Annotated in this window: 43 protein-coding genes (2 of these 43 cut by a window edge); 19 read left to right on the top strand and 24 right to left on the bottom strand. The window is 62.6% G+C overall.

What is annotated here, in order from left to right; genetic code table 11:
- Positions 1-72: the end of a mechanosensitive ion channel family protein gene (locus OGV19_RS03120; protein ID WP_264312090.1), read on the top strand. 1,215 nt of this gene lie to the left of the window's left edge; only the last 72 of its 1,287 coding nucleotides appear in the window; its start codon lies beyond the left edge, outside the window; its stop codon occupies positions 70-72.
- A gap of 120 nt (positions 73-192) precedes the next feature.
- Here the strand turns inward: OGV19_RS03120 and OGV19_RS03115 are convergent, their stop codons facing one another.
- From OGV19_RS03115 to OGV19_RS03100, 4 genes are all read right to left on the bottom strand, one after another.
- Complete coding sequence (locus OGV19_RS03115) at positions 193-1,128, bottom strand: AEC family transporter (protein ID WP_264312089.1); 936 nt, start codon at positions 1,126-1,128, stop codon at positions 193-195.
- Between the two features lies 1 nt (position 1,129).
- Positions 1,130-2,005, bottom strand: coding sequence for a carboxylate/amino acid/amine transporter (locus tag OGV19_RS03110; protein ID WP_264312088.1), 876 nt, complete (start codon positions 2,003-2,005; stop codon positions 1,130-1,132).
- Positions 2,006-2,207: 202 nt separating this feature from the next.
- Positions 2,208-2,807, bottom strand: coding sequence for an FMN-dependent NADH-azoreductase (locus OGV19_RS03105; RefSeq protein WP_264312087.1), 600 nt, complete (start codon positions 2,805-2,807; stop codon positions 2,208-2,210).
- 107 nt (positions 2,808-2,914) lie between these two features.
- Complete coding sequence (locus OGV19_RS03100) at positions 2,915-3,229, bottom strand: 3-phosphoglycerate kinase (protein ID WP_264312086.1); 315 nt, start codon at positions 3,227-3,229, stop codon at positions 2,915-2,917.
- Between the two features lie 48 nt (positions 3,230-3,277).
- Between OGV19_RS03100 and OGV19_RS03095 the strand changes: the two genes are divergently transcribed.
- The 4 genes from OGV19_RS03095 to OGV19_RS03080 all read left to right on the top strand — a co-directional run bounded on the left by OGV19_RS03095 (position 3,278) and on the right by OGV19_RS03080 (position 7,473).
- Positions 3,278-4,201, top strand: a complete 924-nt coding sequence (locus tag OGV19_RS03095) for a LysR family transcriptional regulator (RefSeq protein ID WP_264312085.1) — start codon at positions 3,278-3,280, stop codon at positions 4,199-4,201.
- A gap of 13 nt (positions 4,202-4,214) precedes the next feature.
- Complete coding sequence (locus tag OGV19_RS03090) at positions 4,215-5,027, top strand: alpha/beta fold hydrolase (protein WP_264312084.1); 813 nt, start codon at positions 4,215-4,217, stop codon at positions 5,025-5,027.
- Positions 5,021-5,578, top strand: a complete 558-nt coding sequence (locus OGV19_RS03085) for a peptidylprolyl isomerase (protein ID WP_264312083.1) — start codon at positions 5,021-5,023, stop codon at positions 5,576-5,578. The genes OGV19_RS03090 and OGV19_RS03085 overlap by 7 nt, the downstream gene beginning before the upstream one ends.
- A gap of 62 nt (positions 5,579-5,640) precedes the next feature.
- Entirely contained in the window at positions 5,641-7,473 is a 1,833-nt protein-coding gene (locus OGV19_RS03080) for an ABC transporter ATP-binding protein (RefSeq protein WP_264312082.1), read from the top strand.
- Between the two features lie 123 nt (positions 7,474-7,596).
- On the opposite strand, the gene OGV19_RS03075 is transcribed toward OGV19_RS03080, so the two are convergent.
- Entirely contained in the window at positions 7,597-8,724 is a 1,128-nt protein-coding gene (locus tag OGV19_RS03075) for a GNAT family N-acetyltransferase (RefSeq protein ID WP_264312081.1), read from the bottom strand.
- A gap of 263 nt (positions 8,725-8,987) precedes the next feature.
- Here OGV19_RS03075 and OGV19_RS03070 point away from each other — a divergent pair, with 263 nt between their 5' ends.
- Positions 8,988-10,232 (top strand): putative porin, encoded by a 1,245-nt coding sequence (locus OGV19_RS03070; RefSeq protein ID WP_027593146.1) that lies wholly within the window; start codon positions 8,988-8,990, stop codon positions 10,230-10,232.
- Between the two features lie 199 nt (positions 10,233-10,431).
- On the opposite strand, the gene OGV19_RS03065 is transcribed toward OGV19_RS03070, so the two are convergent.
- Both OGV19_RS03065 and hrpA read right to left on the bottom strand, forming a co-directional pair.
- A complete protein-coding gene (locus OGV19_RS03065) occupies positions 10,432-11,553 on the bottom strand; it encodes a beta-ketoacyl-ACP synthase III (protein WP_264312080.1) in 1,122 nt (373 codons plus the stop codon).
- A gap of 177 nt (positions 11,554-11,730) precedes the next feature.
- Positions 11,731-15,636, bottom strand: a complete 3,906-nt coding sequence (gene hrpA / locus OGV19_RS03060) for an ATP-dependent RNA helicase HrpA (RefSeq protein ID WP_264312079.1) — start codon at positions 15,634-15,636, stop codon at positions 11,731-11,733.
- A gap of 498 nt (positions 15,637-16,134) precedes the next feature.
- On the opposite strand from hrpA, the gene OGV19_RS03055 reads away from it, so the two are divergent.
- Together OGV19_RS03055 and OGV19_RS03050 are read left to right on the top strand one after the other, a co-directional pair.
- Positions 16,135-17,499 carry a glutamine synthetase family protein gene (locus tag OGV19_RS03055; RefSeq protein ID WP_264312078.1) on the top strand — a complete coding sequence of 455 codons (1,365 nt, stop codon included), beginning with the start codon at positions 16,135-16,137 and terminating at the stop codon, positions 17,497-17,499.
- 25 nt (positions 17,500-17,524) lie between these two features.
- The gene (locus OGV19_RS03050; protein WP_264312077.1) at positions 17,525-18,832 is read left to right on the top strand and encodes an NAD(P)/FAD-dependent oxidoreductase; all 1,308 of its coding nucleotides are present in this window, start codon (positions 17,525-17,527) and stop codon (positions 18,830-18,832) included.
- A 128-nt stretch (positions 18,833-18,960) separates the two neighbouring features.
- Here the strand turns inward: OGV19_RS03050 and fadD1 are convergent, their stop codons facing one another.
- Both fadD1 and fadD2 read right to left on the bottom strand, forming a co-directional pair.
- A complete protein-coding gene (gene fadD1, locus OGV19_RS03045; protein WP_264312076.1) occupies positions 18,961-20,658 on the bottom strand; it encodes a long-chain-fatty-acid--CoA ligase FadD1 in 1,698 nt (565 codons plus the stop codon).
- Between the two features lie 264 nt (positions 20,659-20,922).
- A complete protein-coding gene (gene fadD2, locus OGV19_RS03040) occupies positions 20,923-22,611 on the bottom strand; it encodes a long-chain-fatty-acid--CoA ligase FadD2 (RefSeq protein ID WP_264312075.1) in 1,689 nt (562 codons plus the stop codon).
- 222 nt (positions 22,612-22,833) lie between these two features.
- Here fadD2 and OGV19_RS03035 point away from each other — a divergent pair, with 222 nt between their 5' ends.
- Entirely contained in the window at positions 22,834-23,778 is a 945-nt protein-coding gene (locus tag OGV19_RS03035) for an alpha/beta hydrolase (protein ID WP_264312074.1), read from the top strand.
- 34 nt (positions 23,779-23,812) lie between these two features.
- The gene (locus OGV19_RS03030; RefSeq protein WP_264312073.1) at positions 23,813-24,283 is read left to right on the top strand and encodes a MaoC family dehydratase; all 471 of its coding nucleotides are present in this window, start codon (positions 23,813-23,815) and stop codon (positions 24,281-24,283) included.
- Between the two features lie 65 nt (positions 24,284-24,348).
- Here the strand turns inward: OGV19_RS03030 and OGV19_RS03025 are convergent, their stop codons facing one another.
- From OGV19_RS03025 to OGV19_RS02995, 7 genes are all read right to left on the bottom strand, one after another.
- Positions 24,349-25,587, bottom strand: coding sequence for an RNA polymerase sigma factor (locus tag OGV19_RS03025; RefSeq protein WP_264312072.1), 1,239 nt, complete (start codon positions 25,585-25,587; stop codon positions 24,349-24,351).
- Complete coding sequence (locus tag OGV19_RS03020) at positions 25,587-26,072, bottom strand: SRPBCC family protein (RefSeq protein WP_264312071.1); 486 nt, start codon at positions 26,070-26,072, stop codon at positions 25,587-25,589. Before OGV19_RS03020 ends, OGV19_RS03025 begins: the two co-directional genes overlap by 1 nt.
- Positions 26,073-26,093: 21 nt before the next feature.
- Positions 26,094-26,438 (bottom strand): YciI family protein, encoded by a 345-nt coding sequence (locus OGV19_RS03015; RefSeq protein ID WP_264312070.1) that lies wholly within the window; start codon positions 26,436-26,438, stop codon positions 26,094-26,096.
- Between the two features lie 44 nt (positions 26,439-26,482).
- Positions 26,483-26,908: a YybH family protein gene (locus OGV19_RS03010; RefSeq protein ID WP_264312069.1), complete on the bottom strand. Its 426-nt coding sequence runs from the start codon at positions 26,906-26,908 to the stop codon at positions 26,483-26,485.
- Between the two features lie 106 nt (positions 26,909-27,014).
- Positions 27,015-27,659: a LysE family translocator gene (locus OGV19_RS03005; protein ID WP_264312068.1), complete on the bottom strand. Its 645-nt coding sequence runs from the start codon at positions 27,657-27,659 to the stop codon at positions 27,015-27,017.
- 79 nt (positions 27,660-27,738) lie between these two features.
- Positions 27,739-28,071, bottom strand: coding sequence for a type II toxin-antitoxin system HicB family antitoxin (locus tag OGV19_RS03000; protein ID WP_008098794.1), 333 nt, complete (start codon positions 28,069-28,071; stop codon positions 27,739-27,741).
- Between the two features lie 58 nt (positions 28,072-28,129).
- On the bottom strand, positions 28,130-29,095 hold the full coding sequence (locus OGV19_RS02995; protein WP_264312067.1) for a threonine dehydratase: 966 nt from the start codon (positions 29,093-29,095) through the stop codon (positions 28,130-28,132).
- Between the two features lie 76 nt (positions 29,096-29,171).
- Between OGV19_RS02995 and OGV19_RS02990 the strand changes: the two genes are divergently transcribed.
- Positions 29,172-30,533, top strand: a complete 1,362-nt coding sequence (locus OGV19_RS02990) for an aminotransferase-like domain-containing protein (RefSeq protein WP_264312066.1) — start codon at positions 29,172-29,174, stop codon at positions 30,531-30,533.
- 68 nt (positions 30,534-30,601) lie between these two features.
- Here OGV19_RS02990 and OGV19_RS02985 read toward each other — a convergent pair whose 3' ends face one another.
- Entirely contained in the window at positions 30,602-30,859 is a 258-nt protein-coding gene (locus OGV19_RS02985) for a DUF2790 domain-containing protein (RefSeq protein ID WP_264312065.1), read from the bottom strand.
- A gap of 376 nt (positions 30,860-31,235) precedes the next feature.
- On the opposite strand from OGV19_RS02985, the gene OGV19_RS02980 reads away from it, so the two are divergent.
- On the top strand, positions 31,236-31,604 hold the full coding sequence (locus tag OGV19_RS02980) for a GNAT family N-acetyltransferase (RefSeq protein ID WP_264312064.1): 369 nt from the start codon (positions 31,236-31,238) through the stop codon (positions 31,602-31,604).
- On the opposite strand, the gene def is transcribed toward OGV19_RS02980, so the two are convergent.
- The 3 genes from def to OGV19_RS02965 form a co-directional block, all read right to left on the bottom strand.
- Positions 31,559-32,095: a peptide deformylase gene (gene def, locus OGV19_RS02975; protein WP_264312063.1), complete on the bottom strand. Its 537-nt coding sequence runs from the start codon at positions 32,093-32,095 to the stop codon at positions 31,559-31,561. The two genes, OGV19_RS02980 and def, sit on opposite strands and share 46 nt — an antisense overlap.
- Complete coding sequence (locus tag OGV19_RS02970; RefSeq protein ID WP_264312062.1) at positions 32,092-33,045, bottom strand: YihY/virulence factor BrkB family protein; 954 nt, start codon at positions 33,043-33,045, stop codon at positions 32,092-32,094. The genes def and OGV19_RS02970 overlap by 4 nt, the downstream gene beginning before the upstream one ends.
- A 158-nt stretch (positions 33,046-33,203) precedes the next feature.
- Positions 33,204-33,383: a CsbD family protein gene (locus tag OGV19_RS02965; RefSeq protein WP_027593166.1), complete on the bottom strand. Its 180-nt coding sequence runs from the start codon at positions 33,381-33,383 to the stop codon at positions 33,204-33,206.
- A gap of 232 nt (positions 33,384-33,615) precedes the next feature.
- On the opposite strand from OGV19_RS02965, the gene OGV19_RS02960 reads away from it, so the two are divergent.
- Together OGV19_RS02960 and OGV19_RS02955 are read left to right on the top strand one after the other, a co-directional pair.
- Complete coding sequence (locus OGV19_RS02960) at positions 33,616-35,088, top strand: right-handed parallel beta-helix repeat-containing protein (RefSeq protein ID WP_264312061.1); 1,473 nt, start codon at positions 33,616-33,618, stop codon at positions 35,086-35,088.
- A gap of 131 nt (positions 35,089-35,219) precedes the next feature.
- A complete protein-coding gene (locus OGV19_RS02955; RefSeq protein WP_264312060.1) occupies positions 35,220-35,600 on the top strand; it encodes a hypothetical protein in 381 nt (126 codons plus the stop codon).
- Here OGV19_RS02955 and OGV19_RS02950 read toward each other — a convergent pair whose 3' ends face one another.
- Positions 35,601-36,437: a CvfB family protein gene (locus OGV19_RS02950; protein ID WP_264312059.1), complete on the bottom strand. Its 837-nt coding sequence runs from the start codon at positions 36,435-36,437 to the stop codon at positions 35,601-35,603.
- Between the two features lie 130 nt (positions 36,438-36,567).
- Here OGV19_RS02950 and OGV19_RS02945 point away from each other — a divergent pair, with 130 nt between their 5' ends.
- Positions 36,568-37,428: a DUF6279 family lipoprotein gene (locus OGV19_RS02945; protein WP_264312058.1), complete on the top strand. Its 861-nt coding sequence runs from the start codon at positions 36,568-36,570 to the stop codon at positions 37,426-37,428.
- Between the two features lie 23 nt (positions 37,429-37,451).
- Here OGV19_RS02945 and aceK read toward each other — a convergent pair whose 3' ends face one another.
- A complete protein-coding gene (gene aceK, locus OGV19_RS02940; RefSeq protein WP_264312057.1) occupies positions 37,452-39,167 on the bottom strand; it encodes a bifunctional isocitrate dehydrogenase kinase/phosphatase in 1,716 nt (571 codons plus the stop codon).
- A 137-nt stretch (positions 39,168-39,304) separates the two neighbouring features.
- On the opposite strand from aceK, the gene OGV19_RS02935 reads away from it, so the two are divergent.
- On the top strand, positions 39,305-40,180 hold the full coding sequence (locus OGV19_RS02935) for a DMT family transporter (RefSeq protein WP_264312056.1): 876 nt from the start codon (positions 39,305-39,307) through the stop codon (positions 40,178-40,180).
- A gap of 13 nt (positions 40,181-40,193) precedes the next feature.
- Complete coding sequence (locus OGV19_RS02930) at positions 40,194-40,652, top strand: DUF4265 domain-containing protein (protein WP_264312055.1); 459 nt, start codon at positions 40,194-40,196, stop codon at positions 40,650-40,652.
- Between the two features lie 17 nt (positions 40,653-40,669).
- Here OGV19_RS02930 and OGV19_RS02925 read toward each other — a convergent pair whose 3' ends face one another.
- A complete protein-coding gene (locus OGV19_RS02925) occupies positions 40,670-41,551 on the bottom strand; it encodes a DMT family transporter (protein ID WP_264312054.1) in 882 nt (293 codons plus the stop codon).
- Positions 41,552-42,011: 460 nt separating this feature from the next.
- On the opposite strand from OGV19_RS02925, the gene OGV19_RS02920 reads away from it, so the two are divergent.
- Positions 42,012-42,872: a dihydropyoverdine dehydrogenase gene (locus OGV19_RS02920; RefSeq protein WP_264312053.1), complete on the top strand. Its 861-nt coding sequence runs from the start codon at positions 42,012-42,014 to the stop codon at positions 42,870-42,872.
- A gap of 126 nt (positions 42,873-42,998) precedes the next feature.
- Positions 42,999-45,464: a TonB-dependent siderophore receptor gene (locus tag OGV19_RS02915; RefSeq protein ID WP_264312052.1), complete on the top strand. Its 2,466-nt coding sequence runs from the start codon at positions 42,999-43,001 to the stop codon at positions 45,462-45,464.
- Between the two features lie 259 nt (positions 45,465-45,723).
- Here OGV19_RS02915 and OGV19_RS02910 read toward each other — a convergent pair whose 3' ends face one another.
- A protein-coding gene (locus OGV19_RS02910; protein WP_264312051.1) for a non-ribosomal peptide synthetase crosses the window boundary here: on the bottom strand, positions 45,724-57,671 show its 3' portion. Its footprint extends 1,150 nt past the window's final position; 11,948 of the gene's 13,098 nt are visible here — the last part of the coding sequence; its start codon lies beyond the right edge, outside the window; the stop codon is at positions 45,724-45,726.

The following is a 57,671-nucleotide window of genomic DNA, read 5'->3' as shown; positions in this document are numbered from 1 at the left end:
AGTGGCAATGACATGCGGGTGGGGTTGGCGGGGCGAGTGCCGCACCGCTTGGAAGAATTGAGCGAGGCTTGAGATTGCTGGGGCCGCTTTGCGGCCCATTCGCGGGGCAAGCCCGCTCCCACAGGTACAGCGCTGCCTCAGGATAAGCGGTGAACCTGTGGGAGCGGGCTCGCCCCGCGAAGAGGCTCTCCACTACCCCGCATAACCCAGCAGGTACAACAACCCGGTCAAGGTCAGCAGCGAAGCCACCGTGGAAAACAGGATCGTCCGCGAAATCAGCCCCGCCTCGCGGTTGTAATACTCAGCCAGCATGAACGGCCCGGTCCCCGTCGGCAGCGCCGCCAACAATACCGCCGACGCCGCCCACATGGTCGGCAGGCTGAACACCTTGAACGCCAGCACCCAGGTCAACGCCGGTTGCCCGACCAGTTTCAGCCCCACCAGTGGCCACGGGCTAGCCTGCCCCGTGCCCCGTTTCTCGGCCAGGAACGCCCCCAGAGAAATCAGCGCACAAGGGGTGGTCGCCAGGGCCAGCATGTCGAGAAAATGCATCACCGGCTCTGCCAATCCCAAACCAGACATGGCCCAGGCAGCCCCCACCAGCGGCGAAATAACCAGCGGATTCTTCGCCAGCGCCTTGCACACGACCCGCATGGCGCGACCGATCTGCCGCTCCTCCTGCAGGCCGATTTCGATCAGCGTCAGCGAAAGTGCAAACACCAGGCAGACCACGATCAGCGACGAAATCAGCGCCGGCTGCAGCCCAGGCTCGCCAAACAGCAGCACGCACAGCGGGATCCCGATGTACCCGGTATTGGCATAACCGGCGCTGAGCCCATCGATACTCGCCGCAGCCAGGCCATGGCCGCTGTAAAGGCGCCACCCCAGGGTGATCACGAACATCGCCAGCGCCCCGGCACCAAACGCCACGATGAAGCCTGGGTGCCAGATCTCGCTCCAGGTCGCCGTGGCGGTCACTTTGAACAGCAAGGCCGGCAGGCAGAGCCAGACCACCATCTTGTTGATTTCGGCTGCGGCCTTGTCACCGAGCTTATTGGCGCGACGACACAGGTAGCCCACCAGGATGAGGGCAAAGATCGGCGCGACGATGACGAAGATGGTATGCATGTCAGGCCTTGCGAGTCAGCGCTGCTTCCGTGCGGCTGCCCAATCGGCTCATCCACACCGACGCCAGAATCACCGCCCCGCCGATGAGCAGCCGCCCCAGTGGCTCGTGCTGGTTCCAGATCAACAGGTTGAGCAACAGCCCCACCGGCACATGCAGGTTGTTCATCACCGCCAGCGTCGCCCCGGACACCAGGCATGCGCCCTTGTTCCACCAGTACAGGCCCAGCGCGGTCGGGCACAGCCCGAGGAACAGCAACACCAGCCATTGCACGTCGGTGCTCGGCAGGTGCTGGGCATTGCCGAACAGCACAAATGCCGGCAACACGACGATCAAGGCCCCCAGGTAGAAGTAGCCGAAACGCTTGTAGTGCGGCAGGTCGCTGGGGTTTCGGGCGATCAGGTGACGGTACAGCACCTGGCCGGCCGCATAGGTGAAGTTGGCCAGCTGCAGCAACAGGAAGCCCATGAAAAATTCGCCGCTGATGCTGTCGAAGCGGATCACCGCGGCACCCGCCACGGCCACCAGCGCCGCCAGCAACGCCCAAGGGTTGAAACGCCGGTTCAAGGCATCTTCGATCAGGGTGACGTGCAACGGCGTGAGGATGGTGAACAACAGCACTTCCGGCACGGTGAGCACGCGAAAGCTCAGGTACAGGCAGACATAGGTGATGCCGTACTGCAGCGCGCCAATCAGCAGCATCGAACGTATGAAACGCGGCTCGACCTGGCGCCAGCGGGTCAGCGGCAGAAACACCAGGCCCGCCAGCAGCACCCGGGCGAGCACGGCAAAGTAACTGTCGACGTGCCCGGCCAGGTACTCGCCGATCAAGCTGAAGGAAAACGCCTGGATCAGCGCGACGATAATCAGGTAGCCCATGGTTGCCTCTCGTGGATCAAGGCGGCGACCTTAGCGGGTTGCGGCGCGTCAGTTCAACCATGAGAAGTGTGGGGGCTGTGCCCGCGAAGAGGCCGGCACAAGCAACCGAGAAATCCCAGGCATAAAAAAGCCCGGCCATCAGGCCGGGCAGGTACACCCAAAGGAGCAAAAACAGGTGTCAGGGTTGGGAATTCGTTGACGCTCAGGCCACCGCAGCCAGTTTGGCCTTGGCCTGGTTGATGCCCTTCTCATGGAAGTCGCCGCTCATGTTCAGGCCCTCGGCATGGATGAAGTTCACATCGTGAATGCCGATGAAGGCCATCACCTGGCGCAGGTACGGTTCCTGATGGTCGCTGGTGGCACCGGCATGAATGCCGCCGCGGGCGGTCAGGACGATGGCGCGCTTGCCGGTCAGCAGGCCTTGTGGGCCGGTCGGGGTGTACTTGAAAGTGATACCGGCGCGCAGCACGTGGTCCAGCCAGGCCTTGAGGGTGCTGGGGATGGTGAAGTTGTACATCGGTGCTGCCATCACCAGCACGTCGGCCGCCAGCAGTTCATCGGTGAGTTCATTGGAGCGGGCCAGCGCTTCCCGTTCGGCAGCGCTGCGCTGCTCTTCGGGCTTCATCCAGCCACCGAGCAGGTTGGCATCCAGGTGGGGCACCGGGGTCACGGCCAGGTCACGTACGTTGATCTGATCGGCCGGATGCGCCGCCTGCCATTGCTGGATGAAGTCGCGGGTCAGTTGACGGGAAACGGAATCCTGCTGGCGGGCGCTGCTTTCGATGATCAGTACGCGGGACATGGGTGCCTCCATCGGCAAAAAGGGTGCGATTCGATGGAGGTGAGATTAAGGCTTGACCTATCGATAAAAAAGCGTAAAAAGTGGGTTTAATCAATCGATTAATCAGTTTATTCCGCTGAGCAGTTCACGCCGATCCGCAATTTGATGATCTGGCGATTGAACTTGGCGGTGACATCGACGCTTTTACCGGCCGGTACGTTCACCCGGCGCACCCGCGGCGCTTCCGGGCCGTTGCGGAACGTCACCTTGCAGGCCGCCGGCACTTGCCCGTAGTTGTTGAGGGTGATGGCGCCAATATCGTAGGCAGTGTCGTAGGCGGTGTAGTCGAGCTTGACCCCGTCAAGTTGCTTCTCCACATCGATGGGATAAGCCATGGCCCCGAGGGGCAGGCACATCAGTATTGCCGCACAACATTTCTTCATGGGGCGCTCTCCTTGGAAGAGCGCAGCTTAGGACAACAGGAGCGAAAGATGAAAGCGCCGCGCGTAACCCTTGATCAGTGGCGAACGCTGCAAGCAGTGGTCGACCACGGCGGGTTTGCCCAGGCCGCCGAGGCGCTGCACCGTTCGCAGTCGTCGGTCAGCTACACCGTCGCCCGCATGCAAGAGCAGCTCGGTGTTCCGTTGCTGCGTATCGATGGCCGCAAGGCGGTGCTCACCGAGGCGGGCAACGTGCTGCTGCGCCGTTCGCGCCACCTGGTCAAGCAGGCCAGCCAGCTCGAAGACCTTGCCCATCACATGGAACAAGGCTGGGAAGCCGAGGTGCGCGTGGTGGTCGACGCCGCCTACCCCAGCGCCCGGCTGGTCCGTGCCTTGAGTGCGTTCATGCCGCAGAGCCGTGGCTGCCGGGTACGCCTGCGCGAAGAGGTGCTGTCTGGCGTCGAGGAAGTGCTGCGCGAAGGCATCGCCGACCTGGCCATCAGCAGCTACAGCATCGGCGGCTACCTGGGTGCCGAACTGAGCGCAGTGGAATTCATCGCCGTTGCCCACCCCGAACACAGCCTGCACCGCCTGGGCCGGGAAATCACCTTCCAGGACCTGGAAAGCCAGCTACAGGTGGTGATCCGCGATTCCGGGCGCGCGCAGCCACTGGATGTCGGTTGGCTGGGTGCCGAGCAGCGCTGGACGGTCGGTAGCCTGGGCACCGCCACCACCTTCGTCAGCAGTGGCCTGGGCTTTGCCTGGCTGCCCCAGCACATGATCGAACGCGAACTGCGTGAAGGTGTGCTCAAGCCGTTGCCGCTGGATCAGGGTGGCAGCCGCCATCCACTGTTCTACCTTTATTCGAGCAAAGAGAAGACCCTGGGCCCGGCTACGCAGATTCTTATCGACCTGCTGCGCAACTTCGACACCGCGCCTCTGGACGTGCCCTTCGCAGCCCCCCCACAAGCCTGAGAGGACCGCGCCCTTGGCCTATTTCGAACACGAAGGATGCTTACTGCATTACGAGGAATATGGCCAGGGCGAGCCCTTGGTGCTGCTGCATGGCCTGGGTTCCAGTAGCCAGGACTGGGAGCTGCAGGTACCGTTGCTGAGCCGCCATTACCGGGTGATCCTCATGGACAACCGCGGCCACGGCCGCTCCGACAAGCCCCGCGACGGTTACCAGATCGCCACCTTCAGCGAAGACCTGTTGGCCCTGCTTGAACACCTGCAGTGCGGCCCGGTGCACTTCGTCGGCCTGTCGATGGGGGGTATGGTCGGGTTCCAGTTCGCTGTCGACCATCCGCAGTGGCTGCGCAGCCTGTGCATTGTCAACAGCGCACCCGAGGTCAAGCGCCGCACCCGCAGCGACTGGATCTGGTGGGCCAAGCGCTGGGGCCTGGCACGCCTGCTCAGCGTCGAGACCGTTGGCAAAGGCCTGGCCGAACGCCTGTTCCCCAAACCCGGGCAAGCCGACCTGCGCCAGAAGATGGCCCAGCGCTGGGCGCGCAACGACAAGCGCGCCTACCTCAAGAGCTTCGACGCCATCGTCGATTGGGGCGTGCAGGAACGCATCGGGCAGATTCACTGTCCCACCCTGGTGATCGCCGCCGACCACGATTACACGCCGATACAACTGAAAAAGCGCTACGTCGCCCTGATGCCCCAGGCCAGGCTGGTAGTCATCGACGATTCCCGGCACGCTACGCCCCTCGATCAACCCGAGGTCTTCAACCAGACCCTGCTGCAGTTCCTTGCAGCCGCCTCCACCTCTCAAGGATCTTTGAGCCCATGCTGAAAAAACTCCTGCTCACCGCCTGCTCGGTCGCCTTCGCCACCAGCGTCATGGCCTCCGACAAGACCCCCCACGTGTTGCTGGACACCAGCTTCGGTCAGGTCGAAATCGAGTTGAATGCCGAGAAGGCGCCGATCAGTACCAAGAACTTCCTCCAGTACGTCGACAGCGGCTTCTACAACAACACCGTCTTCCACCGCGTGATCCCGGGCTTCATGGTCCAGGGCGGCGGTTTTACCGACCAGATGGTGCAGAAGAACACCCAGGATCCGATCCGTAACGAAGCCGGCAACGGCCTGCTGAACACCCGCGGCACCCTGTCCATGGCCCGCACCTCGGACCCGAACTCGGCCACCAGCCAGTTCTTCATCAACGTGGCCGACAACGACTTCCTCAACCCAGGCCGTGACCGTGGCTATGCCGTGTTCGGCAAGGTGACCAAAGGTATGGAAGTGGTCGACCAGATCGTCAACTCACCGACCACCATGAAAAAAGGCATGCGCGACGTGCCGGCCGATCCGGTCTATATCAAGTCCGCCAAACGTATCGACTGAATGCAGGTTTCACAGGGACGTGAACCCGCCTGAAGGCCGGACCAACAGGAGTGTTGTCACCCATGCTGTACCGCCGTTTCGAACGACTGATCGACATTTTCCGTGAGGCGCCGAGCGAGGCACCACCGAGCACGGTGTGGCCGTTCTACCTGTACTACCTGCGCCAGGTGTGGCCAAGCTTTGCTGCCCTGCTGGTGGTCGGCCTGATCGCTTCGTTGATCGAAGTGGCGATGTTCAGCTACCTGAGCCGCATCATCGACCTGGCCCAGGGCACGCCCAATGCCAGTTTCTTCAGCGAGCACAGCGGTGAGCTGATCTGGATGCTGGTGGTGATTCTGCTGCTGCGCCCGCTGTTCTTCGGCCTGCACGACCTGCTGGTGCACCAGACCATCAACCCAGGCATGACCAGCATGATCCGCTGGCAAAACCACAGCTATGTGCTCAAGCAAAGCCTGAACTTCTTCCAGAGCGATTTTGCCGGGCGCATTGCCCAGCGCATCATGCAGACCGGCAACTCGCTACGCGATTCGGCGGTCCAGGCGGTGGACGCACTGTGGCACGTGCTGATCTACGCCGTCAGCTCGCTGGTGCTGTTCGCCGAGGCCGACTGGCGCCTGATGCTGCCGCTGCTGGCCTGGATCGCCTGCTACATCGCCGCGCTGTTCTACTTCGTGCCCAGGGTGAAGGCGCGCTCGGTGATTTCATCCGATGCACGCTCCAAGCTGATGGGGCGCATCGTCGACGGCTACACCAACATTGCCACCCTCAAGCTGTTCGCCCACACCGACTACGAGCAGCAGTATGCCCGTGAGGCGATCCGCGAACAGACCGAGAAGACCCAGCTGGCCTCGCGGGTGATCACCAGCATGGACGTGGTCATCACCACCCTCAACGGCCTGCTGGTGGTCGGCACCACGGGCCTTGCGCTGTGGTTGTGGAGCCAATCGCTGATCTCCGTGGGGGCAATTGCCCTGACCACCGGCCTGGTAATTCGCATCGTCAACATGTCGGGCTGGATCATGTGGGTGGTCAACGGCATCTTCGAGAACATCGGCATGGTTCAGGACGGCCTGCAGACCATCGCCCAACCGGTCACCGTCACCGACAAGCCCAATGCGCCTGCGCTGAAAGTGAGCCGTGGCGCGGTGCATTTCGACGATGTGGACTTCCATTACGGCAAGGCCAGCAACGTGATCGAGGGGCTCAACCTGGACATACGGCCGGGTGAGAAGATTGGCTTGATCGGCCCCTCTGGCGCGGGCAAATCGACCCTGGTGAACCTGCTGCTGCGTCTGTATGACGTGCAGGGTGGGCGCATTCTCATCGATGGCCAGGACATCGCCGAGGTGAGCCAGGCCAGCCTGCGTGCGCAGATCGGCATGATCACCCAGGACACGTCGCTGTTGCACCGCTCGATCCGTGACAACCTGCTGTACGGCCGTCCCGAGGCCAGCGAAGCGGCACTGCTCGAAGCGGTACGCCGTGCCCGCGCCGACGAGTTCATACCGCAGTTGACGGACGCCCAGGGGCGTACCGGGTTCGATGCCCATGTGGGCGAGCGTGGGGTCAAGCTGTCTGGCGGCCAGCGTCAACGTATCGCGATTGCCCGGGTGCTGCTGAAGAATGCACCGATCCTGATCATGGACGAGGCCACCTCCGCGCTGGACTCGGAGGTCGAGGCGGCGATCCAGGAAAGCCTGGAAACCCTGATGCAGGGCAAGACGGTGATTGCCATCGCTCACCGGCTATCGACCATTGCGCGGATGGACCGGCTGGTGGTGCTGGACAAGGGGCATATTGTCGAGAGTGGCAGCCACAGTGAGTTGCTGGCGCAGCAGGGGTTGTATGCGCGGTTGTGGCATCACCAGACCGGGGGGTTTGTCGGGGTGGATTGAACTGTACCGGCCTCTTCGCGGGGCAAGCCCGCTCCCACAGGTGTATCACTGCCCTCAAAACCAGTGATACACCTGTGGGAGCGGGCTTGCCCCGCGAAGAGGCCAGAACAGGCAACCGAGACTTCACTCCCGCCGATACGGCAACATCCCCCGCGCCTCTTCGGCATACCCCTGCACCCCTTCGCGCTCCTGCAACAAAAACCCTTCCACCGCCCGCCGCAACCCCGGATGCAGCAGGTAGTGCCACGACCGCGTCAGCACCGGCTCGAACCCGCGTATCAGCTTGTGCTCGCCCTGAGCCCCCGCATCGAACCGCTGCAGGCCCTCAGCAATGGCAAAGTCCATGCCTTGATAAAAACACGTCTCGAAATGCAGCCGGTCGAACTCATCCAGGCATCCCCAGTAACGGCCATACAAGCAGTCACCCCCCACCAGGCTCAGGGCCATGGCCACCTCACGCCCACCTTGCCTGGCCATGACCACCCGCAGCGCCTCGGGCATGCGCTCGGCCAGCAGGCTGAAGAATTCACGGGTCAGGTACGGGGCACGCCGGCGTACGGCATAGGTGTTGGCATAGCACAGGTAGACGAAGTCCCACTGCGCCTCATCCAGCTCATCCCCCCGATGCCACTGGAAGTCGATGCCCTGCCCGGCCACCTGCTCACGTTCCTTGCGCATCTGCTTGCGCTTGCGCGAGCTGAGCGTGTCGAGAAAGTCCTGGAAGTCCCGATAGCCTCGGTTACGCCAGTGAAACTGGCAGCCAAGCCGCTCCATCCAGCCTGGCAAACTGGCCATCTGCTGGTCCAGTGCCGGGTCGGTGAAGTTGATGTGCGCCCCGGAGAGCCCGCCCTTGCCCAGGTACTCGGGCAGCGCTTGCAACACCAGCAGGCCGTCGGCGGGGTCGGCAGCAAGCAGGCGCGGGCCGCTGACCGGGCTGAATGGCACCGCACCGAGCAACTTGGGGTAGTAGGCGATGCCTGCCCGTTCACACGCATCGGCCCAGCCGTGGTCGAACACGTACTCGCCAAACGAATGCCACTTGCGGTAGGCCGGCAACACCGCGCGTACCTGCCCTTCGCGCTCCAGCACCAGGTGCTCGGCAGCCCAGCCGGTCGCGGGGGCAACACTGGCGCTGTCCTCCAGGGCGGTGAGAAAGGCGTGGCGCAGAAACGGCTGGCCAGCCGGTACCAGGGCATCCCAGGTAGCCGCCGGAAGATCACGCAGATGAGCAAGGCTGTACAGGCTGGTCACGGTTTCGACTCGCTGTCTTGAGGCCCTCAGTATCCCGGAAGAATGGCCCATCACTCAAATGACGATCACCCGACCCTTGCGTTTATTCCCGATGACTTAACAACAGTGCCACCAATCAGACATTAATCTGTCATTCCCCCCCGCAATACTTGCGCCTGTTTTCCGGAACCCTAGAACCTGTCTATTCAGGCCCTTTCCGAAGACATGCCAACACAGGGGCGGGCGCTGAGCCTCCCCTCATTTTTTCAAGTAGGGAGAACCTTATGCGTCTTGTTTCCACACTTACCGGAGTGAGCCTCACCGGCATGATGCTGGCTCTGAGTACTCCGGCCAGTGCTGCTGTCGACGCCAAGCTGCTCGAAATGCTCCGCGCCAATGGCTCGATCAACCAGGCGCAGTACAACGAACTGCAAGGCGATCTGGCAAAAGAGACCAAGGAAAAGGCCGACCAGAAAGCGCAGTCCGAACGTATGAGTTCCTTTGAACAAAAAGTGGCATGGGCCGCCAAGACCCAGATCAAGGGTGATGTGCGCCTGCGTTACGAAGACGTCAACGTTGACGACCCGAACAGCAGCAGCGGCAACCAGGACCGCCAGCGCGTCCGTGCCCGTGTCGGCTTCTACAGTGAGATCAACCCGCAAGTCGATGCTGGCGTGCGTATCGCCACCGGCAGCAGCGCCGACCGCCGCTCGACCAACCAGAGCTTCGACAACTACTTCGACAAGAAATCGCTGTGGGTCGACCTCGCCTACCTCGACTGGCACCCGACCGCAGTGCCGAACCTGCACCTGATCGGTGGCAAGATGCCACAGCCGTGGGTGAGCATGGGCGACATCATCTGGGACAGCGACATCAACCCCGAAGGCGTGGCCGCGACCTACAAGGCTGACCTGGGCGGCGCCGAAGTGTTCGCCAGTGCCGGTCAGTACACCCTCAAGGACAACGTCGACGGCGACGGCGTGCAGTATAAGCACGATGCTCAGGTCTACCACGGCCAGCTGGGTGCCAAGTTCGCCCCTGCCGACGTGTTGAAGGTTACCGTGGGTGCGAGCATCTACGGCTACGACAATGACAAGGAAGCAGCCATTCTGCAGTCGTTCGGCAACACCACCAATGAGTTCAACCTGGTGGAAGGCTTCGGTCAACTCGACTTCACTGGCTTCGCCATTCCGCTGTCGGCCTACGGCCAATACGTGAAAAACACCGAGAGCACCGACGGTGAAGACCAGGCCTGGCTGGCCGGCCTGAAAACCAAGGTCGGCGCTTGGAGCCTGGACTACAACTATCGCGATGTTCAGCGTAACGCCGTCGTCAGCCTGTTCACCGACTCGGACTTCGGCAACGGCTTTACCGGTTCTCGCGGTCACAAGTTCAAGGTCGGTTACGAGATCGACAAGAACTTCTCGCTGGGCGCTGCCTACCTCATGGCCAAGACCGATCTGTCGCAGCTGCCGAACAGCAATGCTGACGTAGACACGCTGCAGGTAGACCTGGAAGCCAAGTTCTAAGCAAACGCTTCACCGCTTCACTCAAGGCGGGAAATGCCGACCCCATCCGGTATTTCCTGCCTTTTTTTGCCTGCCAGAAATGCGCCGGCCTTTTCGCGGGCAAGCCCGCTCCCACAGGTGCAGCACAGTATTCGACATCTGTGATGCACCTGTGGGAGCGGGCTTGCCCGCGAAAAGGCCGGTACAGCCCTTGCAAAAACTAGCGCTTGCGCAAAATCACGCTACCCACCGAATACCCCGCACCAAACGAACTCAACACACCCACCGAGCCCTCGGCCAGGTCATCCTGATACAGGTGGAAGGCAATCACCGACCCCGCCGAACTGGTGTTGGCATAGCGGTCCAGAATCACCGGTGCTTCTTCCTCGGTCGCTTCACGCCCCAGCAGCTTCTTGACGATCAGGTGGTTCATGCTCAGGTTGGCCTGGTGCAACCAGAAACGTTTGACGTCGCTCGGCTGCAGGTCATTCGCTTCGAGGTGCTCGCCGATCAGTTCAGCCACCTTCGGGCACACTTCACGGAACACCTTGCGGCCTTCCTGGATGAACAACTTGTCCGCCGCACCTTCACCCTCCTCCGCCGCACGGTTGAGGAAGCCGAAGTTGTTACGAATGTTGTTGGAGAACCCGGTCCACAACTTGCTGCTGACAATTTCGAACTGGTGCTTGGAGGTGGCCTGGTCGGCACGCTCGATCAGCACGGCGGTAGCGGCATCGCCGAAGATGAAGTGGCTGTCGCGGTCGCGGAAGTTCAGGTGCCCGGTGCAGACCTCGGGGTTGACCATCAGTACCGAACGCGCTTGGCCCAGTTGCACGCTGTTGGCGGCGGTCTGGATGCCAAAGGTGGCTGACGAGCAGGCCACGTTCATGTCGAAGGCGAAGCCCTCGATGCCCAAGGCGTTTTGCACTTCGATGGCAATGGCGGGATACGGGCGCTGCAGGTTGGAGCAGGCGACGATCACACCATCGACGTCGGCGGCGGTGCGGCCCGCACGTTCAAGTGCCTGGCGGGCAGCGGCCACCGCCATCTCGCACAAAATCGAGGGCTCGTCATTGGCGCGCTCTGGCAGACGCGGCTTCATGCGTTGTGGGTCGAGGATGCCGGCCTTGTCCAGCACAAAGCGGCTCTTGATGCCCGAGGCCTTTTCGATGAACGCGGCATCGGACAGCGGCGCTGCCTCGACCTCACCGCGCTCGATGGCAGCCGCGTTGTCGCGGTTGAACTGCTGCGACCAGGTATTGAAGGACTCCACCAGTTCTTCGTTGGAAATGCTCTGGGCCGGGGTATACAGGCCGGTGCCGCTGATCACGACGTTATGCACGGTCGTTCCTCTGGTCAAAGGCCATCGCCACAGGGCGTTGGCTGGAAACATGACTGGACAATGGCACCTTAGTGCCAATTCAAGGGCGAGGGCTGCACTCCCTGTGGGAGCGGGCTTGCCCGCGAAGGGCCGCAACGCGGCCCCAAATTGCACCAATATTGCCACAAGTCAGGAAGTTTAGCCTTCCACCTGACTCCACTGTTTGCTCAAGCGCTTGTCCGAAATCGGCACTTTGGTCCCGAGCTGCTGAGCAAACAACGACACCCGATATTCTTCCAGCAACCAACGGTACAGCGTCAGTTGCTCATCGCGCTTGCCCTCCTGGGCGTGCTTGTCGGCGCGCGTCTTGTACTGGGCCCAGAGGTTCGCCAGCTCGCCACTCCAGACACGGTCCTTCTGCACCTGCGAGCCCAGTTTCTCCAACCGCAGTTCCACAGCCTTGAGGTAACGCGGCAGCTCCTTGAACCAGGCACCCGGGGTCTCGCGAACGAAGCCCGGGTACACCAGGTTGGCCAGCTGTTGCTTGATGTCGTTCAGCGCCACCGCCTGGCTCAGGTCGATCTTGCCTTTGAAGCGCTTCTGCAGCCCGTGCCACAGCTTGAGCACTTCCAGGGTCTGGCGCGCCAGGCGCTCGGCATGCTCGGCCCAACTGCCGCGTTTGCGCTCGGCCAGCCCGGCCAAGGCTGCACCATCGCGCGGCAGCGGGTGTTCGCCCTCCAGGATGCAGCTGTCCAGGCTGGCCAGCAGAATGTCTTCGACCAGCGCCTCGACACGGCCCAGTTCGCGGTACAGCAAGCCCAGTTCGGTCAGCCCGGGCAGCTTGCCCCGCAAGAATTTGGCAGGCTCCGCCAACTGCTGCAGCAACAGGCGCTGCAAGGCGCGGCGGTGCTGGAACTCAGCTTCGGCCTGGGTCGAGAAACGCCCTTCGCGCACGGTGCCGTTTTCGTCCACCAACGCTGGGTAGACGGTCATCGACAGGCCGGCAATCTTCTGCTGGGTGCTCTGCGCCACTTCACTGAAGGCCTTGGCCTGCACCGGTCGTTCGGCGTTCTCGCTGCGTGGCACGGCCAGTGCGGCCTGGCTGGCAGCGGCGAAGCGTGCGGTCAGCTCGGCAAGGTCGCGGCCCTCGCCGAGGAACTTGCCCTGGCCATCGACCACTTCGATGTTCATCCGCAGGTGGCCTTCGACCAGGCTGACAGACTCTGCCCAAGCCTCGTCGGAAACACGCGCACCGGTCATGCGCAGCAGTTCCTGGCCCAGTGCCTGGGGCAACGCGCCCTGGCCAAAGGTCATGCGCGCCAGCGAGGCTTTGACGAAGTCCGGCACCGGCACAAAATTCTTGCGCAGGGCCTTGGGCAGGTTGCGCACCAGCGCCACGCACTTGGCCTCGATCAGGCCCGGCACCAGCCACTCCAGGCGCTCGCCCGGCAGGCTCGGCAACAGTGGCGCCGGTACGCGCACGGTCACACCGTCGCGGGGGTGGCCCGGCTCGAAGTGGTAGGTCAACGACAGGCGCAAGTCCCCCACCTGCAGGCTGTCCGGGTACTGCGCCGCGGTGACTTCGCTGGCCTCGCGCGCCAGCACGTCTTCCTCGCGCATGATCAGCAAGTTGGCGTCCTTCTGGCTGGTCATGCGGTACCAGGCATCGAAGGTGGCGGTCTGGTGGATGTCCTCGGGCAGGCGCGCTTCGTAGAAGGCGTAGAGGGTCTCTTCATCGGCGAGGATGTCGCGCCGGCGGGCCTTGGCCTCCAGTTCGTCGAGCTGTTCGAGCAGGCGCTTGTTGGCCGACAGGCACTTGGCCCGCGACTGAATCTCGCCCCCCACCAGCCCGTCGCGGATGAACAGCTCACGCGATGTCACCGGGTCGATCGGGCCGAAGTGCACCGGGCGCCGGCCCACCAGGATCAACCCATACAACGTGATCTGTTCATAGGCCACCACTTGCCCGCGCTTTTTCTCCCAGTGCGGCTCGAAGTGGTTCTTCTTGATCAGGTGAGTCGCCAGCGGCTCGATCCAGTCGGGCTCGATCCTGGCGACCATGCGCGCATACAGTTTGGTGGTCTCCACCAACTCCGCAGCCATGACCCACTGTGGGCGCTTGCGGCCCAACCCCGAGGACGGGTGGACCCAGAAGCGCCGCTGACGGGCACCCTGGTAATCGCCCTCTTCTGTCTTCTGGCCGATCTGGCTGAGCAGGCCGCTGAGGATGGCCTTGTGCATCCGCTGGTAATCGGCCGGCTCCTTGTTGACCGCCAACTGCAGTTCACGGCAGATCAACGCCAGCTGGCGGTGGGCATCGCGCCATTCGCGCAGGCGCAGGTAATTCAGGAAGTTCTTGCGGCACCAGTTGCGCAGCGGGTTGGCGGTCAATGCCTGGCGCTGCTCCTCGAAACCACGCCACAGGTTGACCAGCGCGGCGAAGTCGGAATCGACGTCCTTCCACTGCGCATGCGCCTGGTCGGCCGCCTGCTGGCGCTCCGGCGGCCGCTCGCGCGGGTCCTGCACCGACAGGGCACTGGTGACGATCAGCACTTCCTGCAGGCTGCCTTGGCGGGCGCCTTCCAGCAGCATGCGGCCCAGCCGTGGGTCGATGGGCAAGCGCGCCAGCTGCCTGCCGAGCGGGGTCAGCTGGTTCTCGCGGTTGACCGCCGAGAGCTCCTGCAACAGGTTGAAACCGTCGCTGATGGCCTTGCCATCCGGCGGCTCGATGAACGGGAAGGCATCGATCGCACCCAGGCGCAGGTGCAGCATCTGCAGGATCACTGCCGCGAGGTTGGTGCGCAGGATCTCCGGGTCGGTAAACGCCGGCCGGCCGTTGAAATCCTCTTCGCTGTACAGGCGCACGCAGATGCCAGGCTCGACCCGGCCGCAACGGCCTTTACGCTGGTTGGCGCTGGCCTGCGACACCGCCTCGATCGGCAGGCGCTGGACCTTGGCGCGGTAGCTGTAGCGGCTGATACGGGCGGTGCCGGTGTCGATCACGTAGCGAATGCCCGGCACGGTCAGCGAGGTCTCGGCGACGTTGGTGGCCAGGATCACCCGGCGCCCGGTGTGCGACTGGAAAATACGCTGCTGCTCGGCGGGCGACAGGCGCGCATACAACGGCAGAATCTCGGTATGGCGCAGTTGCGCCTTGCGCAAAATCTCGGCGGCATCGCGGATTTCCCGCTCGCCCGGCAGGAAGATCAGCACATCGCCAGGCCCCTTGCCCTCGCTGCGCTCGTGCTGCGCCAGCTCGTCCAGCGTGGCGAGGATCGCCTGATCGACGGTGAGGTCTTCCTCGATCTGGTTGCCTTCCTCGTCCTGCTCGCTGGTCAGCGGGCGGTACCAGGTTTCTACCGGGAAGGTGCGCCCCGACACTTCGATGATCGGTGCGCCATCGAAATGCTGGGAGAAACGCTCAAGGTCGATGGTCGCCGACGTGATGATTAGCTTCAGCTCCGGACGGCGGTGCAGCAGGGTCTTGAGGTAGCCGAGCAGGAAGTCGATGTTGAGGCTGCGCTCGTGGGCTTCGTCGACGATGATCGTGTCGTAGCGTTCGAGGAAGCGGTCGTGCTGGGTCTCGGCCAGCAGGATGCCGTCGGTCATCAGTTTGACCAGGGTATTGGCATCACTCTGGTCCTCGAACCGCACCTGGTAGCCAACCAGCCCGCCAAGCGGCGTGCCGAGCTCTTCGGCGACACGGGCGGCGACGCTGCGCGCGGCGATCCGGCGTGGCTGAGTGTGGGCGATCAGGCCATGGCTGCCGCGCCCCAGTTCCAGGCAGATCTTCGGCAACTGCGTGGTCTTGCCCGAGCCGGTCTCACCGGCGATCACCAGCACCTGGTGCTCGGCCAGCGCCTTTTTGATCTCGTCACGCTTGGCGGCAATCGGCAGGCTATCGTCATAGCGCACGGTCGGCACGCTTTGCTGGCGCGCGGTGACCTGGGCGCAGGAGGCCTGAACCTTTTCCACCCACTGGGCAAGCTTGGCTTCGTCTGGGCGTTTGCGCAGCTCATGCAGTTGCCGGCGCAGACGATGGCGATCGGCGATCATGGCGTGGTCGAGGTTTTTCAGGAGCTGGTCGATGGCTTGGTCTGTCATGGGGCTTTTTAGTGATGCAGGTGAGCCTGCTTTTTCATGATCGGCATTTGAAGAGGCGCGATTGTCGCAGATTTGAGGGTTCTCTGCTGATTCCCGGCATTCAAAGCGGGGGCTGCCGTGCAGCCCTTTCGCGACCCAAGGCCTCTCCTACAACGATCAGGCAAGCGCACAATGTTTAGTGAAGCCTGATGTAAAGGTTGCCATTCACTGCTTTAATCAACCTTACGCCGCATGTGAGTATCAAAGGCATGACTCCCGCCCAGCCTATTGCCCCACCGTCGTCCCGCCCTTCGCTACCGAAGGCCCGGAGCCGTGCTGGGGAAAATCCGCTGGTCCACATCATCCTCGCCTTCTGGGCCTTGTGGCACTGCCGCCACGCGCGCCCACCGGACACTTCGCTCACGCCATTGTGACCAAACCCGGCCACCGTCTGGCCGTTTGACTCAACTGGGCCGCCTGCATGCGCGGTGGCCCTGTGCGCCCGTGAGCGAATTCATCATGCATTTTGCACCCGTAGAGCAGGCCAGCCGATTTCTGGCCGACAACCCCGATATCGAGCTGGTCGAACTGTTCATCCTCGACGCCAACGGCGTTGCGCGCGGCAAGCTGCTGCACCGCGAGGAACTGCTGGCGGTCTACCAGACCGGGCGGCCGCTGCCCAGCACCATCCTCGGCCTGACCCTCAATGGCGATGACGTCGAAAACTCAGGCCTGGTCTGGGATGTTGGCGACATCGACTGCCGCGCCTACCCGCTGGAGGGCAGCCTGGTACGCCTGCCCTGGCGGCGCATACCGACGGCAGCGGTACAGGTCAGCATGCACCCCAGCGAAGGCTTGCCGGCCAGCATCGCCGACCCCCGCCATGTACTGCTGCGCACCATCGATGCGCTCAAGGCCGACGGCTACCACCCGGTGATGGCGTGCGAACTGGAGTTTTACCTGCTCGACCAGAAACGCGATGCACAGGGCCGCCCGCAGCCGGCCCTGGACAACGACGGCGGTCGCCCGCGCAGCACTCAGGTATATGGCCTGCGTGAGCTGGAACAGATCGAGCCGTTTCTCGCCGACCTCTACGCCGCCTGCAAGGCCCAGGGCATTCCGGCCCGCACGGCGATCTCCGAGTACGCACCCGGCCAGGTGGAAATCACCCTTGAGCACGGCGATGCGCTGGCGGCCATGGACCAAGCCGTGCGCTACAAGCGCCTGGTCAAAGGCGTGGCCCATGCCCATGGCATGCAGGCCTGCTTCATGGCCAAACCGTTTGCACAACTGGCCGGCACCGGCATGCACATGCACCTGAGCCTGGCCGACAGCGCCGGCAACAACCTGTTCGCCAGCGAGGACAAAGCCGGTACGCCGTTGCTGCGCCAAGCGGTGGCCGGCATGCTGCGCCACCTGCGCGATTCGCTGCTGCTGTTTTGCCCCAATGCCAACTCGTTCCGCCGCTTCCAGGCCAACAGCTACGCGCCGCTTGCGCCCACCTGGGGCGTCGACAACCGCACGGTCAGCCTGCGGGTACCGGGCGGCCCGGCCAACAGCCGGCACGTCGAGCATCGCATCTGCGGTGCCGATGCCAACCCGTACCTGGCCGCCGCGGCCATCCTCGCTGCCAGCCACCGCGGCATTCGTGAACAGCTGGACCCCGGCGCCCCCGTCGAGGGCAACGGCTACGCCCAGGCCACCGAGCACCTGCCCACCGACTGGCTGACCGCCCTGGATGCCTTGCAGCATTCGGACTGGGCCCGGGAAGCACTGGGCGAGGACTTCCTCGGGGTGTACCTGAAGGTCAAGCGCGCCGAGTACCGCCAGTTCATGGCCGAAGTCAGCGAACAGGACTGGCGCTGGTACCTGCACCAGGCCTGAGCCCCATTCATTACAAGGAACACCCATGAACGCAGCATTGAACAAGGGACCGGCCCAACGTGCGCCGTCCTACTACAGCGCCTCCCTCAATGACCACACGCAGTACCCGACCCTCAAGGGCACCGTGGACGTCGACGTGGCCATCATCGGCGGTGGATTCACCGGCGTGGCCACCGCAGTGGAATTGGCCGAGCGCGGCCTCAAGGTGGCCATCGTCGAGACCAACCGCATCGGCTGGGGCGCCAGCGGGCGCAATGGCGGGCAGGTGACCGGCAGCCTGTCCGGTGATGAAGCCATGCGCACACAGATGCGCGATCGCCTGGGCAGTGAGGTGGATGATTTCATCTGGCACCTGCGCTGGCGTGGGCACCAGATCATCGAGCAACGGGTGGCACGCTACGGCATCGACTGCGACCTCAAGCGCGGCCACCTGCATGCGGCGATGAAGCCCTCGCACCTGAACGAGCTGCGGGGCTTCGAGGCTGAGGCCCAGCGGCGCGGCATGGGTGACCAGGTCGAGATGCTCGACAGCCGCGCCATTGCCCGGCACCTGCAGAGCCCGCTGTACCTGGGCGCTCTGAAAAACCGTCGCAACCTGCACCTGCACCCGCTCAACCTGTGCCTGGGCGAGGCGCGTGCCGCCCACAGTCTGGGGGCACTGATCTTCGAGAACTCAGAAGTGCTGGACATCGTCCACGGCCCGCGCCCGGCGGTCGTGACAGCCCAGGGGCGGATTGAAGCCCGCCAGGTGATGCTGGCCGGCGATGTTTACCACAAGCTGGAGCAGCGCAAGCTCAAGGGCAAGATCTTCCCGGCCATGGGGGGCATCGTCACCACCGCACCGCTGGGCGAGCTGGCCGAGCAGATCAACCCGCAGGACCTGGCCGTGTACGACTGCCGCTTTGTCCTCGACTATTACCGCCTGACCGCCGACAAGCGTTTGCTGTTTGGCGGCGGCGCCAACTACTCCGGGCGTGATTCACGGGATATCGAAGGTGAGCTGCGCCCTTGCATCGAACGTACCTTCCCGGCGCTAAAAGGGGTACCGATCGAGTTCCAGTGGAGCTGCGCCATGGGTATCGTGGTCAATCGCATCCCGCAACTGGGCAAGCTCTCGGACAATGTCTGGTACTGCCAGGGATACTCCGGGCACGGCATTGCCACCAGCCACATCATGGGCGAGATCATGGCCGAGGCGCTGACCGGGACACTGGAGAAGTTCGACACCTTTGCGCAGTGCAAGCACGTGCGGGTGCCGATGGGGGACTTGCTGGGGAATCCGCTGCTGGCGGCGGGGATGTGGTACTACCAGATGCTTGAGAAACTGCGCTGATTTCACCGGCCCTTTCGCGGGGCAAGCCCGCTCCCACAGGTATCCCACAATACTGATGTGTTTCGGGATACCTGTGGGAGCGGGCTTGCCCCGCGAAAGGGCCAGCAAAGCCAGCCCAGATTAAAGGATCAAGCGATCTTCTTGAGCCCCTGCTTCTTCAACTCTTCATCACGCAACTCACGGCGCAAGATCTTGCCCACGTTGGTGGTCGGCAATGTATCGCGGAACTCGATGAAGCGCGGCACCTTGTAACCGGTGACGTTGGCACGCATGTGCTCCATCACCTGCTCCTTGGTTACGGTCATGCCCGGCTTGACCACGATGAACACCTTGATCACTTCGCCCGATTTCTCGTCCGGCACGCCAATGGCCGCACACTGCAGCACACCGGGCAAGCCGGCCAGCACGTCTTCCAGCTCGTTGGGGTACACGTTGAAACCCGAGACCAGGATCATGTCCTTCTTGCGGTCGACGATGCGCATGTAACCGTCTGGCTGGATCAGCGCGATGTCGCCGGTCTTGAGCCAGCCCTCGCTGTCGAGGATCTCGGCGGTGGCATCCTCGCGCTGCCAGTAACCCTTCATCACTTGCGGGCCCTTGATGCACAGCTCACCCACCTCGCCCAGCGGCAGTTCATTGCCATTGTCGTCGATGATCTTGCACAGCGTCGAAGGCACCGGAATACCGATGGTGCCGACCTGGTTGGCCTCAGACGGGTTAACCGCAGCCACCGGGCTGGTTTCAGTCATGCCGTAGCCTTCGCAGATGGCACAACCGGTAACGGCCTTCCAGCGCTCGGCCACGCTCAGTTGCAGGGCCATGCCGCCCGACAAGGTGATTTTCAGCGCAGAGAAGTCCAGGGCGCGGAACCCTTCGTTGTTGCACAGGGCGACGAACAAAGTGTTGAGGCCAACGAAACCGCTGAACTTCCACTTGCCCAGTTCCTTGACCATCGCAGGTAAATCACGCGGGTTGCTGATGAGCACGTTGTGGTTGCCGATCAGCATCATCGCCATGCAATGGAAGGTAAAGGCATAGATGTGGTAAAGCGGCAGCGGCGTGATCAGGATCTCGCAGCCTTCATGCAGGTTCGAGCCCATCAGCGCCCGGCACTGCAGCATGTTGGCCATCAGGTTGCGGTGGGTCAGCATCGCGCCCTTGGCCACCCCCGTGGTGCCGCCGGTATATTGCAGCACCGCAACGTCGTTGGCATGCGGGTTGGCCTCGGTCACCGGCTGGCCCTTGCCCAGGGCCAGGGCATCGTTGAAGCGCACCGCACGCGGCAGGTCGTAGGCCGGCACCATCTTCTTCACGTACTTGATGACACTGTTGACCAGCAGGCGCTTGAGCGGCGGCAGCAGGTCGGCCACTTCGGTGACGATGACATGCTTGACCTGGGTCTTGGGCACCACCTTTTCGGCCAGGTGGGCCATGTTGGCCAGGCACACCAACGCTTTGGCGCCGGAGTCGTTGAACTGGTGCTCCATCTCCCGCGTGGTGTACAGCGGGTTGGTGTTGACCACGATCAGCCCTGCACGCATGGCGCCGAATACCGCTACCGGGTATTGCATGACATTGGGCAGTTGCACAGCGATGCGATCACCCGGTTTCAGGTCGGTGTGCTGCTGCAGCCAGGCGGCAAATGCCCCCGACAGCGTATACAGTTCGCCATAAGTGATAGTCTTGCCCAGGTTGCTAAAGGCCGGTTTGTCGGCAAAGCGTTGGCAGGATTGCTTGAGTACCGCCTGGATATTGGGGAATTCGTCAGGATTGATTTCCGCCGTAATCCCGGCTGGGTATTTATCCTTCCAAAAATGTTCGATCATGGAAGCCCACTCCTTCAGCAACAGCGAAGTTCGATTCACGCGTCGATGCGCTTATTATTGATATGTGATGACGGCTCATTGCAAACCGAATCATCTGAAAGCGGCCCGAGAGTAACAGCTTTGCCAGGGGTCGCCTAGAGGCCAAAACAGGCCTTACGGTCACAAAAATGACTCAATGAACAATACAGGTCATTTTTAGAGTATTTATCCAAAATGTCGCAAAACGGGCCAAAAGGCCCGTTCTAGAGACGTCTTTCAGCCCGGTCACGCGATGTCACGTAACTCGCGTCGCAGGATCTTGCCCACCGGTGTCATCGGCAACGATTCGCGCAACACAATGTGCTTGGGCACTTTGTAGCCCGTGAAGTTGGCCTTGCAGTACGCCCTGAGCTCATCGACGCTCAACCCGCCCTCGCGCGGTACCACGAACAGTTTCACCGCCTCGCCGGAACGCTCGTCCGGCACACCGATGGCCGCGCAGTTGGCCACCTGCGGATGGCCCATGATCACATCCTCGATTTCGTTGGGGTACACGTTGAAGCCCGAGACGATGATCATGTCCTTCTTGCGGTCGACGATGCGGGTGAACCCATCCGGGTCGATCACCGCGATGTCGCCGGTTTTCAGCCAGCCCTGCGCATCCAGGGTCTGCGCCGTGGCTTCGGGTTGCTGCCAATAGCCCTTCATCACCTGCGGGCCCTTGATGCACAGCTCACCCCGCTCCCCCAGCGGCATCTCGTTGCCGTCGTCGTCGATCACCTTGAACGCCGTACCTACCACCGGGATACCCACCGTGCCCAGGCGCGCCAACTGGCCGTAAGGGTTGGTGCTGGCGACCGGCGAGGTCTCGGTCAGGCCGTAACCTTCGACGATGCGACAGCCTGTGAGGCTCTCCCAGCGCTCGGCGGTGGCCTTGACCAGCGCGGTACCGCCGGAATTGGTGACTTTCAGTGCGGAAAAGTCCAACTGCCTGAAGCCTGGGTGGTCCATCAGCGCGACGAACAACGTATTGAGCCCCAGCAGGCCGGAGAAACGCCACTTGCCCAACTCCTTGATGAAGCCGGCAATGTCCCGCGGGTTGGTGATCAGCACGTTGTGGTTGCCGGTGACCATCATGCACATGCAGTTCGCGGTAAAGGCATAGATGTGATACAGCGGCAGCGGCGCGATCATCACCTCCTGCCCTTCTTTGATCATCTTCTGCCCGTCTGGCCCGTGCTGCGAAAAACACGCCAGCACCTGAAGCATGTTGGCCACCAGGTTGGCGTGGGTGAGCATGGCGCCCTTGGCCAGGCCTGTGGTGCCGCCGGTGTATTGCAGCACGGCGATATCGCCCAGGCTCAGCGGCACCGGCTTGTGGCTCAGCGCGCGGCCTTCGCGCAGCACCTGCTTGAATGACACCGCCTGGGGCAATTGGTAGGCCGGGACCATCTTTTTCAGCTTGTCGACCACGGTGTTGACCAGCCAGCCCTTGGCGGCGGGCAGCAGGTCACCCATTTTCGCTTCGATCAGGTACTCGATAGCGGTATCGGGCAGCACCTCCTGCACGCGCTTGCCGAACATGTTCAGGTAGACCAGCGCGCGGGCGCCGGAGTCCATGAACTGGTGGCGCATTTCACGCTCGGTGTAGAGCGGGTTGGTGTTGACCACGATCAGGCCAGCGCGCAGCGCACCGAAGACGGCAATCGGGTACTGCAGCACGTTGGGCATCTGCACCGCGATGCGATCGCCCGGGACCAGATCGGTATGTTGCTGCAGCCAGGCAGCGAAGGCCGCCGAATGGCGCTCCAGTTCCGCGTAGGTCAGGGTGACGCCGAGGTTGCTGAACGCCGGGCGATCGGCAAAACGCTTGCAGGAGCGCTCGAACACCTCGACGACGGAGGTATAGGCATGGATATCGATAGTAGAAGGCACGCCCGCCGGGCGCTTGTCGTTCCAGAAGTCGGCTTGCATTTATTATTGTTCCTCTGCCTGGACCTGCCGTGGAGCGGGTCGGTTAATCCTTTGACCTGGTCGCCAATGGCAAACAGGCGTTCAACCGACGTTAGCAGGTAAGCCCAAGACGGCATATACGCCAAGCTGCGCCATTAACATTGTGAATCTTATTTGTGCCCTTCCTGCAATCCAGCCGGTTGCGCATACACTGTGCTCGTACCCCTGCGCAAAGGATCCGCCATGCCACATGACGCCTTCTGGCTGCCCGCCAGCGAGCATTGCAGCCTGTACGTGCACCAATGGCTGCCGGCCACGCCGGTCAAGGCCGTGGTGTTGCTGGCTCATGGCATGGCCGAGCACGCCGGGCGCTACCAGCGCCTGGGCCACGCGCTGAGCGAGGCCGGCTTCGCCCTGTTCGCCCCCGACCTGCGGGGCCATGGCCGCACCGCCGAGCTGGGCAGCCTCGGCCTGCTCGCCCGCCATCATGGCTGGAATGCCGTCATCAATGACCTGGGGTTGCTCACCCAGCACATTGGTCAGCAATACCCCTGCACACCGTTGTTCCTGTTCGGCCACAGCATGGGCAGCTACATTGCCCAGGCGTACCTGATGCACCACAGTGCCAGCGTGCACGGGGCGATCCTCAGCGGCTCCAACTTCCAGCCGGCAGCGCTGTACCGGGTGGCACGGCTGATTGCCCGGGTAGAGGCCTGGCGCCAGGGGCCGCTGGGCAAGAGCGCGCTGATCGACTGGTTGTCGTTCGGCTCGTTCAACAAGGCCTTCAAGCCCAACCGCACGGCCTTCGACTGGCTTAGCCGCGACCCTGGCGAAGTCGACCTGTACGTGAATGACCCGCTCTGCGGCTTTCGCTGCAGCAATCAACTGTGGCTTGACCTGCTGCGAGGCTTGGCGCAAATCAGCCAGGCAAGTAACCTCGCGCAGATCGATCCGAACCTGCCAATGCTGGTGATTGGCGGCGAATGTGATCCGGTCAGTGCCGGCAAGCGTCTCACTCATCTGGCCGACGCGCTGCGCGCGACCGGCAACCGGCATATACAGCTGCGCGTCTACCCTGAGGCGCGGCACGAAGTGCTTAACGAAACCAACCGTGACGAGGTCACCGCCGATATTCTCGGCTGGCTCGAACAGGCGCTGGCCCTTGGCCGCCCTGCGCGCAGTGAATGATAGCCGCCCTCGCCCACCGCTTAAGGAAGCCCCGATGTCCCAGGTCACCAACACGCCTTACGAAGCCCTTGAAGTCGGCCAGACAGCCACCTTTGAAAAGTCTGTGGAAGAACGCGACATCCAGCTGTTCGCCGCGATGTCCGGTGACCACAACCCGGTGCACCTGGATGCCGAGTTCGCGGCCAAGAGCATGTTCCGTGAACGCATTGCCCATGGCATGTTCAGCGGCGCGCTGATCAGTGCGGCGGTGGCCTGCACCCTGCCTGGGCCTGGCACCATCTACCTGGGCCAGAAGATGAGCTTCCAGAAGCCGGTAAAAATTGGCGACACCCTGACCGTGCGCCTGGAAATCCTTGAGAAGCTGCCCAAGTTCAAGGTGCGCATCGCCACCAATGTGTACAACCAGAACGATGAGCTGGTCGTCGAGGGCGAGGCCGAGATCCTGGCACCGCGCAAGCAGCAGACCGTCGAGCTGGTATCGCCACCTAATTTCGTGGCCAGCTGATTTCAGCGCGGGTTTCTGCGCAAGGCCAGCCCCTTGATTGAGTGGGAGCGGGCAGTATTGCCCGCTCATTCCAGTGCCTGGAGCCGCCGCTCGATATGCCGCCGCTCCGGCTCCTGTCGGGTCAACGCCAATGCCTGCTTCCAGGCGGCACGGGCCTCTTCGACATGGCCCAGTTGAGCATGCAGCTCCGCGCTTGCCGCATGCACCAGGTGATAATCACGCAACTCGCCCGCCGCCAGAATCGCTTCAACCTCCGCCAGCCCCGCCTCGGGCCCATCCCGTTTCGCCAGCGCCACTGCCCGGTTGAGCGCCACCACGGCGGACGGCCAGTGCCCTTGCAACACGTCATACAGCCCGACGATCTCGTCCCAGTCGGTGTCATTGGCCGTGGCCGCCTCGGCATGCACCGCAGCTATCGCCGCCTGCACGGTATAGGCGCCATACCCCCGGCTTCGCAGGGCGTGACGCACCAGTTCACAGCCCTCTTCGATGCGCTCACGGTCCCACAGGCTGCGGTCTTGTCGTTCAAGCAACACCAGGTTGCCCTCGGCGTCGGTACGCGCGCGTTGCCGCGATGCCTGCAACAACATCAGTGCCAGCAAGCCGGTCACCTCCGGGTCTGGCAGCAATTGCACCAGCAGGCGGCCGAGACGGATCGCTTCGTCAGACAGATCCTGCTGCAGCAGTACGTTTCCGGACGACGCCGAGTACCCTTCGTTGAACACCAGGTAGATCACCCGCAGTACGCTCGCGAGGCGCTCGGGCAACTCGTTGAGCGCGGGCACTTGATAGGGGATGCCGGCGTCGCGGATCTTGGCCTTGGCGCGCACGATGCGTTGGGCGATGGTTGCCGGGCTTTGCAGGAAGGCCCGGGCAATCTGCTCGGTAGTCAGGTCGCAGACTTCGCGCAGGGTCAGTGGCACCTGGGCGTCGGCAGCCAATGCCGGGTGGCAGCAGGTGAAGATCAGCCGCAGACGGTCGTCGACAAGCAGTTCGTCCTCGCTGGGGTCTTGCACCTGGCTTTCCAGCAGCATGATCAGGTCCGCCTGGGAGCGGTCGAAGCGGGCACGTCGGCGCAACGCATCGATGGCCTTGAAGCGGCCGGTCGAAACCAGCCACGCCCGCGGGCTACCGGGGATGCCATCACGCTGCCAGCGTTCGACGGCGATGAAGAACGCATCGTGCATGGCCTCCTCGGCCAGGTCGAAATCCCCCAACAGGCGGATCAAGGTTGCCAGGATGCGCCGCGAATCACGGCGGTAGACCGCCTCGACCTCCGCGCGCACCTGCTCCACGCTTGCCATCAGTCTGGCATCCGTTGGGTCACCACCTCCACCAGGCGATCCAGGCTTTCTCCCCAGCCCTGGTGAAAGCCCATTTCCTCGTGGGCACGGCTGTCGGCGGCATTCCAGTGCCAGGCGCGGGCGGTATAGCGGGTCTTGCCGTGTTCCTCGTCGAAGGTGACCACAGCGGTCATGAACGCTTTGTCGGAAGGCACCCAGCCTGGCCCAAAGGCGTCGGTGAACACCAGCCGCCTTGGCGCGGCAATCTCCAGGAACACGCCCTGGGTCGGGTACTCGGTACCATCCGGGGCGCGCATCAGGGTGCGGAACAGGCCACCGACCCACAGCTGCATCTCGCATTGCGGGGTGGTCATGCCATGCGGCCCCCACCATTTCATCAACCACTCAGGTTCGGTCCAGGCGCGAAACACCTTGGCCGGTGGTGCGTCGATCAGGCGGCTGATGGACAACTCGTGCTGCGCTTGCGCAGGGTGTGCAAGGCTCATGCTGGTTGTTCTCCGTTATTGTCAGGGTTGCAGTTCGCGCACAGGCCGCACTTCTACACTGCCGACCCTGGCGGCGGGGATGCCCTTGGCGATGTTCAGCGCCTCGTTCAGATCCCGGGCATCCACCAGATAAAAGCCGGCTAGTTGCTCCTTGGTCTCGGCGAACGGGCCATCGGTAAGGCTCATGTGCCCACTGCGCACACGCACCGTGGTAGCGGTCTGTACCGTCTTGAGCGCCTCGGCCGCGAGCATGCGCCCGGAGCCTTGCAAGGTTTCGGCATACGCCATGCACTCGGCGTCTTCCGGGCTGTCGGGCAGGCTGTGCAGCAGCCCTTCGTCACAATAGACCAGGCACAGGTATTTCATGATCGCCTCCAGGGCTTTGGCAAAGTGCGTTTGGCGATATCGGATCAGGGCTTGAGATCGAACAGGGCTTTTTGGGTTTCCATGTCGAAGGGTGCCGACCAGTGTTCGTGGATCACCTGCCATTGCCCGCCCTGGCGGCGATAGCCGACCGTGACGCGCATGAAGCCGCATTGGCTTTCGTCGTCCGACGGGCCGCAACGGTTCAACCAGTGGGCCAGGCCCAGGTCGCCGTCGGCGTAGACGGTGAGTTGGGTGAGTTCGAAGACCATGGGACCGGTGCACATGCCCATGCACATTTCCCAGTGGGCCTTGTAGGCGGCCTTGCCTTTGAATTGCAGTGCCTTGATGGCATCGAAGGCGACGATATCGTCGGCATAGGGGGCGGTGATGCCTGGGATGTCACGGCCGCGCACGGCCTGCATCCAGCGGTCGATCAGTTGGCGGATTTCGCTTTCGGCTGCGGTGCTCATCGGGGGTTCCTCCGATCGTTCGTCAGGTTTCGGCACAAGGATGTCTGTGCCTTCAACGCTTGGTCGAACGGTAGCCGGGGGAATCGACAGGCCTATGAAAAAAATCTTAAAGGGCTGGGCTAGAGAGAATGAACTCGCGATACCCCGAAACAATCACGTACACCGCGAAATAGCAGAAAATCGCCGCCGACAGCAGGTACGACCAGGTCAGCAATCGATCCCCCAGCAAACGCCCACCGTGGCTAGCGATGCCACACAGGCTCAGGCACCAGACCAGCCCCGCCGCGAAAAAGCCGCTGAGGAACAACCCAGCCTCCAGCAAGCTGCCACCGCCCGAGCGGGAAATCAGCACGCCACCGACCGCCGCGAACCACAAAATCGCGGTGGGTGAAGACATGGCCAAGAAGATCCCGCGCAAAAACTCGCGCCAGCCCGACTCCACCACCACGTCTGCTCGGGTGTCCATATGCCCGCCACGCCATGCTGCCAGCAGCATCTTCACCGCGAACCACACCAGCAGCGCCGAACCGCCCAGCCACAAGGTCCAGCGCACGCTTTCGAATTGCAGCAGCACGGTCATCCCGGCCAGTGCGGCAACGGCATAGACCAGATCCCCCACGCAGGTGCCAAGCCCCAGCCAGAAGCCTTTGAGAAAACCACGCTGCATGGCCAAGGTGATCATGGCGATGTTGGCGATGCCGATGTCCAGGCACAGGGACAGGCTGAGGAGAAAACCATTGGAGAAAGGCATTGAGCACTCGATGACCGGCCAATTAAGCGCCGTAGAGCCTGCCACGAGTGATCACGGGTTGGGAAGAAGAAGTGTTCGATCAGGCAAAGGCTGCCTGCTCGAACACCTCATCCGCCCATTGGTTCAGGCTTTTGCCGGCAGCACGGGCCGCAATGCTGGCAGCCGCATGGACTTCTGGCCGGATACGCAACATGACCTTGCCCGACGCCGGCTTTTCGGGGGTGATGCCCTGCTCCGCACAGTCGGCCAGATAGTCCTCGAGCGCTTCGCGGAAGGCTTCATGCAGCTCAGGAACGGAGCTTGCGTGAAAGCTGATGATGTCGCGCATGCCAAGCACGCGACCCACGAAAATGTCGTCACGCTCATCGTATTCGATTCGGGCGGCATAGCCCTTGTAGCGCATGCAACTCATAGGCTGACTCCTGCCAAGTGCTATCAAATTAAGATAGCACTTGTTCCTCGATATTCATTCAGGATTTTTCATCGCCCGCCAGCACTTGCGCATAACGCGCCCGATCCACGTTCGCCCCACTCAGCACCACGGCAACCCGCTTACCCACTTGCCGCTCGCGCTCCTGCATCAACGCCGCCAACGCCGCCGCCCCAGCACCTTCGGCGGTGTTGTGCGTGGCCTCGTGGTACACCCGCATGGCCTCGGCGACTTCGTCGTCGGTGACGCGCACGATGCGCGCGGCATGCTCGCACACCAAGGCGAACGCCTCCGGGTGCGGCACCCGGCAGGCCATGCCATCGGCGAAGGTGTCGGCAGTGGCGGTGGTGACGATACGGCCTCGCTCGAAGCTTTGCGCATAGGCATCGGCGGCGCTGGACACAACCCCCACGATCTCGGTCTTCAGCCCCAGCAGGTTGCGGGCCTGGATCAGCCCGCAAATGCCCGACCCCATGCCGATAGGCACGTAGACACAGTCCAGGTCAGCCACCGCCTCGAACAGCTCCAAGGCATACGTGGCTACCCCGCGCACCAGTTCCGGGTGAAACGACGGCACCATCGCATAGCCCAATTCGTCAGCCAGCCGGGCGGCCTCCTCGCGGGCCACGTCAAAATCGACACCGTGCTCCACCAGTTCGGCACCCAGTGCGCGCATGGCGGCATTCTTCTCGGTGGAATTGCCTTCAGGCACGACGATCACCAAGGGTATGCCCGCCTGGCGTGTGGCCAGTGCCATGCTTTGGCCGTGATTGCCGCGCGTCGCGGTGACCAGGCCACGGGGCGGCTCGCCAGCCGCCAGCAGCGAGCGCACGTAGACCAGCCCACCCCGCACCTTGAATGCCCCGGTGGGCGCATGGTTTTCATGTTTCACCCACACCTGGCAGCCCAGCCGCTCAGCCAGCAAAGGCCAGGCGTGCTGAGGTGTTGCAGGCACATGCTGGTGAACGAAATCGGCGGCTTCGCGCAGGGCTTTCAGGTCGAACATGGCGATCATCCCTCTTCGGTAGGTGGTTGATCCGATCCTAAGCCCCGGGCATTGTATGGGTACAACCTTATATTGCATGGGTAGCAATTTCGTGTGGATCCCAGCGCTTGTGGATGATGAGCAACCCCGCTACCTGGCCTTGGTCGATGCCATCGCCAACGCCATCGAACGCGGCGAACTCAAGGTCGGTGACCGCCTGCCGCCCCAGCGGCGCTTGGCCTGGAAGCTCGGCCTGAACCCCAGCACCACCCAGCAGGCCTACCGTGAAGCGGCCGCTCGCCATCTGGTGGCAGGCGAAGTCGGCCGCGGCACTTATGTGCTGGCAGGCAGCAAGGAAGCGACCCTGTTTCGCCTCAAGCACCACGATGGGCAACAGCCGCTGATCGACCTGTCGACCAACGTACCGGTGGCCGACCCGCACAATCAGGATTTGCACGACAGCCTGCGCAGCTTGCTGGAACGCCGCGATAGCGCCCTGCTGGATCACTACCTGGGGCCCGAGCAGCTGCTGCTGGGCCGCATTCACGGCGCACAGTGGTTGGCCAATCGCGGTTTGGCCCTGTCTGCGGAGCAGCTGTTGCTCAGTGGCGGCGCTCAGCAGGCACTGAGCTTGGTGCTGCAGTCGTTCTGCCAGGCCGGTGAGCCGGTCATGCTCGAAGCGCTGACCGCCCCAGGCATCAAGGCGGCCTGCCGGCAGCTGCGCCTACCCGTGCATGGCGTGGCCCTGGACAGCCAAGGCCTGCGGCCCGACGACCTTGACCGCGTCGCCCGCGCCAGTGGTGCCCGCGTGCTGGTGACCACGCCTACCCTGCACAACCCTACCGGCGCCTGCATGGATGACGCGCGCCGCGAAGCGCTCGCTGCGGTAGTCAAACGCCTGGGGCTGCTGGTGATCGAGGACGACGTGTATGGCGCGCTCAGCGACCGGCCGCCGCTCTACCCGCTACTGGGCGAGCGAGGGGTTCTGATCAGTAGCCTGTCGAAGACGGTGGCTGCAGGTTTGCGATTGGGGTGGATCGTGGCCAGCCCACAGGTGCTTGCACAGGTCGACCCGCACGCCCAGGCCAGCCACTGGCCGGTGTCACCGCTGAACCTGCATATCGCCTGCCAGTGGATCGAGGACGGCACCGCAGCGCTGCGGCTGGCCTGGCAGCGTACGGAAATTGCCGAGCGTTGGCGCCTCGCGCGAAAGTTGCTGGGTGATGGGCTGCACCACACAGGCCAGCCTTCACCCCACGCGTGGTTGGCCACATCGCAGGGGGCCGAGGGGGTGGTAAAGCAGTGTCGCGAACTGGGGGTGGAAGTCGTCCCTGCCAGTGTCTTCGCCATTGGCGCGACCGAGGTGCAGGCCGTACGTATCAGCCTGTCAGCGGCGGCAAGCCGAGCTGAACTGAAACGAGGGTTGGAGGTGGTGCGGCAGGTACTGTCCAGCCGATGAGCCCGAGAGTGGCCGGCAGCCCCCTGTTCACGACGGCTTGGTGCGAAGAGGGGGCTGGCGTTGACTCATCAACCCTGCTGGCAACCCTCGCCCATGGCGCGGTACTGAATGGTGTGCACCTGGCCCTGGTGGTCTTCATAGGTCATGGTCGCAGGCACCACTTCGCAAACATTGGGGATGGTCGACAGGTTGATGACCCGTTTGATATCCAGGTTCATGGAGTAGTCGTACTGCTGGGCCACAGGCTCGTTGGAGACAGGTTTGGCCTCATCGGCGAGGGCGAACGAGGACATACCGACCAATGCAAGAATCAGTAATGGTTTCATGTGGGTTTGCCTATAACGCAATCAAGCTGATCGATTGACTTCTAATGCCGTCACTGGCGCGGAGAAGTTGTCATCGACTGCAAAGATGACACGAAGTACCGATCCCGCTTCGTCGTACTGCTGGTGGGATGAATAAAAGTCTACTCCCGGTTGGCAATAGTTGAACCCCGAAGTCGGATATTCACCCTTGCCGGATTTGCAACAATCTGCGACATAATGGCTTGGACATGTTGGGGTAGAGCTTTTGGCATGTACCTGCCCGTCTTGGCCGTTTAAACAAGGGATATGCGTAATTTCTGATTATCTGTATTGCTCAAGGCTGCTTGCCCCTGAGCGTCGCCTGCTCGATCACTTCTACCGCCAGCACGGTTCACGCATGCGCTCAGCCAGTGACGGGGAACTGTGGGTTGCGCGTGCCAGCGGCATCATTGCGGGGTTGAGCGTGGCCGCGGTGGGCGATGGCTACTGGCTGACCGGGCTGTTCGTCGACCCGCAACGGCGCGGCCAGGGTGTGGCTGGGCGGCTGGTCGACGCCGCACTGGCGCAGGTCACTGGGCCGACCTGGCTGTTCTGCCACCCCGACCTTGTGCCCTTCTACCAGCGCCTTGGCTTCGATACGGCCGTCACGCTACCCGAACCCCTGGCTGCCCGCTTGCAGCGCTACCAACGCAGCAAGCGGCTGGTGGCTCTGGCGCGCGATCAGTCGTCGCTGGCATCCAGCCCGGGGAACAGCACGTCGGTGTAACCGAACTTGGCGAAGTCCTGGATGCGCGAGGGGTACAGCCGGCCGATCAGGTGGTCGCACTCGTGCTGCACCACCCGTGCATGGAAGCCATCAGCAAAGCGATTGATCGGGTTGCCTTGAGGGTCGAAGCCCTCATAGCGGATGTGCTTGTAACGCGGCACCACACCGCGCAAGCCGGGCACCGACAGGCAGCCCTCCCAGCCGTCCTCGACCTCGGTGGACATCGGCGTGATCAACGGGTTGAGCAGGACGGTCTGCGGCACCGGTTCGGCATCCGGGTAACGCTCGCTGCGCTCGAAGCCGAAGATGACCAGTTGCAGGTCGATACCGATCTGCGGTGCAGCCAGGCCCACACCCCCAACATGGCGCATGGTCTCGAACATGTCGTCGATCAACTGCTGCAGCTCGGCGCTGCCGATCATCTGCTGGGGCACGGGCGGGGCGATGCGCAGCAGGCGTTCATCGCCCATCTTGAGAATGTCACGGATCATCTGGGATTTGGCTCGGTGGTGTGCGGCTCGACCGGGTGTTCATGGCCGAGCACAGTGATGGTTTCCTTGGGTTTATCGCCCTCGAAATCCTTTTCGCCAGGGTTCTTGCCCTCGGCCGACATGTGCTCAATCACCGCGTTCATTTCGGCGCCGAGCAACAGCACCGCAGCGGAAATGTAGAAATACAGCAACAGCACGATGATCGCACCGATGCTGCCATACATGGCGTTGTAATCGGCAAAGGTCTTCACGTAGTAGGCAAAACCCAAGGAAGCGACGATCCACACCACCACGGCCAATACAGAGCCTGGGGTGATGAAGCGAAACTTCTGTTTCACATCGGGCATCACGTAGTAGATCAATGCCACCGCCACCATCATCAGGATGATGATCGCCGGCCAGCGCAGGATGGTCCACACCGTGACGATGAACTCCTGCATGCCGACCTGGGCGGCAATCCATTCCATCACCTGCGGCCCCAGCACCATCAGCGCCGCAGCAGCCAGCAGCATGACGGCGATGCCCACGGTGTAGAAGATGGACAGCGGTATGCGCTTCCAGACCGGGCGGCCTTCGGGCACGTCATAGGCCGCGTTCATGGCACTCATCATCAGCCGCACGCCGGCCGAGGCGGTCCATAGGGCAATCACGATACCCACCGACAACAGCCCACCCTTGGACTGTTGCAACTGGTCGATCACCGGGTTCACCTGCTCCAGAGCCTGGGGCGGCAGCACCAGTTCCGACTGCAGGCGCAACCAGGAAAAGAAATCCGGCAGATGCAGAAAACCGATCAGGGCAATCAGGAACAACAGGAAGGGGAACAGCGAAAACAGCATCTGGTAGGCCAGCGCTGACGCATAGGTGGACATCTCGTCGTCGAGGAATTCCTGGACGGTGCGCACCAGCACGCGGTGCAAGGGCAGGCCCTGCAGGGCGGGAAAAATCATAGCGTCTCCTTTCGCCGCTCGATCGATACAACAGACAAGTCTAATAGACCACGCCGTTGCTGTGCTGCTCCCGAGGGTTTAAAAGAAAATGCCTACGTTAAACGCAATCCCGGCAGGAACAGCTATGTGCTGCTCCTACCGGGCAACACCTGACACCATCAAGGCTTCTTCACAGCGTCCTTCACATTGCCCTTGATCTGCTGAGCTTCGCCCTTGAGTTCTTGGGCCTTACCTTCGGCCTTGAGCTTTTCATTGTCGGTCACTTTGCCGACGCCTTGTTTCACGTTACCGATTGCTTCGTTGGCCAAGCCTTTGGCTTTGTCTTTAGTACCGCTCATGGCAAAACTCCTGCAAATGGAGACACGTGAACCGTGTCGACAGTCTGTGGACCCAAGGCCTTTCGCAGGAGTTTCAATCAATTTGCCTCGATCAAGCCGAGCGGCCAATCTGCGGGCGAATACCGCACCAAATCCCTGGCAACTGTCTGCGCAGCACGGGCTGCCTGCTCTAGAATCCCCCGCATACGACCGCCTGCAATAAAAACAACGACTTATCGGAAACCCTGCCCCCATGCGTTTGATGCCTGTGCTCGTGGCCTTGCTGCCACTGCTCCCCCTGCCTGCCCTCGCCGCCTCGCCGGCCGTAACCGAAGCCCTGCGCGTCGACCGCTATGCCGACGATGGCCAGCCCGGCACCCTGCGCTGGGCGATCGAGACCAGCAACCAGAACCCCGGCCACTACCGCATCGAGATCGCTGCGGTCGGCCAGGCGCCCTATGTCATTCGCCCAACGCATGCGCTGCCTGAAATCAAAGGCCCTGTGCGCATCGCCGGCCTGCCATGGGCCCGCGACGGCCAGTACATCGCCATCGACGGCTCGGGTTACATCAAGGACCAGGGTGTACATACCTGCCCCGGCGCCCTGCCCGGCCAGTTCGGCACTAACGTGCGCACCACCACCCACCCGGGCCTGGTGCTGCGCGACACCCAAGGCGTACACCTGAGCGGCCTGGAAGTGCGCAACTTCTGCATCGGCATCCTGGTCAACCGCGCCAGCGGCAACGTCATCGAAGACAACCGCGTCATCGCCAACAAGGGTGGCGCCGGCATCATGCTCACCGGCGACGATGGCGCCGGCAACCCGACGGCAACCACCACGATCAACAACAAGGTGCTGCGCAACCAGCTGATCGACAACGGCGACGGCCTGGAGCTGACGCGTGGCGCGGCCTTCAACCTGGTAGCCGACAACCTGTTCCGCTCCACCGCGGCCAACCCCGAACCGTCCCAAGGCATCGAGATTCTGCTGGGCAACGACAACACGGTGGTGCGCAACCGCTTCGAAAACTACTCGGACGGGCTGCAGATCAACTGGGGCAACCGCAACTACCTGGGCGCCAACACCTTCAGCGGCAACTCGATCGGCGTCAGCGTCACCGGCGAGGGCAACATGCTCGACGGCAACCTGATCCACGGCAACCGCATTGGCGTGGCCTTGCGCCCAGAACCGACCATCACCGCCACGCGCCTGAGCGCCAACCGCATTTGGAGTAACAGCCAGGACATCCGCCGCTGCGAGGCCGGCGGCTCCTGCGTGCCGGATCAGCGCACCGGTGCCATCGTCTTTGGCGTGCCGGCGCAGGCGCATGCTTTGTATGTAGGGTCGCGCGGGGTGGGGGCGGAGCTGGCGAAGAAGGACCAGGCGATCATCTGCGATGCCAAGGGCGAGCCCAAGCCTTGCCAACCGCTGCCCAACCACAACCAGCAGGCGCCTCGGCTGATTGCACTTGAGGGGAATGTGATTCGCGGTGAAGTGCAGGGGCCGGCGTCGAGCCTGTTGCGCATTGAACTGTTCGGCAATGCGCAGGCTGCGGGCAGCGAGGCGGAGCAGTATCTCGGGGACGTGCTGGTGGCCAGCGATGCCAAGGGGCAGGCGCGGTTTGCCCACCTGCTGGAGAATATCGGTGGGTTAAACAGCTTTACTGCGACGGTGACCACAGCCGATGGGGCGACGTCCGAGTTGAGCCTGCCGGTTAGACGCTGAGGCAAATGGCCTCTTCGCGGGGCAAGCCCGCGAAGAGGCCGGCCCAGGCAAAGCGCATGGCAAACCTTGCCCCGCTAACCGCCACCCCTCACAATGCAGGCCTTATCAAGCGTCAACCCGCAGGAACCTGCATGAAACTCGACAAACCCGCCGCCATCGCCCGGCGCAACGAAGCACTGGCCCGGCCTGTACTGACCAGCAGCAACACCCTGTTCGCCATCCTCGACCCCAAACGCAACCTGTGGTGGTTCGAGGTGCCGGTCGCGCTGTTGGGCAAAGGCCAGCCCGACTGGGTCAACCTGCTGCTGCATACCCCAGAGACCGATGAGCTGCAGCACCTGAAAGTGCCAACCAACTTCCTCAAAGCTCACCTGGAGCAAATGGAAGTGCGCAAACCCGGCAAGCGCCGCTCGACCATCAGCCTGGCCCTGAGCGCAGACCGCGACTCGCTGCTGCGCGACACCCGCCCAGGCGGCGAGCAGCTGGACTTCCGCACTTTCGTGCAGGCCTGATCAGACCCGCTCGATGCGATCGTCATGGATGACGATGCGGCCTTGCTTGAACAACGCGCCAATGGCCTTCTTGAAGTTGCCCTTGCTGACGTTGAACAGCTTGCTGATCACTGCCGGGTCGCTCTTGTCGCACACCGGCAGCACACCGCCTTCGGCGTCCAGGCGCGCCATGATCTGCTCCTGCAGGCTGTCAGCCAGGGCCGCGCCAACCGGTTGCAGGCTCAGGGCGATTTTGCCGTCGTGGCGAATTTCCTTGATGAAGCCCTTCTCGTGCATCCCTGAACGCAAGAACTTGAACACCTCGTTCTTGTGGATCAGGCCCCAGTGGCGGTTGTTGATGATCGCCTTGAAGCCCATCGGCGTCTCGCCAGCCACCAGCAGTTCGACCGGCTGGCCGACCTGGTAATCGGCCGGGGTGCGGTCCAGGTAACGGTCCAGGCGCGCCGTCGCGGTGATGCGGCGGGTACGCTTGTCGAGGTAGGCATGCACCACGCAGTAGTCGCCGATCTTCAACGGCTGCAACTCTTCCGAATAAGGCATCAGCAAGTCTTTGGGCAGGCCCCAGTCCAGGAAAATGCCGGCGCCATTAATGTCCTTGACCTTGAGGCTGGCGAACTCACCGACCTGCACCTTGGGTTTCTCGGTGGTGGCAATCAGCTGGTCTTCGCTGTCCAGGTAGATGAACACGTTCAACCAATCGTCCACCTCGGTCTCGGCGTTCTTCGGGATGTAGCGCCCGGGCAGCAGGATCTCGCCATCGGCGCCGCCGTCCAGGTAGAGGCCGAATTCCACGTGTTTAACGATTTGCAAACTGTTGTAACGCCCAAGCAGAGCCATTTCTGATGTTCCTCAAGACAAGACGGCTATTCTACACCTGAAGCCACCGTGCTGCCTGACCGCTGATTCGGTGGAACCGTCATCCTCCCCTTGCGTCTACCAACTGGCCAGCCACTGCAAGGATCAGCACATGCCTCGACGCCTGTTCAAAGCCCTGCTCGTTGCCACCACCTGCGCCCTGGCCTTGGTGGCGTGCAGCCGCATCGACCTGGCCTACCGCAACCTCGACCGCCTGGTGCCGTGGTCGCTGGGCGACTACCTGGACATGAACCGCGACCAGAAAGTACTGCTCGACGAGCGCCTCAAGCAGCACCTGGCCTGGCATTGCAAAACCCAGCTGCCCAGCTACCTCGACTGGCTGGACCGGGTGCGGACCATGGTCGCCGAGGACCAGGTCACCGACCAGGCGTTGCAGCAACGCACCCGCGAAGCGCGCGAGGCGATTGGTCGGGTCGCCGAAGAAATCACCCCTTCCGCCACCGAATTGCTACGCGGCATGAGCGACGCCCAAGTGGCAGAAATGCGCGAGGCGTTTCGCGACGATATCAGCGAACGGCAGAAGCAGTATGTCGATACACCGTTGCCCAAGCAGATTGCCCGCCGCGCCGAGCGCATGGAAAAACGCCTCACGCCCTGGCTGGGTGAGCTCAATGCGGCGCAACGGCTGCGCGTGATGACCTGGTCACAGGCGCTGGGTGACCAGAACCGCCAGTGGATCAGCAACCGTGCCCACTGGCAGCAACAGCTGGTGTTGGCGATGAACCAGCGCAGCGATGCCAGCTTCGAACCGCGCCTGGCGCAGTTGCTGCAGCGCAAGGAGAGCCTGTGGACGCCGGAGTACCGCATCGCGTATCAGAACAGCGAGCAACAGGCGCGCAGGTTGCTGGTGGACCTGATGCAGTTGAGCACGCCGGAGCAGCGCCAACTGCTGCAGGCGCGGTTGAGCAAGGTGCGCACCGATTTCAGTGAGTTGAAGTGCCTGAAGGGCTGAATGCCGGGGGGTACTGCGCGGGGTCACCGCCCCTTGCGCCGATACGGGAACACATCAATCACCTTCCCGTCGCGGATCGTTGCCTGCACACCTTTCCAGTAATCCGCGTCATACAACTCCCCATGCAAGCGGCTGAACAAACGCCGCTGGCCCATATCGGCAAACAGAAACGGCGGAAACTCTTCAGGGAACACGTCGTGCGGCCCGATCGAGTACCACGGCTCGCCCGACATTTCGTCTTCCGGGTAGCGCGGCGGTGGTATGTGGCGGAAGTTCACCTCGGTCAGGTAGCAGATTTCGTCGTAGTCATAGAACACCACCCGGCCATGACGGGTGACACCGAAGTTTTTCAGCAACATGTCGCCGGGGAAAATGTTCGCCGCCGCCAGTTGCTTGATGGCCAGGCCGTAATCCTCCAGCGCTTCGAGCACCTGGCCTTCACTGGCATGCTCCAGATACAAGTTGAGAGGTGTCATGCGCCGCTCGGTCCAGCAGTGGCGGATCAGCACCGTGTCGCCTTCCAGGGCGACTGTGGACGGCGCCACCTCCAGCAACTCGGCCAGGCACTCCGGCTCGAACTTGCTGCGCGGAAAACGAAAATCGGCGAACTCCTGGGTATCGGCCATGCGCCCTACCCGGTCCACGCTTTTTACCAGCCGGTATTTGTCGATCACCGTGGCGCGGTCGACGGTCTTCGAGGGTGAGAACCGGTCCTTGATGATCTTGAACACGGTATTGAAACCCGGCAGCGTGAACACGCTCATGACCATCCCGCGCACCCCCGGCGCCATGATGAAGCGGTCGTCGCTGCTGGCCAGGTGGTTGATCAACGCCCGGTAAAACTCCGACTTGCCATGCTTGTAGAAACCGATCGAGGTGTACAACTCGGCAATGTGCTTGCCCGGCAGAATGCGCTTGAGGAAGTTGACGAATTCCGCTGGCACCGGCACATCGACCATGAAATAGGAACGGGTGAAGGAGAAGATGATCGACACCTCGGCCTCGTCGGTGATCAGTGCATCGGCCTCGATGCCATGGTCCTCGCGGTGCAGCAAGGGGATCACCAGCGGCCACTGCTCGTCGGGGGTGTACAGGCGGCCGACCAGGTAGGCACCCTTGTTGCGGTACAACACCGGCGAAAACAGCTCGACCGCCAGGGCCGGGTCCTTGCACACCCAGTTCGGCAGGCATTCGCGCAGTTGTTCTTCCAGGCGCGTCAGGTCGCCCTCAAGGTCGCCATAGGGCACATCGAACCGGTAGTCGGCAAAGATCGCCCGCAGCAGGCCCTTGAGCCCCTCTTCAAGCGGGTAGGTGCGGGTTTGCGCGGCGCGCTCGTGGCTGCGCATGGACGGCCGAGTGGTGTGGATGAACATGCAGCCGTCGCTGATCTGGTCATGGCTGAACAGGCTGCAGAACAGCGAGTTGTACCAAGTCTCGGACAGCTCGTCGTCGAGCCGTGGGTCGATCAGGCGGATGTAGGCGCTCTTGACCAGTGGCCACTGCTCCACGTCCAGCAGCACCTCATCGGCAAAGCTTTGCCGGAGCCGGCCGTTGGCCTCGGCCACCTTTTCTTCGTAGAGGTTGATGCGCGCCGCGGCTGCGCGCTGGATGTCCTGCCAGCGCGCCTGCTCGAAGCGCTCACGGGCGCCAAGGGTGATGCGCCGAAAGTGTTCACGGTAGTCATCGAAGCCATCGAGGATCATCTGGGCGATTTCGCTGGCAGGCCAGTGCTGGGACATGCAGGGCATCTCGGTGCAGGGTGAGAGCTACAGCTTAGCCGGTCCAGCGCCCGCCTAGATTCACACCGCAAGAAAGCACAAGAAACCCACTCCCCCCTGGCGTAAACTCGCGCCCTGCCCAGAACCCGGAGACCGTTGTGACCCCCATTGCCCTAGCCCGCCTGCTGACCCTTGCCGCTGTCTGGGGGGCGAGCTTCCTGTTCATGCGCATCATCGCCCCGGAACTTGGCACCGTGCCGACCGCATTCTTCCGTGTGTCGATCGCCTGCCTGGGCCTGGTCGCCATCCTCGCTGTTGCCCGAGTACGCTGGGACTTCCAGGGCAAACTCGGCGCCTGCCTGGTGTTGGGCATGATCAACTCGGGCATCCCGGCGACCTTCTACTCCGTGGCGGCACAAGTACTGCCAGCCGGCTACTCGGCGATCTTCAACGCCACCACACCGCTGATGGGTGTACTGATCGGCGTGCTGTTCTTCCGCGAACCGATGACCCTACCCAAGCTCAGCGGCATCTTCCTTGGCCTGTTCGGCGTCGGCATCCTCAGCGGCGCCGGCCCCGTTGCACTGGACATGGCCCTGCTGCAAGGCGCCCTCGCCTGCCTGGCGGCCACTACCTGTTATGGTTTCGCCGGTTTCCTCGCCCGCCGCTGGGTCAGCGGCCTGGACAGCCGCCTCTCGGCCCTGGGCAGCATGCTCGGCGCCACGCTGTTGCTGACCCCGCTGTTCACCTGGAGCGCGCTGACCCAGCCACCTGCCAGCTGGGGCGGTTGGCAGGTATGGCTGTCGCTGCTGGGGCTGGGCCTGCTGTGCACCGCATTCGCTTACATCCTGTACTTCCGTCTGCTCGAAGAAATCGGCCCGGTCAAGGCCAGTACCGTGACCTTCCTGATCCCGGTATTTGGCGTATTGTGGGGTGCGTGGTTGCTGGATGAGCCGCTGTCGATGGCGCACCTCTACGGCGGGCTGCTGATTGGCGCCGCACTGTGGCTGGTGCTGCGCCCGGCACGCACATGAAGCGGAGCACACGATGAACGCAGCATACAAAAAGGTGTTGTTCCGCCTGGAACAGGGTGCGGACGGTTACCCGCCCGCCTCGGTCGAGGGCCTGTGGGCCAAGGCAGTAGAAGGCGGTTACGAGGTCGACAGCATTCCGTTTTATGTCTACGGCATTGCGCCGGGAGACCTCATTGGCACGCGCGATGAAGCCGGCGAAACCTGGTTCGACGCCTTGCGCATCAGCGGCGGCCGCTCGGTGTTCCGGGTCATCGTCAAACCACCGGAAACCCTCGACCAGGTGCGCGCCGCCCTGCAGGATTTTGGCTGCAATTGCGAGGCCGAACAGGCAGTGAAGATGCTCGCTGTCGAAGTCCCCTCGCAACGCGCGCTCGACACCTTGCTCTATTACCTGCTGACCCAGCGCGAAGCCGACCTGCTGGACTTCGAGGAAGGCGTGCTGCGGCACACCATCCCCGAAGAGTTTCGCTAGATAAGCCCCGCTAAGGCTTACGCCTCAGCCAACCGTGCAGCCGGCTTGCGGAACACGAACAGCAAGCCCACCACGATCAGCCCCATCCCCAGCAGGCTCAGCGGTGCCAAACGGTTACCGAAGATCAGGAAGTCCATCACCGCGGTCACCGCTGGCACCAGGTAAAACAGGCTGGTGACATTGACCAGATTGCCCTTGGCGATCAGCCGATACAGCAGCAGGGTCGCAAGCAGCGACACCACCAGCCCCATCCACAACAGCGCACCGACAAAACCACCGGTCCACTGCACCTGCAGCGGCTGCAAGGGTGCGAACAGCGCGCACAGGGCAAACCCGGCCAGGTACTGCAGCGGCAAGGTGCCCATGGGGTTGTCGGTGATGCGCTTTTGCAGGATGGAGCCAAAGGTCATGCTACCCAGCGCCAGCAGCGCAAACAGCATGCCGACCAGGGATACCCCACCCAGGTTGATGCTTTGATAGACCACCATCACCAGGCCGGCAAGGCCCAGCCCCAGGCCGAACAGCCGGCTCCAGGAACGCTGACGCTCCATCAGTACCACGGTGAGGATCGGTTGCACCCCCATCACCGTGGCCATGACGCCGGGGGTGACGTGGGTATTGAGCGCCAGCAGATAGAAGATCTGGTAGGCCCCCAGCAACACGCAGCCGGTGCCCAGCGCGCGCAAAATCGCCCCACGGCTGCGCGGCCAGCGCAGGCCCAGCAACGGGCCGATCATCAACAAGCCAGCGAGTGCCAGCGCCGAGCGTAACAACAGAAAAGCGAACGGGCTGGCGTGCGCCAGGCCCAGTTTGGAGACGATTGCCCCGCTGCTCCACAGCAGGACGAACAGGCTGGTGGTGGCCGCCGAGGCCACGGATGCTTTGCAAATGACAGACATGTATTGCCACCTTTCGGGCGAATGAGCCGAACGGAGGGCGTGAGCTTCAGCGAGGGAAGTAGCCGACCGTGTTCAGTAGGTTGCGCGTGCGGTGGGAAGCGGCCAAAAGCCGATCAGCCCAGCACGATCACGCAAAGAGGCGGAGCTACGCCGCCTACAACGCCACTGACAGGTGGGGGGTAGTGACTGATCATGGCCGGCTGCTGGCTACCACGCACGACCGTGCCCGCGACTGGCGCGATGGCAAAGCATGGGGTGGAAGGGATGGCTGGCATGAACAGGTCTTCAGGAAGAGATCAATGGCCAGGACTATAGCCCGGCGTTTTCCGGCTGGCAACTACATGCTCCTACAGTGATTGGCGTACACCTGAGTCATCAGGGGCCGCTGGTTAATTATTCACCGTCCCGGCTCGTCTGAATGCGTAACGCCGCACGCATTCACCCGCTCCGAGGACCACTCATGAACGCAAAAACCTGGCTCTACCGACCAGCCCAGATCACCTGCCTGCTGCTCGTCAGCGCCTACGCCCATGCGGCCAAGCCAGGTGACGTTTTCCAGGACTGCAAGGACTGCCCAGAGATGGTAGTACTGCCTGCCGGCAGCTACGTGATGGGCGCACCCGACGACGAAGCCGGCCGCCAGCCCGACGAAGGCCCGCTGCATACCGTGACCTTCGCCAAGCCTTTCGCCATGAGCCGCTACCAGGTCACCGCCGGCGAGCTGGACGCCTACATCAAGGCCACCGGCACCGTCATCAAGAGCGGCGACGACCGCCCCGGCCGCTGGTGCGAAGCCAGCAAACCCACCTACAAACAGACGGCCCGCCAGCCCGCGGTCTGCGTGGACTATGACGAAGTTCAGGCCTACACCGAATGGCTGGCAAAAAAAACCGGCAAACCGTACCGCATGGTCAGCGAGGCCGAACGTGAATATGCCGCCCGCGGCGGTTCCACCGGCCCGTTCCCCTTCCCGTTCGACGAGCCCGGCAAGTACGAGATCAGCAAGCACGCCAACACCTACGGCCCGCGTGATGGCTACACCTTCACCGCCCCCGTGGGCAGCTACCCGGCCAATGCCTTTGGCATGTACGACATGCACGGCAACGTCTACGAGTGGGTCGCCGACTGCTACCACGAAAGCTACGAAGGCGCCCCCAGCGACGGCAGCGCCTGGATCCAGGACCCTAAGTGCATCCGTGCGCACATGCGCGGCAACGACTGGGGTGAGCCACCGATCTTCTCGCGCTCGGCCAACCGCAACGACCGCCTCAAGACCACCCGTGGCGACTTCCTCGGCTTTCGCGTAGCACGCGAGCTCTGAACAGTGTGACGCGGTTAACAGCACCTGTGAAAAAACAGTCAATAAGAATCGTTCCGGTTTTTCACAGGTGCTGCGTCACATACAGCACATAGATAAAAACCCCTTCTGCCAACGAGAACGCAACAGATGTCCATGCCATTGCCCAGTGCGCTCAACCCGCTCGCCAAAGCCTTACTGATTCGTCACTCCCTTCGCCCCCAGCGTGCGCTGTCACGCATCGGCCTGGGCCTGGCGCTGTCCACCGCGCTGGTTGCCCAGGTACAGGCCCAGGAATGGACCCTGGATATTCCGGCGCAGTCCATGAACGCGGCGCTGCAGGCGCTGGCCCAGCAGACGGATACCCAACTGCTGTACAGCCCGGAAGACATCAGCGGGCTGCGCTCTTCTGCGCTCAAGGGGCGGCATGATTTGCAATCGTCACTGCGCACCTTGCTGCAAGGGACGGGGCTGCGTTATCAGATTGATGGCAATACAGTCACTGTGACCGCTGCTGCAAACGGCGAAGGCCAGATGGAACTGTCGCCAACCAGCGTAAATAGCCACGCGCTTGGAGCAACCACAGAGGGCACCGGCTCCTACACCACGGGGGTCACCAACACTGCCACCAAGATGAACCTGTCGCTTCGCGAAACCCCGCAGTCGATCAGCGTCATCACCCGCCAGCGCATGGATGACCAACAGCTTCACAGCATGACCGATGTGCTCACCCAGACCCCTGGCATCACGATGTCCCAGGATGGCGGCGAGCGTTTCAACATCTATTCCCGCGGCAGCCAGATCAACACCTACCAGATCGATGGTGTCACCACCACCCAGGAAAACCAGACCCGCACCTTGCCCAGCACTTTTTTCGACACGGCGCTTTATGACCGGATTGAAGTGGTCAGGGGTGCGACCGGTTTGATGACCGGTGCCGGCGACCCCAGTGGGGTGGTCAACATCATTCACAAACGCCCCACCCGCCATTTTCAGTCTTATGTACAGGCCGGGGTAGGCTCATGGGACTACAACCGCCTGGAAGCGGACGTGTCCGGGCCGCTGACTGATAGCGGCAATGTGCGTGGCCGCTTCGTTGCAGCCAAGCAAGACAACAACTCTTTCATGGACTGGTACAGCCAGCGCAAGGACATTGTCTACGGTGTGGTCGAAGCCGATGTCACCGATACCACCCTGGTGCGTTTCGGCGTCGACTATCAAAAGTACAAGGCCAACGGCGCCCCAGGTGTACCGTTGATGTACAGCAACGGCCAACAAACCCACTTTTCTCGCTCCACCAGTTCGGGGGCGCGCTGGGCGTTCGATGACTACGAGACGCTGAACTACACCCTCAATTTCGAGCAGAAGCTGGCCAACGACTGGGAGTTCAAGGTCGCAGCCAACTACATGGATGTGGACCGGGATTTTGCCGATGCCACCTATGAAACCGCCAGTGGCTCCTCGTCGCTGGACCCAGTGACTCTGGAGGCGTCTGCCGACATTGGCAAGGCGCATGCCGAACAAGTCCAGAAAGGCGTGGATGTCACCCTGCAAGGCCCCTTCGAGCTGCTCGGCCAAACGCATGATCTGATCTTCGGCTGGAACTGGAACGAGTACAACAACGACCACTTTTCCGCGCTGGGCTCAGGGTCGAACTCCTTCAATTTCGGCAGCTGGGACAATTACATGGAGAAGCCCGACAGCTACATTCCGCTGCTGGACTTCAACATCAACTCTCGGCAGAGCGGCTACTTCGCCGCAACACGTCTTAACTTCACCGACCAGCTTCACCTGATCCTCGGCGCCCGGGGGACTAACTACAGCTACAACTACTACTCAAAAGTACTCACCATCGCCCGCCCACCGACCGACTATCACATTGGCGAAACCGGTGTGGTTACCCCGTATGCAGGGCTTGTCTACGACCTCACGCCTGAACAGTCGGTTTACGTCAGCTACACCGACATCTTCAAGCCCCAGTCCGCGCGCGACATCGAAGGCAAGGTACTGGACCCCGTGCTGGGCAAGAACTATGAGATGGGCTGGAAAGGTGAGTTCTTCGACAGCCGCTTGAATGCCAGCGCAGCAGTCTACTGGATCGAAAGGGACAACCTGGCAGAGCGTACTGGCCAGACCATCCCCGATAGCACCAATGGCGAAGAGGCCTATAAAGCTGTCAACGGGGCGAAAACCAGAGGTGTTGACCTCGAGCTTTCTGGTGAAATCCTGCCAGGCTGGAATGTGCAGACCGGCTACAGCTACTCCAGGACCGAGAACGGCGACGGCGATCGCATGCTGACGCAACTGCCGATGGACTCCCTGCGCTTCTGGACCACGTACCGCCTGCCCGGTGAGTTCGACAAACTGACCGTCGGGGGTGGCCTTAACTGGAACTCTGGCACTTCACTGTACTTCTCGTCGTACAAGACCCGAGCGACCCAGGATGACTACTACGTCGCCAGCCTGATGGCGCGCTACCAGATCACCGATCATCTCTCGACAACCCTGAACCTCAACAACCTCTTCGATGAGAAATACTATGCAGGCTTTGCGGGCAACTACGGCCACTACGGCGCTCCGCGCAACGCTCAGATGAACCTGCGTTACGACTTCTGATCCCCCTTGACCCCTGGCGAAAAACGCCAGGGGCCTCCCCCTCGTACAGCATTCGCATCACCTTCCCCCCGCGTTAACGCCCCTGCGTAAGCTACAAACATCCTCATCACACCGCTCGGCAGCCGCATGTGCCATGCCCTGTGCAAACGCATGACCCAACCCAAATGCCGCCTAAAAAAAGCCCTGCGGTATCAGCCTGGACGACTGACACCGCAGGGCGGCACAAGCAGTAGATGCTTGAATCAACTGGAAGCTACCCTCACTCCACCATTGATCCCTCCTGGATCAACCGCACGGCCAGCCCTTCGATCACCTCAGAGGCCTTGAGGATGTCGTAGTGGCCAGCGTCCACCTGGCAATGGACCGCGTCTCCGAGCACCTCGCCGGCGGCGTTCCCAGCCCACCAGCAATGCGCCACAGCCTTCGTCTGCGCAAGGCCGGCAAGCTGCTGCGACAGCGCTTTCAAGCGCATGGCCACGACGAAGGTGTGGGCAAGTTCGGCACTGTCGATTTCGGCATAGGCCGATTGCAGCGCCTGGGCCGAACGGGCCTGCTCGATCACACCCTGCAAGTGAACGACGTCGCTGTCGGCAGAAACGCCAGGCACCGCCAAGTCGTCCTTGGCTACCCCCAGGATCACACTCAAGAAGCCCTGCAAATCCTGGCTCCAGTCGTCAGAGAACGACTCGCGCGGGGCTGACGGAATGAAGCTGTCAACCAAACCCAGCAGTGCAACCTTCTGCCCCTGGCTCTCCAGCTCTTGGGTGACAAGGACCGCCAACGCCCCCCCCAGTGACCACCCCGCCAACCGATATGGCCCTTCGGGCTGCTTCTGGCGGATGTACTGCGCGTAGTCGATCGCCATCGATTGCAGCGAATCGTCCTGCCACTCGCGGTCAAGCAACATGCGGCACTGGATGCCGTAGACACTGCAATGCCCGTCCAGGCGGCGCGCCAGTGGTTCGTAATCGAACACCGTACCGAAGCCGGCATGCAGGCAGAACAGTGGTGTTGCCTGATCGACACGGGTGTTGAGCAACAGCAGTGGGTCAAGGCTTACCTCATCGGCCGAATAGCCAGACAACTCAGCGATTGTCGGCTTGGCCATCACATCCCGCAGCTTCAACTCGATTGGCAAATCAGCGTGGCTGCGTACTTTCGACAGCATTTTCAGCACGCGCAGTGAGTCGCCGCCCAGTTCAAAGAAGTTGTCGTCGATGCCCAGCGCCTCCACCCCCAGCACGTCTTGCCATATCTGCACCAATACCCGCTCGATACCGTTACGCGGCGCCAGACGTGCACGCTGCCCGTCCAGCTCAGGCGCTGGCAGCGCTTTACGGTCGATCTTGCCATTCGGGGTGAGGGGCATGGCCGTCAGCAGCACAAGTTGCGCGGGCACCATGTAGTCCGGAAGCTCGGCGCGCAAGGCCTCGCGCAACTGGCCAGGCGTCGTTACGCCTGTGCCGGTCACGACGTAACCTACCAGTTGCTTGCCCGTTGCCCCTTCCCGTGCAACCACGACCGCGTCCTTGACCTCGGGCAGATTGCGCAGGCGCGCTTCGATTTCACCCGGCTCAATGCGGAAACCGCGAATTTTCAGCTGGTTGTCCAAGCGCCCGATGAAATCGATCACCCCATCTGCGCGACGGCGTACGCGGTCACCGGTTCGGTACAGGCGTGCCCCCTGGCCGAATGGGTCGGCAACGAAGCGCTCGGCACTAAGGGCTGCACGCTGATGGTAACCGCGTGCAACACCCTCCCCACCAATGTACAGCTCCCCAGCCACCCCATCGGGCAACGGGTTGAGGTCCTGGTCGAGCACATGCAGTGTGCGCTGGCCAACCCGCTCACCGATCGGCGCATACACCGCCGCGCAGGCCTGCTGCGCCGATACTTTCCACAGCAGCGGCGTGACCACGGTTTCGGTGGGGCCATACCCATTGGTCAGGTATTGAGGCTGCAAGGTGCGCTTGACCAACTCGAACAAGGCATCAGGCACTGCATCGCCGCCGAAGCAGTAAATGCGCACAGGCGGTGCAGCCTGCTGCTGGCTTTCGGCGAACTCGGCCATTTGCTGCAGGTACGCCGGCGGGAAGCAGGCAATGTCGATGCGCTGCTCATGCAGCACCTGCAAGGTCTCCTCGGCAGTCCACAAGCGATTGTCACGCACGATCAGGCAACCGCCCGACGAGAGTGTCGACAGCCAGCGCTCCTGGGCACCATCGAAGGCGAACGACATGAAAAGCAATTCGCGGGTGGACGCGTCCATCTCGTAAAGCTGCGCAATGGCCTGGCAGTGCATGCGGATCTGGCCATGGCTCACCGCGACGCCTTTCGGTTTGCCGGTGGAGCCCGAGGTGTAGATCAGGTAGGCAAGGTTGTCGTCCATCACCGAGACTTCAGGCACGCTCGCAACCTGCTCAGCCAACGCCAGTCGGTCCAGCGCCACGCAATGCTCCACCTCTGGGAATCGCTCACGCAAGCCGCTGCTGGTCAACAGCAGGTGCATGGCCGAATCCTCGACAATCCACTGCAAACGCTCTTGAGGATAATCAATGTCCAGCGGCACATAGGCAGCACCCGTCTTCATCACCGCGAGGAAGGCCACGATCACCTCGACGGACCGCTCCAGAGCAACCCCCACGGTGACTTCCGGACGGGCACCAAGGCCGATGAGATGATGAGCCAAACGGTTGGCACGGTCCTCCAGTTGCGCATAGCTCAACTGCTGGTCGGCGCAGATGACCGCCAGCGCATCGGGGCATGACTGCGCATGCCGGGCGATGAGCTGGGCCAGCCGAGGCGTATTCGGCTCGCTTGGCTGCAACAGATTGCGCTGAGCCGCTTGCTGCAGTTGTACGGCACTGAGCATTTCCAGGCTGCCGATCGTGGCGTGCGGATCATCCAGCATCGCGCTGAGCAGGCATTCGAAACTGCTGCGGATGGCGTCGGTAGCCGCCTCGGTAAAGCGGCTACGCAGGTACATGAACTCCACCGAGAAGGTGTCATTCAAATGCACGGCCAGGTCCATCGCGTAGTTGGTGACGTCGCGATCATTGACCTCGCCAAACTGCAACGTACTGCTGCCGTCGCCCTGCAAGCGCTCACCCACCGGGTAGTTTTCAAAGACCAGGATGCTGTCGAACAACGGCTGCCCCGGACGACCCGCCCAGCGCTGCACGTTGGAAAGCGCAGCATGTTCGTGATCGCGCAGCTCCAGGTTGTAACTCTGCAATTGCTGCAACCAGTCACTGACCTTTTGCGCAGGCTCCGGCGTCTGCACTACCGGCAAGGTGTTGATGAACAAGCCCAGCATCTCGTCGGCACCCGACAAAGAGGCCGGGCGGCCGGCCACGGTCGCGCCGAAGCAGACCGTCTGTTGGCCGGTATAGCGCTGCAGCAACAGCAGCCAAGTCGCCTGCACGAGCGTATTGGGCGTCACGCGCAGACGCTGGGCACGTTCACGCAGGTACTCGGTGCGCTGGGCATCCCAATGCAAGTAGAGCGCGGCATGCCCTGTCAGCTCGCCAGAGGGCTTAGGTGCAATGTTGTCCGCCAACAGGGTCGGGCCTTCGAGCGCGCCAAGCTTGCTGCTCCAGAACGCCTCCAGCTGTGCCTGGGGCTGTCCATCGAGCCAACGGATGTAATCGCCGAACCGTCCTTTAGGGCTGTCGAAAGCCTTGCCATGGTAAGCCTGGAACACCTCTCCCAGCAGCCTGGCGTTACTCCAGCCGTCCATCAGAATGTGGTGGCGGGTCCAGATCAACTGCATGCGATGGTCGTCCAGGCGCACCAGGATGACCCGCATCAAGGGCGCCGACATCATGTCGAACGCTTCACCCGACTCTGCGGCGGCCAAGGCCTCCAAGGCCTCTTGCGTGACAGTGCGGTCGCGCCAGTCCAGCACGCGGATGGGCAAGTCCAGATGACGGTGGACAATCTGCAGTGGCTGCGCCAAGTGTGCCGCCGACCAGAAGCCGGTACGCAAAATATCGTGACGCGCGATCACGAAATTCCACGCCTCGACGAACCGTTCGATCACCAGGCCTTCCACAGCCACCGACGTCTGGTTGATGTAGATCCCCCCTTCCGCTCCCTGCGCGCTGTAGAACAGCATGCCTTGCTGCATGGGCGACAACGGGTAGATGTCGCCGACCTGCAAGGCAGGGACTGGCAGGCTGTCCAATTGCGCCTGGGTCAGGCCGGCCAATGGGAAGTCGGACGGTGTGACGCCTCGATGGTGCTCCTGGCAACAGTGAGCCACCAGTGCTCTCAGCTCCTCGGCATAGGCATCTGCCAGCCCACCGACGGTCGAGCGTTCGAACAGCTGCGAACTGAACGACCAGGCCAGCTCCAGTTCACCGCCGTACACCTGCCCGTTCACGGCCAGCAAGCTACCCAACGGGGCGCGCGCGTCGTGGCTTGCCCCGCCGTACTCCTTGGCCGGTACAAACAGCCCTGTTTGCTCATCGAAACTGGCGTCGAACTGGCCCAGGTAGTTGAACACGATCTCGCCCTGCGGCAGCGCAGCCAGCGTCTCAGCAGCCTCAGTACCACTCAGGTAGCGCAGCAGGCCATAGCCCAGCCCCTTGCTCGGCACGGCTCGCAGCTGTTCTTTGATGGTTTTGATCGAGCCGGCCAGATCGGCCTGCGGGCTGAGCTTGACGGGGTACATGCTGGTGAACCAGCCCACCGTACGGCTCAGGTCTACGTCATCGAACAGGTCTTCACGGCCATGGCCTTCCAGGCGCACCAAAACGTCACTACGCTGGGTCCAGCGGCTGACTACGCGTGCCAGGGCAGTTAGCAGCAGGTCGTTGATTTGCGTGCGGTAGGCCGCCGGGGCGTCCTGCAGCAGTTGTCGCGTGGTTTCGCGGTCCAGGCGGGTGCTGACCGAGGTGGCGTGCTGCAACTGGTTGCCACCTTGTGGGTGATCGCAAGGCAATTCATCGCTGGCCCCTTGCAACTGGTTCTGCCAGTAGGTCAGTTCGGCCTGCAAGGGTTCGCCTGCAGCGTAGCGCTGCAAGTGCTCGGCCCACGTTTTGAACGCGCAGGTCTTGGACGGCAGGTTCACCGACTGCCCCTCGCTCAGCGACTGGTAGGCCTGCTGCAAGTCCTCCAGCAGCAACCGCCACGACACACCGTCCACCACCAAGTGGTGAATCACCAGCAGCAATCGCTGGCTGCCATCTGGCAGCCCGACCAGCAGCGCCCGTAACAACGGGCCTTGCCCAAGGTCCAGACTGCGCTGCGCCTGCTCTGCGATATCGAGCAGGTCTTCTTCTGCGGCCAGTGTCCGCACCCAGACCAGGTCCTGCGCCGTATCAGCGCTGAACTCGGCCCGCCACGTCCCCTCGACCTGCTTGAAGCGCATGCGCAGCGCATCGTGATGATCGAGCACCGCGCGCAACGCCGCCTGCAACTGCTCGGCGACAATAACCTCGCCTGGATGCAGCAATACCGACTGGTTCCAGTGATGCCGAGCGGGGATGTCCTCGTCGAAGAACCAGTGTTGAATCGGTGTCAGTGGCGACGAACCCGTCACCCGGCCTTGATCGATCGAAGTGCCGACGACACGTCGGGCAACCGCTGCCAGTTCCTGAACCGTCTGATGCTGGAACAGCTCCTTGGGCGAGAACTGGATACCGGCCTGACGGGCGCGGCTGACCACCTGCAGGGAAATGATCGAATCGCCACCCAGTTCGAAGAAGTTGTCGGTAACGCCAACCTGCTCCCGTTTCAGTACGCCCGCCCAAATCTCTGCCAACTGCTGCTCAAGCGCGCCCTGCGGGGCCACATAGTCCTGTTGCGACTGATCGTGATCGGCAGCAGGCAAGCGCTTGCGATCCAGCTTGCCACTTGGCGTCATCGGCATGTGCTGCATGATCACCAGGTAGGTCGGGATCATGTAGTCCGGCAGGCTGGCCTTCAGGTACTGCCTCAAGGAGGCACGCAGGTCGCTTTCGTCCTCGACCTCATCGTTCGGTACCACGTAGCCGCACAACTGTTTGCCTGCGGCCTGATCGATAGCGATCACAGCGGCCTCACGCACCTGCGGGTGCGCCTGCACATGCTGTTCGATCTCGCCCAGTTCAATGCGGAAACCGCGCACCTTCACCTGATGGTCTACGCGGCCACGGTAGGCAATTTCACCCTGCTCGTCGAAGTAACCCAGATCGCCTGTGCGGTACAGCCGCCCCCCGCCGACTTCATCGAAGGGGTCGGGGATGAAACGTTCAGCTGTCAGCGACGGACGCTGGTGGTAACAACGCGCCAGGCACCCGTCACCGCCAATGTACAGTTCACCGGCTACGCCAATCGCCGTCGGCGACAAACCGTCGTCCAACGCGCGCATGACCCGCCCAGGCAATGCGCGGCCAATCGGCACACCGCTGTCTGCCGCCGGGGCATGGGCCAGGCGCGAACAGTCATAGGTAGTGGCAACCACCGTGGCTTCAGTCGGCCCGTAGGTGTTAAGCAACCGTACTGCCGGCGGGCCATCTGCCAGCCAGGCTTGCAGGCCATCGAGGGCCACGGCTTCGCCGCCGACATGGATCTGCTTCAATTGGCCATAGGCCTCAGGCTTGCGGCGATCGAGGGCCAGCAAGCGCCAATAGGCGGCCGGCAGGTCGGCGACGGTCACCCCGTGCCGAATGATCTGCTGGCTGAAGGTGTCGGTATCCCAGAGCTGTTGATCGCGCATCACAATGCAAGCCCCCCGCGACAGTGGCGGGAAGAATTGCTCGATGAACCCGTCGAAACTGAACGTTGCGAACTGCAGCACGCGGTCTTCGGCTGACAGGCGCGAATAGCCACTGGCAACTTCGCAGAATACCGACAGCGCATGGTGAGCGATGGCTACACCCTTGGGCATGCCGGTGGAGCCCGAGGTGTAGATCACATACGCCAGGCTGTCTGCCGTGGCCTGTGTTTCCAGCGGCTGGGCACTGAGGTGCTCCAGCCACTGCCCGCCTTGCTCCAGGCCCACGCACGGCAAGCTGTCAGGAATTGGCAGGCGCACCATGGACGCTGCGTCCGCCAGCAGCACGCCGATGCCACTGTCCTGAATCAGATAAGCCAACCGATCTTGCGGATAGTCCGGGTCCAAGGGCACATAGGCCGCACCGGCCTTGTGGATGGCAATCAAGGCTACAGCCAGCGCAAGCCCTCGTTCGGCAGCAATACCCACTAACGTGTTCGCTGCTACCCCTTGCGCCTGGAGCTTGCGCGCCAACTGGTTGGTGCGTCGATCCAGCTCGCGGTAGGTCAGTTGTTGGTCGTCGAACACCAGCGCCAGCGCATCCGGACGCTGGTGTGCCTGTGCTTCGATCAACTGGTGAGCGCACTTGCCGGTTAGCGCAACGGCTTCGCTGCGGTTCCACTCGTGGAGGATCTGCTGGCGCTCGGAACTGCCGAGCAGCGACAGCTCTCCCACCGCAGTGTTCGCATCCGCAATGAGCGCTTGCAGCAGGTTGTGCAAGTGATCGGACACCCGCTGAACACTGGCTTCGCTCCAGCTCGCACGGTCATAGCTGTATTGGATGGACAGTGTTTCCCCGAGCATGGCGGCCAGGGTCAGGGGGTAATTGGTCTTCTCACGGTGCGCAACCACGCCGAAACTCAGCCCCTGCGGCGCCCCTTCCTGAAGTGCCTGGGAAACCGGATAGTTCTCGAACACCATCAGAGTATCGAACAGCGCCTCGCCCCCAAGGCCTGCCCAGCGCTGAACCTCATTGAGCGGCGTGTGTTCGAACTCGCGCAGGGCCAGGTTGCTCGCCTGCACCTGTTCGATCCATTCGGCCACGCTCTGCTCCGAGCGGGGTGCACAAATGACCGGCAATGTATTGATGAACAGGCCGATCTGTTCCTCCACCCCCGGCAGCTCTGCAGGACGCCCGGCTACGGTGGCACCGAAACACACAGTGGATTGCCCGGTGTAGCGTTGCAGCAGAAGCAGCCACGCCGACTGGAGCAGCGTATTGACGGTCACCCGATTGGCTCGGGCAAACCCTTCGATGCGCTGGGTGAGTGCCTGATCGAACACCTGATGAAGTTCACCCTGGCCAGGCAGTTCTTGCTCCGACGCGTTACGCAGCACCTGAGCCAGCCGCGTCGGCTCTTCCAGGCTGGCCAGTTGGGCCTGCCAGAAGGTCTGGGCAGCACTCGCACTCTGCTGCTGCAGCCAGGCGATGTAATCGCGGTAGTGCACAGGCTGGGTGGCCAGCGTGTGGCCCGTGTAACGCTGCAACACTTCGCCCAGTAGCCGAGAGGTGCTCCAGCCATCCATGAGGATGTGATGATGGGTGCACATCAAGTGATGCCGATTGGTGTCTGTCCGTACCAGCACCAGACGCAACAAGGGCGCCTCGTCCAGCACGAAGCCCTGCTGCAGCTCGCTTTCGGCCAGCGCGTTCAAGGCCGGTTCCAACGCCGGCTGGGCGCGCCAGTCAAGCGCGCTGAACGGCAGGGCAACCCGTTTGCGCACCACTTGCACTGCCTGGTTCAGTTCGCCCTGCCAGACGAAGCCGCTTCGCAGGATGTCATGGGCATCGAGCGCGGCCTGCCAGGCCTGCTTGAAGCGCTCCACGTCCAACCCGTCCACGTCGACGCGCAGTTGGTTGATGTAGCTGCCTGCTTCCTGCTCGTACAGCGTGTGGAACAGCATGCCTTGCTGCATCGGTGACAGCGGGTACACGTCGGCGATCTGCTCGGGCGGTACCGGCAGGCCATCCAGCTGCGCCTGGGTAAGCCCGGCCAACGGGAAGTCCGAAGATGTGACACTGCGGTGCTGTGGCTGGCAGCAGTGAGCGATCAGTGCCTTGAGCTCTTCGGCATAGTCATCCGCCAGCCGCTCAATCGTCGCTTCATCAAATTGCTCCCGGCTGAAGTTCCAGCTCAGTTTCAGCTCACCGCCATAAACCTGCCCGTTAAGCGCCAGCAGGCTACCCAGAGGGGCCTGTGCATCTTGAGGGGCGCCGGCATACTCCTTGGCGGGTACGAACAACCCCGACTCTTCGAAACTGCCATCGAACTGGCCCAGGTAGTTGAACACGATCTCACCCTGCGGCAACGCAGCCAGGGCCGCATTGGCCTCGGCACCGCCCAGGTAACGCAGCAGGCCGTAGCCCAGGCCTTTGTTCGGTACCGCGCGCAGTTGCTCCTTGATGGTCTTGATCGAACTCGCCACGTCAGCCTGGGGGCTGAGCTTGACCGGGTACATGCTGGTGAACCAACCCACCGTGCGGCTCAGGTCGATGCCATCGAACAGGTCTTCACGGCCGTGGCCTTCCAGGCGCACCAACACATCGCCTTGCTCGGTCCAGCGCCCGACCACGCGCGCCAGGGCGCTCAGCAGCAGGTCGTTGATCTGTGTGCGGTAGGCGGCGGGGGCGTCCTGCAACAGCTGGCGAGTGGTTTCCCGGTCCAGGCGGGTACTGACCGAAGCGGCATGGCACTGTTGGTTGCCCCCCTGCGGATGGTCGCAAGGCAAGGCATCGCTGGCGCCCTGCAACTGCGCCTGCCAGTAGCCCAGCTCGGCCTGCAGTTCGGCGCCTTGGGCGTAAGCTTGCATATGCTCTGCCCAGGCCTTGAACGCACTGGTCTTGGCCGGCAGCTTCAGCGCTTGCCCTGTACGCAGCGACTGGTAGGCCTGTTGCAAGTCTTCCAGCAGCACCCGCCACGACACACCGTCCACCGCCAGGTGGTGGATGACCAGCAACAGGCGCTGCTCACCCTCGGGCATCTCGACCAGCACGGCACGCAGCAAAGGGCCTTGTTCCAGGTTCAGGCTACGTTGTGCCTCATCGGCGACGCGATGCAACGCCTGTTCATCTGCACACGGCCTGACCCACAACAACGCGGTCGGTTCAGGGGCGCCGAAGGTGGCTTGCGCCCCGAAGCGCAGTCGCAGTGCGTCATGATGCTCGACCAGGGCCAGCAACGCGGCATTCAGGGGGTCTGCCAGCAGTGTTTCGCTGGGCGCCAGCAATACCGACTGGTTCCAGTGATGGGGCGCTGGCATCTTCGCCTCGAAGAACCAGTGCTGAATCGGTAGCAATGGCGTAGCACCCGTCACCAGCCCCTGCTCGATGACGCTTTGGGACGCACGCCGGGCGACCGCTGCCAGCGCTTGCACGGTCTGGTTGAGGAACAGCTCTTTGGGAGTGAACTGGATGGCTTGCTGGCGCGCTCGGCTCACCACCTGCAACGAGATGATCGAGTCGCCGCCCAGCTCGAAGAAGTTGTCGGTCAGGCCGACCTTCTCCAGCTTCAGTACATCGGCCCAGATCGCCGCGATTTGCTGTTCCAACTCGCTTTGTGGCGCCACGTACTCGCCTTGCAGCAGGCTGGCGTCCGGTTGCGGCAGGGCCTTGCGGTCCAGCTTGCCGTTCGGCGTGACCGGCAGTTTGGCCAGCAGCAGCAAGTGCGCCGGGACCATGTAGTCCGGCAGACCGACCTTTAGGGCCTCGCGCAGGCTGTCGCGCAACGCGGCCTCGTCTTGCGTGCTGTCAGCCGGTACCACATAACCCACCAACTGCTTGCCGCTTGGCCCGTCTTGGGCCAGCACCACCGCTTCCTGCACCGCTGGCAATTCCAGCAGGCGCGCTTCGATCTCGCCCAGCTCGATACGCAGCCCGCGGATCTTCACCTGATGGTCGATACGCCCGGCATAGTCGATCACGCCCTCGGCGTTGTAACGCGCCAGGTCGCCGGTGCGGTACAGGCGCCCGCCGTTGTCGCTGAACGGGTCCGGCACGAAGCGCTCGGCAGTCAGCGCCGGGCGCTGGTGATAACCGCGCGCCAGGCCTACACCGCCCAGGTACAGCTCGCCGGCACTGCCACGTACCGCCGGTTGCAGGCTGCCTTCGAGGATGTGGGTCTTGAGGTTGTCGATCGGCTGGCCGATCGGCACGCTGATGCTTTCGTCCGGGCGGCAGGTCCAGTGGGTGACGTCGATGGCCGCTTCGGTCGGGCCGTACAGGTTGTACAGGCCCGCTGCCGGCAGGCGCTGCAGGGTCTGGCGGGCCAGCTCGGCTGGCAATGCTTCACCACTGCACACCACGCGTTTGAGGCTGCGGCAGCTCTCCACCGCTTCGTGGGTCATGAACGCCTGCAGCATCGACGGCACGAAGTGCAGCGTGCTGATGGCGTACAGGTTGATGGTCTCGACCAGCAGCTGCGGGTCGCGGTGGGCGCCCGGCTGGGCCATGACCAGGCGCGCGCCGGTCATCAGCGGCCAGAAGAACTCCCACACCGACACGTCGAAGCTGAAAGGGGTTTTCTGCAGCACGCTGTCGCTGGCGTCCAGGCCGTAGGCCTTTTGCATCCACCACAGGCGGTTCACCAACGCCTGATGGCTATTGCCAGCGCCTTTCGGGCGCCCGGTGGAGCCGGAGGTGTAGATCACGTAGGCAAGGTTCAGCGGGGCTACGTCGATACCTGGGTTGGCATCGCTGTAACCTTCGAGGTTTTCGCTATCCAGGTCCAGGCTGCGCAGGCCAGCCGGGATCGGCAAGGCATCACGCAGGTGCGACTGGGTCAGCAGCAAGGCAATGCCGCTGTCTTCGAACATGTAGCTCAGGCGGTCCTGTGGGTACTCAGGGTCCAGCGGCACATAGGCACCACCGGCTTTGACGATACCCAGCAGGCCGATGACCATCTCCAGGCTGCGCTCCATGGCGATGCCCACCAGCACGTCCGGGCCAACGCCCAGTTCACGCAACTTGTGCGCCAGCTGGTTGGCTTTACCGTTGAGTTCGGCATAGCTCAGGGTCTGCTCACCGAACACCAACGCTGGGGAGCCCGGGGTGGCGAACACCTGGGCCTCGATCAGTTGGTGAATGCTGCGCTCGCCTGGGAACTCGGCTGCGGTGGCGTTCCAACCCTGCACCATCGCCTGCTGCTCTTGCGGGCTCAGCAGAGGCAACTCAGCAATCTGCTGCGCAGGTTGGCGGACAATACCTTCCAGCAGGTTACGCCAATGCTGCGCCATGTGCTCAAGGGTCGAAGCCTCGAACAAATCGGTGGCGTAGGTCAGTGCGGCCTCGATCCCACCCGCGTGCTCGACGGTATCCAGCTTCAGGTCGAACTGTGCCGTGTCATTGCGCCAGGCCACCCCTTCGACCTCCAGGCCCGGCAAGCTGTGGCGCTCACCCTTGACCTGGGTCTGGTGGTTGTACATCACCTGGAACAAAGGGCTATGGCTCA

The sequence above is a fragment of the Pseudomonas putida genome, assembly GCF_025905425.1.
GTDB classification, from domain to species: Bacteria; Pseudomonadota; Gammaproteobacteria; order Pseudomonadales; family Pseudomonadaceae; genus Aquipseudomonas; species Aquipseudomonas putida_AF.
Note: the sequence above shows the minus strand (reverse complement) of the source record. Positions and strands in the feature narration are given on the sequence as shown.

Excerpts from the sequence above, each read along its gene's own strand:
- OGV19_RS03115 (WP_264312089.1), bottom strand. The coding sequence starts at position 1,128 with ATGCATACCATCTTCGTCATCGTCGCGCCGATCTTTGCCCTCATCCTG.
- OGV19_RS03110 (WP_264312088.1), bottom strand. The coding sequence starts at position 2,005 with ATGGGCTACCTGATTATCGTCGCGCTGATCCAGGCGTTTTCCTTCAGC.
- OGV19_RS03105 (WP_264312087.1), bottom strand. The coding sequence starts at position 2,807 with ATGTCCCGCGTACTGATCATCGAAAGCAGCGCCCGCCAGCAGGATTCC.
- OGV19_RS03100 (WP_264312086.1), bottom strand. The coding sequence starts at position 3,229 with ATGAAGAAATGTTGTGCGGCAATACTGATGTGCCTGCCCCTCGGGGCC.
- OGV19_RS03095 (WP_264312085.1), top strand. The coding sequence starts at position 3,278 with ATGAAAGCGCCGCGCGTAACCCTTGATCAGTGGCGAACGCTGCAAGCA.
- OGV19_RS03085 (WP_264312083.1), top strand. The coding sequence starts at position 5,021 with ATGCTGAAAAAACTCCTGCTCACCGCCTGCTCGGTCGCCTTCGCCACC.
- OGV19_RS03080 (WP_264312082.1), top strand. The coding sequence starts at position 5,641 with ATGCTGTACCGCCGTTTCGAACGACTGATCGACATTTTCCGTGAGGCG.
- OGV19_RS03070 (WP_027593146.1), top strand. The coding sequence starts at position 8,988 with ATGCGTCTTGTTTCCACACTTACCGGAGTGAGCCTCACCGGCATGATG.
- hrpA (WP_264312079.1), bottom strand. The coding sequence starts at position 15,636 with ATGACAGACCAAGCCATCGACCAGCTCCTGAAAAACCTCGACCACGCC.
- OGV19_RS03055 (WP_264312078.1), top strand. The coding sequence starts at position 16,135 with ATGCATTTTGCACCCGTAGAGCAGGCCAGCCGATTTCTGGCCGACAAC.
- OGV19_RS03050 (WP_264312077.1), top strand. The coding sequence starts at position 17,525 with ATGAACGCAGCATTGAACAAGGGACCGGCCCAACGTGCGCCGTCCTAC.
- fadD1 (WP_264312076.1), bottom strand. The coding sequence starts at position 20,658 with ATGATCGAACATTTTTGGAAGGATAAATACCCAGCCGGGATTACGGCG.
- fadD2 (WP_264312075.1), bottom strand. The coding sequence starts at position 22,611 with ATGCAAGCCGACTTCTGGAACGACAAGCGCCCGGCGGGCGTGCCTTCT.
- OGV19_RS03035 (WP_264312074.1), top strand. The coding sequence starts at position 22,834 with ATGCCACATGACGCCTTCTGGCTGCCCGCCAGCGAGCATTGCAGCCTG.
- OGV19_RS03030 (WP_264312073.1), top strand. The coding sequence starts at position 23,813 with ATGTCCCAGGTCACCAACACGCCTTACGAAGCCCTTGAAGTCGGCCAG.
- OGV19_RS03025 (WP_264312072.1), bottom strand. The coding sequence starts at position 25,587 with ATGGCAAGCGTGGAGCAGGTGCGCGCGGAGGTCGAGGCGGTCTACCGC.
- OGV19_RS03020 (WP_264312071.1), bottom strand. The coding sequence starts at position 26,072 with ATGAGCCTTGCACACCCTGCGCAAGCGCAGCACGAGTTGTCCATCAGC.
- OGV19_RS03015 (WP_264312070.1), bottom strand. The coding sequence starts at position 26,438 with ATGAAATACCTGTGCCTGGTCTATTGTGACGAAGGGCTGCTGCACAGC.
- OGV19_RS03010 (WP_264312069.1), bottom strand. The coding sequence starts at position 26,908 with ATGAGCACCGCAGCCGAAAGCGAAATCCGCCAACTGATCGACCGCTGG.
- OGV19_RS03005 (WP_264312068.1), bottom strand. The coding sequence starts at position 27,659 with ATGCCTTTCTCCAATGGTTTTCTCCTCAGCCTGTCCCTGTGCCTGGAC.
- OGV19_RS03000 (WP_008098794.1), bottom strand. The coding sequence starts at position 28,071 with ATGAGTTGCATGCGCTACAAGGGCTATGCCGCCCGAATCGAATACGAT.
- OGV19_RS02995 (WP_264312067.1), bottom strand. The coding sequence starts at position 29,095 with ATGTTCGACCTGAAAGCCCTGCGCGAAGCCGCCGATTTCGTTCACCAG.
- OGV19_RS02990 (WP_264312066.1), top strand. The coding sequence starts at position 29,172 with ATGGGTAGCAATTTCGTGTGGATCCCAGCGCTTGTGGATGATGAGCAA.
- OGV19_RS02985 (WP_264312065.1), bottom strand. The coding sequence starts at position 30,859 with ATGAAACCATTACTGATTCTTGCATTGGTCGGTATGTCCTCGTTCGCC.
- OGV19_RS02980 (WP_264312064.1), top strand. The coding sequence starts at position 31,236 with ATGCGCTCAGCCAGTGACGGGGAACTGTGGGTTGCGCGTGCCAGCGGC.
- def (WP_264312063.1), bottom strand. The coding sequence starts at position 32,095 with ATGATCCGTGACATTCTCAAGATGGGCGATGAACGCCTGCTGCGCATC.
- OGV19_RS02970 (WP_264312062.1), bottom strand. The coding sequence starts at position 33,045 with ATGATTTTTCCCGCCCTGCAGGGCCTGCCCTTGCACCGCGTGCTGGTG.
- OGV19_RS02965 (WP_027593166.1), bottom strand. The coding sequence starts at position 33,383 with ATGAGCGGTACTAAAGACAAAGCCAAAGGCTTGGCCAACGAAGCAATC.
- OGV19_RS02960 (WP_264312061.1), top strand. The coding sequence starts at position 33,616 with ATGCGTTTGATGCCTGTGCTCGTGGCCTTGCTGCCACTGCTCCCCCTG.
- OGV19_RS02955 (WP_264312060.1), top strand. The coding sequence starts at position 35,220 with ATGAAACTCGACAAACCCGCCGCCATCGCCCGGCGCAACGAAGCACTG.
- OGV19_RS02950 (WP_264312059.1), bottom strand. The coding sequence starts at position 36,437 with ATGGCTCTGCTTGGGCGTTACAACAGTTTGCAAATCGTTAAACACGTG.
- OGV19_RS02945 (WP_264312058.1), top strand. The coding sequence starts at position 36,568 with ATGCCTCGACGCCTGTTCAAAGCCCTGCTCGTTGCCACCACCTGCGCC.
- aceK (WP_264312057.1), bottom strand. The coding sequence starts at position 39,167 with ATGTCCCAGCACTGGCCTGCCAGCGAAATCGCCCAGATGATCCTCGAT.
- OGV19_RS02930 (WP_264312055.1), top strand. The coding sequence starts at position 40,194 with ATGAACGCAGCATACAAAAAGGTGTTGTTCCGCCTGGAACAGGGTGCG.
- OGV19_RS02925 (WP_264312054.1), bottom strand. The coding sequence starts at position 41,551 with ATGTCTGTCATTTGCAAAGCATCCGTGGCCTCGGCGGCCACCACCAGC.
- OGV19_RS02920 (WP_264312053.1), top strand. The coding sequence starts at position 42,012 with ATGAACGCAAAAACCTGGCTCTACCGACCAGCCCAGATCACCTGCCTG.
- OGV19_RS02915 (WP_264312052.1), top strand. The coding sequence starts at position 42,999 with ATGTCCATGCCATTGCCCAGTGCGCTCAACCCGCTCGCCAAAGCCTTA.